We start from the raw sequence: 57,671 nt of genomic DNA on the forward strand, positions 1-57,671 counted from the left end.
TTTGATGTCTGCAGACGATGCCAGTGAAATCAAGGAATTGCTCCATTACGAAGACGAAACAGCTGGTGCAATCATGACTACTGAATTTGTTTCGATCGTAGCAAATCAAACCGTTCGCTCTGCGATGTATGTGCTGAAGAATGAAGCAGATGTTGCTGAAACAATCTATTACATCTATGTCGTTAATCAAGAAGGTCAACTAGTGGGGGTTATTTCTCTACGCGACCTAATCGTGAATGATGATGATGCTATGATTTCTGATCTGATGAGCGAGCGGGTGCTTTCAGTTCATGTAGGCGACGACCAAGAAGATGTGGCACAAACATTCAGGGATTATGACTTCTTAGCTCTTCCTGTCACCGATTATGATGATCATTTGTTGGGAATCGTCACAGTCGATGACATCATTGACGTTATTGATGATGAAGCTGCCAGCGATTATTCAGGACTTGCCGGGGTCAATGTGGAAGAAATCAATGAAAATCCAGTAAAGGCAGCATCTCGACGTTTGCCTTGGCTAATCACTCTGTTGTTTTTAGGTATGTCTACTGCTTCTTTGATCAGTCATTATGAAGACTTGGTAAGTGAAGCGAGCATTTTAGCGGTCTTCATTTCACTGATCACAGGAACAGCTGGTAATGCTGGAACCCAGTCGCTGGCTGTGGCTGTCCGTCGACTTGCAATCTCTGATGACAAAGATCACGGGTTTGTCCGACTTGTTTTGGCTGAAGTCTTGACCGGCGTCGTAACAGGAGCTGTTACAGGGATTACGATTTTTCTGATCGTGGGCTTTTGGAAACATAATTTTATCTTAGGGTTTGTGATAGGGATGGCCATGCTGTTTGCGATAACAGTGGCGAATCTTGCAGGTAGTTTGATTCCGATGCTGATGGATCGTCTAGGATTTGATCCAGCGGTAGCAAGCGGTCCATTTATCACGACCTTGAGTGATTTGACAAGTGTACTGATTTATTTCAATATTGCCTCTTTATTTATGGGCTATTTTATGTAAAAAGCAAAAACATTGGCAACAAGTATACTGCTTGTTGCCAATGTTTTTTGTTTATAAGATTATGGCTGAAGTTCAACGATTTTAGTTCCGTGGACTTCACTCACGTTTAATTCTTTAGCTACATGTGCTGCATTCGCTGCTGTTACGCCACCACCGGGCAAAATGATCAAACGGCCATCTGCATAGTCAATCAATTCTTTGAGCCGTGGGAAATGTTCTTCAATCGTTTGATCAGCAGGGCCGCCATGCGTCAAGATACGGTCAACACCGTGCGCTGCTAGCCAATCGATTGCTTCAAATTGCCGTTCTTCAGGAATACTATCAAAAGCCATATGGAAGGTGATCTGTACGCCTTCTGCGGTTTCGATCAATAGTTCCAATGCTTCTTCGTCTAGCCATCCTGAGGGAGTAAGACAACCAAAAACTACGCCATCCGTCCCTAATTTTTTTGCTTCAATCAAATCAGTATGCATAATTTTCAATTCGATATCGTTATAGACAAAATCGCCCCCTCTAGGACGGATAATCGTCATTACAGGGATATTTTTTTCCCCTGCGTAACTTAATGTTTCTTCGATCACACCAGTACTTGGGGTCGTTCCGCCGACCGCTAAGTTGTCACATAATTCGATTCGGTTAGCTCCTCTGGCAATTGCCAGAGGAATAGATGTGTAGTTTTCAGCACAAAATTCTTTGATCATCTGATCTTCTCCTTTGTCTTTCGCTTTCTTCTAGGCATTGTATCATATTTTTACCAGTTGCCAAAGTGAGCATCTAACGGTAAGATAAAACAGAAATGAGGGGGAACTATGTTAAAAAAAATTGACCGAGGACGCCAGTTTTTGGCAGAAAAACATCAGCTGTTCCGCTGTCCAGTTTGCCAAGAAGAGGTAGAAAAGTCTGATAATGGCTTGATATGCAAAAAGAATCACCGTTTTGATCTGTCCAAAAAAGGAACACTTTACTTTTTATCCCACGCGGTTAAAACAGAATATGATCAAGAAATGTTCGTTCCAAGGCGTAGAATGATCCAATCAGGCATGTATCAGCCTCTTATTGAGACTATCGCACAGCATCTGCCTAATGAAGTCTCGCTATTAGATGTCGGCTGCGGAGAAGGAAGCTTCTTGAATGAACTTTCAAAATTGAAAAAGATTCAAACTGCTGTTGGATTTGATATTTCAAAAGAAGGGGTCTATGCAGCTACGGAACAATCTGTCGAGGCATTTTGGTGTGTAGCGGATTTGACCAATTTGCCATTTGCTGATCAGACATTTAACACGATCTTAAATATCTTTTCGCCTTCTCATTACCAAGAATTTCAACGTGTACTGTCAGAAGATGGAGAGGTGCTGAAAGTAGTGCCGCAAGAAAATTATTTAAAAGAACTGCGCCAGGCTTTTTATCCGAATCAACCTGAAAAGCAAAGTTATTCCAATGATCGTGTAGTCGCAAAGTTTACTGAATCGATGAAACTAACTGAACGTCAGCGTGTGACCTATGAATTTGAGATACCAGAAGAAAATCGAAAAGATCTTTTAGCAATGTCGCCCTTAGAGTGGCAAGTGGAGGAAGAAATCAAAGCAGACTTGTACAAGAATCCTTTGAATAAGATTACAATTGACATAGAATTATTAAAAGGAACTAAGAGAAAACGGTTTTCTAGTAGTTTTTAAAGAGTAGAGGTTGCAAAAGTAAGTTGAGGGTGTTATAGTAGCAACAAGTTGTTTTTTCATTGGTTTTTATCAGGTTCCTGTTCTGATAAAAGTTAGTGAGAAGAGCTTCACTAACGTAACGACTCGCAGTGACTGACACCGAGTTGATACGTTTTTTTTTATGCAAAAATCAAATTGTCAGAAAATAGAAACGAACATAAATATGAGAGGAATGATCCTGATGAATCATATCGTTTTATTCGAACCGTTAATACCTGCAAACACCGGAAATATTGCCCGTACGTGTGCGGCCACGAATACGCCGCTTCATTTAATTGAGCCCCTAGGTTTTTCAACGGATGACAAACATCTGAAACGAGCAGGGTTAGATTATTGGAATGATGTAAATATTACTTATCACAGTGATTTAGAAGCTTTTTTAGCATTTTTAGGTGATCGTAAACTACACTTGATCTCAAAATTTGCTCATAAGGTATACAGTGAAGAAAATTTTGCTGATGGAGAAGAGCACTTCTTTTTATTTGGAAAGGAAACAACTGGCTTGCCAGAAGCGTTTATGCGCGAAAACGAGGAAAAGTGTTTGCGCATCCCTATGAATGATGAGCATGTTCGTTCATTGAATTTATCGAATACAGCTGCAATGATCGTGTACGAAGCACTTCGTCAGCAAGGATTCCCTAATTTAGAATTAACGCACCATTATGAAAATGACAAGCTGGATTAGACAGTTTATTATAGAGTAAAATAAAAGAAAGACAGGAGTTTGCTGCGTATGGAACTATATTTTACCCGACATGGGAAGACACAATGGAATCAGGAAAGACGTTTTCAAGGGAGCAATGGCGATTCTCCGCTTTTGCCTCAAAGTTATGAAGAAATCAAAGCATTTGGGAAAAAAGTAAAATATGTTCCTTTTAAAGCAATTTATTCCAGTACAGCAAAACGAGCACGCGATACAGCAGAAGGTATCAATAAAGAGCTTGCTCGTCCGGTAGAGATTTTTTATACAGATAAACTGCGAGAACTAGGGCTAGGTACTTTAGAAGGACAATCAATCGATGAAATGTATCAGAAATACCCAGAGAATCTGCCGAATTTGCGTAATCACTTAGATCTATATGATCCTTCTCCTTTTCATGGAGAAACGATTGAATCAGCAATCACACGTATTGAAACTGTTGTAGCGGATGCGGTTGCTCAACATAAAAACGGACCTCTTTTATTCGTAGGTCATGGGGCCTCATTAACTGCTGCCATTCAATGGATGACAGGGAAAGAGCTAAGTGAGTTGCGGGAAATGGGCGGTTTGTTCAATAGCAGCCTGACGATTTTAGAGACTGAAGAGCCTTGCAAATTATTGCCGTATGAACTGAAAGTATGGAACCAAACAGATTTTTTAGGAACTGAAACAGCACCAGAACCTTTACTATAGAAGAAGGAGGCGGCTTCCGATGCAGCCAGAAGAAATGCCTTATTTCGTTGGTACAGTTGCCGCGATTTTTTTTCAAAATCCTAGTAATTTTTACAAAGTGCTTTTGGTACACATCAGCGAAACCACAGCTGATTACCGTGAAAAAGAAATTGTAGTTACCGGAAGCTTTGGCGATATCCAAGAAAATGAGACCTATCGTTTTTATGGAGAACTAGTGGATCACCCTAAATACGGAAGACAGCTTAAAGTCGAAAGATATGAGCAAGAAAAACCAACAACTGCGAATGGAATCGTAGCTTATCTTTCCAGCGAAAAATTCCCTGGGATCGGTAAGAAAACAGCAGAGAAAATCGTCGAGTTGCTGGGAGAAGATGCTATCGAAAAAATCATTGCTGATCCTTCGGTATTAAAACAAGTCTCTGGTTTAACGAAGCCAAAAAGAGAAATGCTTGCTGAAACGATTCGTCTAAATCACGGGATGGATCAAGTAATCATGGGATTGAATCGTTATGGATTCGGTAGTCAGTTAGCCTTCAGTATTTATCAGACCTATAAGAACGAGTCTTTGGATATCATCGAAGAAAATCCGTATCAGCTAGTCGAAGACATAGAAGGAATCGGGTTCAAACGTGCAGATAATCTAGCCGAACAAATCGGTATTGCAGCAGATTCACCTAGAAGAATCCGAGCAGCCATCTTGCATCAGATTTTTCAGCATGCTGTTCAAACAGGAGATACATACGTACCGGCGGAAACATTGCTTCAGCAAACCATCCGTATTTTAGAAACAAGTCGTCCAATCGAAATTCTGCCTGATCAGGTTGCTACTGTGATTATCCAGCTTGTTGAAGAAGGAAAAATCCAACAAGAAGAAACGAATCTTTACGAAAACAGTTTGTATTTTTCTGAATGGGGAATCGGCAATTCCATCCAACGTCTGCTCAGCCGTAAAAAAGAAATCCATTATCCTGAAAAAGAAGTGCAGAAAAATATTCGGCGTATCGAAAAAATATTCGGTATACAATATGGACCCTCGCAAGAACAAGCAATCGCTGAAGCCATCCGTTCTCCTCTATTTATTTTAACAGGAGGACCAGGTACGGGGAAAACTACTGTGATCAATGGGATCGTTAATCTTTTTGCAGAGTTGAATGGTCTGGAATTGGACCCGTCAAAATATACCCAAGAAATTTTTCCTATTCTGCTTGCAGCACCCACTGGCCGGGCAGCTAAACGAATGAATGAGACAACAGGTCTGCCTGCCAGCACAATCCATCGTTTACTTGGGCTGAATGGACGAGAAAAAACACCTTCAGTCAGCACGAAAGAATTAGAAGGCGGACTTTTGATCGTTGATGAGATGTCTATGGTCGATACATGGCTGGCTAACACATTATTCAAAGCGATTCCGACGAATATGCAAGTTATCCTAGTAGGAGATAAAGATCAGCTTCCTTCTGTCGGTCCTGGACAAGTGCTACATGACCTTTTGGAAATCGAACAAATTCCTAAAATGGAACTCAATCAGATCTATCGACAAGGTGATGGTTCTAGTATTATTCCTCTTGCCCATGAAATCAAAGAAGGGCGTCTACCAAAAGATTTCACAAAGAATCAAAAAGATCGTTCCTATTTCCGAAGCGACGCGTATCAAATTGAACCCCTGATCTCTAAAATTGTGGAAAAGGCGAAAAATAAGGGATTCCGTGCACAAGATATCCAAGTATTAGCACCAATGTATCGGGGACCTGCAGGAATCGATGCGTTAAATAAAATGATGCAGGAGATATTCAATCCAGGGAGACCTGGGAAAAAGGAAGTGCATTGGAACGACACCGTTTATCGGATAGGAGACAAAGTACTCCAGTTAGTCAATACTCCTGAATTGAATGTATTCAATGGGGATATGGGAGAAATCACGGGGATTATCTTGGCAAAAGATTCGGAAGATAAAGTGGATGAATTAGTTATCCAGTTTGATGCAAATGAGGTCACTTATAAAAGAAACGAGTGGAATAAAATTACTCTTTCTTATTGTTGCTCGATCCATAAATCACAGGGCAGTGAATTCAAAATGGTCATTTTGCCCATGGTTCATCAATATCAGCGCATGCTTCAGCGTAATCTACTCTACACGGCGGTTACTCGGAGTAAGGAACTGTTGATTTTGTTAGGGGAAGAGCAAGCGTATGCCACTTGTGTAGCGAATGAATCGGCAAGCCGAATGACTACGTTGAAATCAAGAATCATCGATAATGAAAAAATGACTATCACTCTGCGGACAAAATTAGCAGCTTATGAAGATTCTTTGATTGGAAATGATCCATTTGAAGATGGGACCTATACGAAAGAGTCGCAGGACATAAAAGAACAGTTACCTATAAAAGACGACAGTGGAACGAATGAATCGAAAAACCAAGTAATGGAAACAGTGGAACCAGATCTGTTTTCTTCATCGATTGTGGAAGAAAAGAAAGAAGAGATAGAACCTGCTGTTCCTAAGGAGTTCGTTCTTACTGCAGAAGCGATTGATCAGAAATTAGTAGATCCAATGATTGGTATGGAAAACATTACACCGTATACATTATAAAAGAATCTGACGATACGGATGCGCTATTTATTGGCAATAATGATCACTTAAAAAGCGGATGTGACACGACTTGTGCCTCATCCGCTTTTTGAAATTATTCTTGGTGACTTGGAGTGAAATTATAGGCTCTTCTTGGTAAATGGTGTTCAAAAGCCAGTTTCTCGGTATGAAGACAAACTTTTGCAAAAATGCGAGCAACCGTTTCCGCAAAATTTTTCTTTATACTCGAAATTACTTGAAAAATAACTGGTTTTTTGTAGAAAATTGCAGATCAAAGGGACGAGGAGCGACATCTTCTCCATCTTCTTGACCATATTGCGGCGTTGTTGAAACGATTCGTAATCTGTTTGTTGTGTAGTGATGGAAATATTTCGATTTCAATTGTTTTTTCTGCATAAGTAAAAGGATAAGCCATATGATTTTAAAAATATTGATTCGTTCGACCATGACAAAATCAATGACTGGTTTAGACGCATCTACAGTTGGAGCAATTGCGATTCCTCCTCCAAAAAAAGGATGCTTCGTTGCTGTACATAAAAATGCATTTGAAAAACTTAACTGCTTTCCTCCTGCATCCACTAGAATTGGAAATCCTTTTTGAGTAAATAAAGTCCGGAGAATAGAGAACAAATACGAAAAAGAACCTAAGTTGTATTTGTTCAATCGTTTTTTTGTAGAAGAATGATTTGTCGCGTGGACGATAGCTGCATCTAATCCAATACCGAAATTATTAACAGCTATTCCTTTTTTTTCACTTATTTTTTCTTCATAAGCCATTATATGGACTTTATCTGGTGATTGAGCTGCTAAAATCAGCTGAAGTGCTTTTTTAGGATTCTTAGGAAGTCCCGCTCCTCGAGCAAAATCATTTCCAGAGCCTGCTGGAATATAAGCGACAGGAAATTCAACTTCCATCTGATAGAAAGTATCAAGTACCTGATGCAAGGTTCCGTCTCCTCCTACGATGATCAAAAGAGGGAAAGTTTCGATTGTTTCCTGTTCTTCTGTCCAAGGTACTAATGTTTCTTTTGCCAGAATTTCAGCAATCTCCGCATCATGTCCTTTGTATTCACTGTAATGAAGGGTATAGTCGACATGTTTGTTTTTTAATACCGGCAAGATTTTTTCTGCTACTTTATGGCCGTTTCCACTGCCTGCCGATGGATTGATCAATAAATGATAATGGAATTTCATATTTTCCTCCTGCTATTCAATAAAACAAGATATTTTAATCATCCTGTTTGCTGGTTAACCAATAATTAGCAAGCTTTTTCTATTTTTGGAATGAAAGAAACTTGTTTTTTACAAAAAAACACCTGTTACAAAATTAATTCTTGGTTATTATAGCAGAAGACTAGGAGAATGAAAAAGGTCTGGAGACCGAAAAACACAAAAAAGCCTAGCAAGCGCATCATCCATTACTTACGTAAGGAGAAGTTCCAAGGTTCGGTATGTCCACTTAGACCTTCAGCTGCCTGCTAGACTATTCTCTAGTAAGAGGTTGCTCAAATTCCCACATCCTTTTTTATTTATTTAAGTTTCACAACAATTCTGTTCGTGCAGAACCTACTTCGTCTGCTTTACTGGGAATTCTTATGACCCCTTACACTTATCTTATACCATATTTTGAGACTTTTAGCAAACGTTTACATTTTGCTTGTTTACTTTTTTCAAAAGTAGATAAGACAGATTGAAATAAATGAAAAGTCTGTTATAATTATTGTTTGTTTCACATAATCGCGGTTCATCAACCATCCCGCATTAAAAAAACTAGGAGAAACGAGGAGAGAAAATGCAAAAAACGAAAAGCAGACAACGGTTGTCCGTAATCGTTGTAAATGGTATCGTCATGGCTCTTTATCTAGCGTTAACTATTTTAGTTGCGCCTGTATCCTCAGGGCCGATCCAGTTTCGTATTTCAGAAAGTTTGAATCATTTAGTTGTCTTTAACCGTAAATTACTTTGGGGAGTTTTGGGTGGGGTCATCGTCTATAATGCCTTCTTTGGATTTGGTATCATGGATGTGGTTTTCGGTGGTGGCCAAACATTGCTTTCTTTAGGTCTGACAGCTTTGTTGCAAAACAAAGTGAAAAATGTAAAGATGCGTTTAGTATTGAACACGATCTTCTTTACCATCAGCATGGGATTGATTGCTTATATGCTAGTTCCGACAGGTGGCCAAGCATTTTGGACAACCTATGGTACACTTGCATTAAGCGAGTTCATCATCATGGCTGTTTCAGCACCACTGATGTATTATTTAGATCGTTCGCTTGATTTTGAAAAGCGTGTCTAATTGTAAAAAAACGACAAAAGAAAGCAGCTGAGCTGTATTTCTTTTGTCATTTTTATTATGCTTCTTGGTTTTGCAAATTTTCGATTTCTACCACTTTATAATTCTTTTTCTCTAAGTGGTTGACGATCGTTTCACATACTTTTGGTTCAGTGTTCGCCGGCAGCGTAATCAATGTACGTCGGATGTATTCGTCTTTTTCAATATCAAGAGTAATACAGCTGGCAATGCTACTGTGTTTTGAAATGATTTTTGCGATAGCAGCCAGATCTCCTTGCTTTCCTGTAGAAGCAATTGTCAGCACATAGCTCCCTTGTTCTACGCTCCAAGATTGAGAGAGCATATTAAGTAATGTGCTATGTGTCAAAATACCATAAAAATGATTTTCACTGTCAAGGACAGCAATATAAGGAAGCTCTTTGATCGTAAAGAATACTTTGAAGAAAGAAGTATCCAGATAAATGAACTTTGTGGCATTTTTCAAAAGATGAGTGACAGGAAGCGTCATATCACCGCCGTTTGCTTTATGACGATAGATGTGCATTTTGTAAATATTTCCACGGAAAATATTCCCTGAAGAATCTAAGATCGGCACACAACGGTATCCGGAAGTTTCTAAAATTTTTAATGCTTCTTCTAATGTACTAGTCTCTGTAACGGTTGTCAGATCTTTTTTCTTATATACAAGTGTTTTTAATAGCATCGCTATACCTCCAATTGTCTCATTTTAGCTTAATTTCAAATTAATCATATCATAATTTTATCTAAAACAATAGATAGTTTATTTCACAAATTGACAAGTAAAAAGTTACGTGATACTGTTATTAAGTATAAGTCTGATTCTCAGCAAGGGGGCAGAAGTAAATGGCAAAGAAAAAAGCAGCACTCGCTTGTTCCGTTTGTGGGTCTCGTAACTACACAAAATCAGTCAGTGAAGGAAAAAGCGGCGAACGTTTAGAAATCAACAAATTTTGTAAATATTGTAATCAATATACATTACATAAAGAAACGAAATAAACAGCAAAGGAGGATGTCTCATGAAATTTCTAAAAAGCGTAAAAGATGAAATCAAACAAGTAACTTGGCCAAACAGAAAACAACTTCGTAAAGATACGTTGGTAGTTATCGAAACTTCTATTCTTTTCGGGTTGATGTTTTACGTAATGGATACAGCAATCCAAAGTTTATTTGGCTGGATCTTAAAATAACTCGCTAGCCACAATGTGCTTTTAGTGCTATAATGAAGCGAAAGAAAAACTTCGGGTGTACTGAGGTTTTTTTATTTTACAATGAAATGAGGAGCCTTCAATGGAATCTTTTGAAAAAAACTGGTATGTCTTGCATACATATTCAGGATATGAAAACAAAGTAAAAGCAAATATCGAATCTCGTGCGCAAAGTATGAAAATGGCCGACTTTATTTTCCGTGTCGTTGTTCCTGAAGAAAAAGAAACAGAAGTCAAAAATGGGAAAGAAAAAGAAATCGTTCATAAAACATTTCCAGGATATGTTCTTGTTGAAATGATCATGACAGACGCTTCCTGGTATGTTGTCCGTAACACACCAGGCGTGACAGGATTCGTTGGTTCACACGGAGCTGGAAGCAAACCAGCACCACTACTTCCAGAAGAAGTCAATCATATCTTGCGTTCTATCGGCATGAGTCTACGACAAAATGATCTAGAAGTAGAAGTTGGCGAAGTTGTGAAAATCATCGAAGGCGCATTTGCTGGATTAGAAGGACAAGTAACAGAAGTTGACGGAGAAAAAGAAAAATTGAAAGTCAACATCGATATGTTTGGTCGTGAAACAAGTACAGAACTTGATTTCGATCAAGTAGATAAAATCGATTAATAAAGAGACTTGAAATGTCGATCATACGATTGACCTTTCAAGTCTTTCTTTTTTCTATATGGAAAGGAAGAGGCGAATGACAAATCAAATCAAAAATGTATGCAAACATGCGGCTACAGCAGCTTTAGTGCTTATCAGCTTGTTTGCGATAAGTGGTTGCCAGACGACGAAGACGAATACTACTGCAGTTTCTGATAAAGAAAAAACGGTAGAATCCAGTAAATTGATAGAAAAAACCACTATTCCAACACTTTTTTTCCATGGCTACAGCGGGACAGAAAATTCCTTTAAAGGGATGTTGCAACGTTTGGAAAAAAATCAAAAAGCAGTAAAAGAATTAGTTTTAATAGTAGGAGCAGATGGACAAATACAAGCAGAAGGGGACTTGTCTGGAAAAGCAGACAATCCGATGGTCCAAGTATTGTTTGAAGATAATAAAAACAACGAGTGGAACCAAGCAGAATGGATCAAATCTTGTCTTTTGTATCTGAAAGAAAACGAGGGCATAGACAAAGTCAACATAGTGGGGCATTCCATGGGAGGAGTTAGTGCATTACGCTATTTAGGAACATATGGACAGGATACGTCATTGCCGCAAGTTCAGACATTTACGGCAATTGGTGCACCTTTTAATGATTTTGTCGATGACAGTGGGCAATCTCTGACAGAGGAGTTAGCAAAGGGGCCTGCTGTTGTTTCTAGCCGCTATCAAGATTATCAGCAAATGATCGGAAATATGCCTACAACTACTCGATTTTTCCTGATTGCCGGACAATTAGATGAAGCAGACTTGAGTGATGGGACAGTACCGTTAAACAGTGCATTAGCTGTCTATGCGTTGTTGAAACAACACGGAAATGAAGTAGAAGAAAAAATAGTAAAAGGCGAAAATGCCGCTCATAGTATGCTTCATGAAAACCAAGAAGTAGATCAGCTTGTTAGTCGATTTGTTTGGAACGAATAGCAAGAAAAGGATCCGAGAGTAAATGTTTGCTTACTTTTTGTAAGGATAGTATGATTTATATGTAATCAAGAAGATGAAAGAAGGATCTACTATGACTTATCATACAAGTAATGAAGAACATCCAATCGATATCGTAAACATTGCCTCACTAGAAGGTCGTGTAAAAGAGCGCATGGAAGCAGGTGCTTTTGGCTATATTCGCGGTGGTTCTGAAGATGAGTGGACGATGAAAGAAAATACGACTTCTTTTAATACAAAAAAAATCATGCCACGGATATTACGCGGAATCGACTCAGCAGATTTGCATACATCAGTTTTTGGAATTGAATTAGACACACCGATTATCCAAGCGCCATCAGCGGCCCAAGGATTGGCACATGAAAAAGGGGAAGCTGATACAGCTAAAGGGGTAGCTGCTGCTGGATCAATCTTTTCCATCAGCACTTATGCGAACACGACAATCAAAGATGCAGCAGATGCAGCGCCAGGTGCACCGCAGTTTTTCCAATTATATATGAGTAAAGACGATGGATTCAATGAGTTCATTTTGAAAAAAGCAGTAGAAGCAGGGGCTAAAGCCATCATTTTAACGGCAGATTCAACGCTCGGTGGTTACCGTGAAGAAGATGTGATCAATCAATTCCAATTTCCATTACCAATGCCTAATTTAGCTGCTTATAGCGAACAAAGTGCAAGTGGAAATGGCGAAGGAAAAGGAATTGCAGAAATTTATGCAGCTGCAAAACAAGGCTTGATACCAGATGACATCAAAACAATCAAAGAAATCACCAATCTTCCAGTCATCGTAAAAGGAATACAATCGCCAGAAGATGCAGTCATTGCTATCTCTGCAGGGGCAGATGGTATCTGGGTATCTAATCATGGGGGTCGACAATTAGACGGAGGTCCTGCTTCCTTTGAAGTATTGCCAAAAATTGCCGAAGTAGTCAATAAACGTGTACCAGTGATTTTCGACTCTGGCGTCCGTCGAGGAGAACATGTCTTTAAAGCTTTGGCAAGTGGTGCTGACTTAGTTGCGATTGGCCGACCAGTGATCTATGGATTGAATCTAGGTGGGGCAGAAGGGGTAACTTCTGTTTTTGAACACCTGAACAAAGAATTGTCGATCACGATGCAACTTGCAGGAACAAAAACGATTGATGAAGTAAAAAATACGAAATTGATGGATTAATAAAAAAACGAAGAGAGGCCTAACTGTGCGTCTCTTCGTTTTTTTGTGATGGAAATAACTAATCTCTTAATACTCGAAACTAGGCAGCTTTTTTACGACCTCTTATTTAAAATCTCTTCTGTAAGTCGCTTAGCAGTTGGCGTAACAGCTAAGCCGCCTTCTGCTGTCTCTTTGAAAATCGATGGCATTTGTCGTCCGACTTGATACATCGCAGCAACGACTTCATCCGGTGGAATGACACTTTCGATACCCGCTAATGCCATGTCAGCAGAGATGAAAGCTTGAGAAGACCCTAAAGCATTACGTTTGACACAAGGTACTTCAACTAAACCTGCAACAGGATCGCAAATCAGTCCCATCATATTTTTCAATGTGATGGCTACTGCTTGAGCTGCTTGATGAGGAGTCCCATTTTTTGCGCAAACCAAAGCTGCCGCCGCCATTGCACTTGCAGAACCAACTTCTGCTTGACAACCCCCTTCTGCGCCACTAATAGAAGCGTTGTTCGCGATTACTAACCCGAAAGCGCCAGCAGTAAACAAGAATTCCAATTGCTGTTCATGGGACAAACCAAGCCGATCTCGGACAGCCATTAACACACCAGGAACAACCCCCGCACTTCCAGCAGTCGGTGTAGCACAAATCAATCCCATTTTTGCATTGACTTCGTTAACAGCTACAGCGTTGCGTACAGCCTTTAAGATCGTTTCTCCGCTCAAAAAATCTGCCTCGTTCAAATAATCATCTAATTTTTTTGCATCGCCACCGGTAATCCCTGTGACGGAGGTGACACCTTCTTTTCCCTCGTTGATCGATTGTTCCATTACTGAAAGATTTTTTTCCATAATCGCAATGATCTGACTACGGGAACGACCGCTCATTTCCATTTCAACTGCAATCATCAATTCTGCTACACTTGAATAAGCTTTCGCTTGGTCTACTAATTCTTCAATCGATAAAAACATTTTTTCAGCTCCTTAATCGAAATAGTTTACGCTGTCGATATTTGGCAGATGTTTGAGTCTTCTTACTGTTTCTTCAACTTGAGGATTATCTACTTCAATGATCATGATGGCACTTTCGCCTTTTGATTCCCGTGTCACTGTCATAGTACCGATATTCGTATTGGTTTCAGAAAGTATACCAGTCACTTTAGCGATCATCCCTGGAACATCTTGGTGAACAACGATCAAGGTAGGTGTTCCCATGCTTAAAGAAATTTTGAATCCATTCAATTCAGAAATCTGGATATTGCCACCGCCGATCGAAATGCCAGTAACTGAAAGCTTTCGTGTTCCTTTTTTTAGAAGCATCTTTACAGAATTCGGATGTTCGGCTTTTTCACTCTTAGGAACAAACAAGACTTCCATGCCTGCTTCATATGCCAATTTCAAAGAATCAGCTAAACGTTCATCATCAGGTTCCATTCCTAATAGACCGCCAACTAATGCAATGTCTGTTCCGTGCCCCCGATAGGTTTTTGCAAATGATTCATATAGATAAATATCTACAGAATCAGGTTGCTCGCCAAATATACTGCGTACGATCTTCCCAATTCTAGCTGCTCCAGCTGTGTGGGAGCTACTTGGACCAATCATCACAGGTCCAATAATATCAAAGACACTTCTATACCTTAAATCTTTCATTTTCTCCACCTCATTTTGTTATGTAGGAATCTTTGTACAAGGGTCTAAAAAAACCGCGTTATTGTTTGCTTTCATCTGTTGAACCATGCTAGCGCAAGTGTAACATAAAAGAAGAAATGGGAACGAAAAATTGTTGTTTTTTTAGAATAAATTTAGCGTTTATTCAAGCAAAATGTAAAAATAGCAGAAAAAAATCTTGAAAAAACAAATAAATTTGCTATACTGTACCAGTGTGCATTGTTTTGCACATTATTTGTCTGGATTTTTTCAGATCAGATAAAACGTGGGAGGAGAAATATGCATCTCCAATTAACCACATCACGGACTTAAGGAGGTATGTCTCGTGGCAAAGAAAGTAGAAAAAATCGTTAAATTGCAAATTCCTGCAGGGAAAGCAACTCCAGCTCCACCAGTAGGTCCTGCACTAGGTCAAGCGGGTATCAATATCATGGGATTCACAAAAGAATTCAACGCTCGTACAGCTGATCAAGCAGGTTTGATCATTCCGGTTGTTATTTCTGTATACGAAGACCGTTCATTCACATTCGTTACAAAAACACCGCCAGCTGCTGTTCTATTGAAAAAAGCAGCTAAAATCGAAAAAGGTTCAGGTGAACCAAACAAAAATAAAGTTGCGAAAGTTTCTAGCGATCAAGTAAGAGAAATCGCTGAATTAAAAATGGAAGACCTAAACGCAGCTAACGTTGAAGCAGCAATGCGCATGGTTGAAGGAACTGCACGAAGCATGGGGATCACTGTAGAATAATCTCTACACCCTAAGACAGCAGCTTCTCAGTTGGCTCTATATTGAAAGATATAGAACACGTGGGAGGTACAACCGTTATAACCACAATCAAGGAGGAACCAAAATGGCTAAAAAGAGCAAAAAAATGCAAGATGCATTAAAAAAAGTTGATTCAAGTAAAGTTTATCCTGTTGCCGAAGCAGTAGCTTTAGCAAAAGAAACAAACATTGCAAAATTTGATGCAACAGTTGAAGTTGCATACCGTTTGAACGTAGACCCTAAAAAAGCAGACCAACAAATCCGTGGTGCTGTTGTATTACCAAACGGAACTGGTAAAACACAAACTGTTTTAGTTTTTGCTAAAGGAGACAAAGCAAAAGAAGCTGAAGCAGCTGGTGCAGATTTCGTAGGTGACGACGACATGGTTCAAAAAATCCAAAACGGATGGTTTGACTTTGACGTAGTTGTTGCAACACCTGATATGATGGCTACTGTAGGTCGTCTAGGACGTGTATTAGGACCAAAAGGCTTAATGCCAAACCCTAAAACTGGTACAGTTACAATGGATGTAACAAAAGCAGTAAACGAAGTGAAAGCTGGTAAAGTAACTTACCGTGTAGACAAAGCTGGAAACATCCATGTACCAATCGGAAAAGTTTCATTTGATGATGAAAAATTAGTTGAAAACTTTGCAACAATCCATGATGTATTGCTAAAAGCTAAACCATCAGCAGCTAAAGGTCAATACATGAAAAATGTAACGATCACAACAACATTTGGACCTGGTATCCATGTTGACCAAGCTTCTTTCTAATCAAATATTAGAACGTTGATTGATCCAACTGAAAAATAATTCTTGACTCAACTAGTTTAGCATGCTAAGCTAGTTGAGGTTAATAATTAACTTGTACCGAAGACAGTAGGTGGCTCCAAGCCTTAATTTCCTACCGAGGACGTTTATTGAATATATTCAATAGTCCCTCTATGTCTGCGGTGGCATAGAGTTTTTTATTGTGAATCACTATGAACGAAGTGAAGAGATGATGAACAATACTGGTTGAGCTGAGCAAAGCGAAAGGAGTTTCCTTTCGAGCAAAGCGAGTAGAATCACTATGAACGAAGAGACTAGATGATGAACAATACTGGTTGAGCAAAGAAACTATACAAGTGATTTGCTTTTTCAGTTCAAAAAACTCTTCCATCAAAATTCAGGAGGTGAAACTCAAAAATGAGTGAAGCAATTATCGCAAAAAAAGCAGCAATCGTTGATGAAGTAAGCGAAAAATTTACAGCAGCTGCATCAGTAGTAGTCGTTGACTACCGCGGATTAACAGTTGATGAAGTAACACGTTTACGTAAACAACTTCGTGATGCTAACGTAGAAATGAAAGTTATCAAAAACTCAATCCTTTCACGTGCAGCTAAAAAAGCTGGCCTTGAAGGCATGGACGAAGTATTCACTGGACCTACAGCCGTTGCATTCAGTAACGAAGATGTAGTTGCACCAGCGAAAATCATGGACGAATTTGCTAAAGAAGCAAAAGCATTAGAAATCAAAGGCGGTATCATCGAAGGTAAAGTATCTTCATTAGAAGAAATCACAGCATTGGCAAAATTGCCAAATCGCGAAGGACTTCTATCTATGTTGCTATCTGTACTACAAGCGCCAGTCCGCAACGTGGCTTACGCTGTCAAAGCAGTGGCAGACAAAGAAGATGGAGATGCAGCTTAATTGCCGCATAAAGTATTAAATAAAAAAGAACATTTAAACGGAGGAAATTATAATGGCATTGAACATTGAAAACATCGTTGCTGAGTTAAAAGAAGCAACTATCCTAGAACTTAACGACCTAGTTAAAGCTATTGAAGAAGAATTTGGCGTATCTGCTGCTGCTCCTGTAGCTGTAGCTGCTGCTGGTGGCGCTGCTGCTGCTGAAGAACAAACAGAATTCACTGTAGAATTAACTGCAGCTGGAGACCAAAAAGTTAAAGTTATCAAAGCAGTTCGTGAAGCAACTGGCTTAGGCTTGAAAGAAGCTAAAGCTGTAGTTGATGGCGCTCCTGCACCAGTTAAAGAAGGCGTATCTAAAGAAGAAGCTGACGAATTGAAAGCTAAACTTGAAGAAGTTGGCGCATCTGTAACTGTTAAATAATTTTTTAACTATTTAAAAGCACTGAGATCCTATCTTGGATTTCGGTGCTTTTTTGTTTTTATGTTAAACTATTATTTAATGAATATAGTTTTTTTCAGGAGGTAATATGAAAAAGAAAAAAATCCGATTGATTTTGATCACGTTGGGAATCGTTCTGATACTGATGGTGGGCTATCGGTTGTATTTGGAATACCAGACAGATATACAATTATTTTTGAACCCGAAAGCAAGTAAAGCACAGCTACTGGCTCATATCCGTTCTCACGGATTTTTCGCAGGGCTTCTTTTAGTCGTATTAACGGCAGTGATGTGTGCTGTTCCCGGTATCCCTACTTCGGTTATTGGTGTCATTGCCGGATTGAGCTTTGGTCCGTTCATTGGGGCAGGTATCAATGTTTTAGGGAATGCTCTGGGCAATATCTCCGCTGTGTTTTTGATGCACCGATTGAAGTTTTTAGACAAGAAAACTGAAAAAAATCATTGGGTGCGATCCATTCGGCAAATGAGACATCCAAAAATAGGCGTAATGTTAGGTTACATGATACCGGTGATCCCATCTTCTATGGTCAATTTTGCTGCAGATGCGATGAAACTGCCTCTTCAGCAAATCGTAATGTCGATCGTGATTGGAGTCATCCCTTCATCTGTGTTGTATGCGTGTGGTGGAGAAGCTCTGTTTCACGGATATAACAAAACTGCAGTCACATTGGTTGCAAGTGTTACTGTGTTAGTAGGGTTAGTTGTCTTCATTTATAAAGATCGCAAGAAAAAACAAGGAAAACAAAGACAAAAATAATAAGTATGGCGAATAGTTATATTTTTCTATTTCCAATCTTTTCCATAAGTTGTAAACTAAGATAGGAAATGGGGGAAATCAATGGAGAGTAAAGAAAAAACATCTTTAACAACATCGCTTATTTTATTATTATCAATCACTTGCGGCGTCGTTGTTGCTAATATGTATTATATCCAGCCGATTGGAACAAAAGTAGCAGCTAGTTTATCTGTTAGCACAAGTGCAGTCGGGATATTGACAATGCTGACCCAGTTAGGCTATGCACTAGGGCTACTGTTTTTAGTTCCTTTAGGGGACGTGGTGGATCGTCCAAAATTAATTATACGAATGGCAGCGTTATCTGCTATCTCGCTGTTGGCCGCTTTTTTTGCGCCTTCGTTTACGTTATTTGCATGCGCTTCTTTTTTAATAGGATTACTTTCGATCGTGCCGCAAATCATCATTCCTTACGGTGCGGTACTAGCGGGACCAAAAGCAAGAGGAAAAGTCATGGGAACATTGCTTAGCGGTTTACTCGTGGGGATTTTGCTTTCTCGGACGGTATCTGGTATTGTTGCCAGTCTTTTTTCTTGGCGGATGATCTATTTATTTGCTTTATGTGCCGTCGGGATTCTTACACTTCTGCTTTACTGGAAGATGCCGCGTTCTGTCCAGCAAAGTAGTACATCTGTTTCATACCTTGATTCACTCAAAAGTTTGCCGCATTTAGTTGCCTCTCAACGTTTATTAAGAGAAGCGGCAGTCAGCGGATTTTTTATGTTTGGCACATTTTCGATCTTTTGGTCTACGTTGATTTTTTATATCAGCAGTCCCGCTTACAATTGGGGGACTTTTGAAGCAGGGATATTAGCGATTTTTGGGTTGTCTGGAGCAGTCGCTGCACCTATCGTGGGACGACTGGCAGATTCTTATTCTGAAAGAAAAATTGTATATATGGGACTTGTTATGCAAACAATAAGTTTTATTGCTTTATTGGTTGGCGGAAGCCATTTGGCCATTTTGCTTTTAGCTATTATTTTATTAGACGTCGGGAATCAATTTGGTCAAGTCGCCAATCAAACACGAGTACAAGGACTAGGTGAAGCAGCAAGCAACCGAAATAATACTGTATTTATGTTTATGTACTTTATTGGAGGTGCGGCTGGTTCATTGCTAGGGACGACCATGTGGCAGCAGTATGGTTGGTTAGGTGTAACGGTTAGCGGACTTGTTTTTCAGGGATGTGCGTTTTTCTTTCAATTCGTTGTTTTTCGAGAGAAAAAAGAAAACTGAACAACAAAAAAACTGATGATCATGCTATCATCAGTTTTTTTGTCTTTTTGTCTCATTATTTTGGCTCGATCTCAATAACTCGTTGAACAAGATCTTGATAAAATTCTTGTTCATGAGAGACGATGATCACCGTTCCTGGAAATTTCTGAATGCCATCTTGTAAGCTTTCTTTCGTTTCTTGATCAATATGGTTCGTCGGTTCATCGAGAATCAGTAAATTACCTTGGTTCATTGTCAACTGTGCAAGTTTCACCTTGGTTTGTTCTCCACCACTTAATGTAGTGAGAGGTTCGCTTGCTAATTGATTGACTAGTCCAGCTTTAGCTAATTGGCGACGTAATTCTTTGATAGTTGCTTTTGGAAATTGACTACTTAAGTATTGTAGTGGTGTTTCTAATGGATTTTCCCAGTACAGATCTTGTGAAAAGTAATTGATTTTTGTGTTATCTGGGAAGTGGAAATCGCCACTTATTTTTTCGATCTCACCAATCAATGTTTTTAACAAAGTAGATTTCCCAATCCCGTTGAAGCCTCGAATGGCAATATTTTCACCAAACCGGATGGTCAAATTGATGGGTGCAAGTAGCGGTCGATCATAGCCGATGACTAAATCAGTTGTTTCCACTGCCAACGTCGTGACAATAGGAGAGAATGGAAAATCAAAGACAGCTTTACTTGCTGAAGCGGGAGGTGTCAGCCGTTCGATTTTATCTAATTGTTTTTGTCGGCTTTTTGCCATCGTTGATCGGGAACCGGCTTTGTATTTCCGAATATAAGCTTCGGTCTTTTCGATTTGTTTTTGTTGAGCATGATATTGGCGCAAATAGCTTTCGCGATTTTGTTCCTTTTGTTTTAATGCTTGTTTTAGATGGCCAGTATACTTAGTAATCTTTCCAAACTCGATGTCTGCGATATGGGTGGTGATCTGATCAAGAAATTCTTGGTCATGGGAAATCACGATATACGCACCGTCAAAATCCTGAAGAAACTGCGTCAGCCATTGGATATGCTGATCATCTAAGTGATTGGTTGGTTCATCTAAGATCAGAACATCTGGGTTTTCTAAAAGTAGTTTTGCTAAAATCACCTTTGATCGTTGTCCACCACTTAGATTTTTCAACAGTGAATCTAAACCTAAGACATCGATTCCCAACCCGCTGCTCATCTCAGCAACTAAGGTGTCGATTTGATAAAACACTCCTTGGTCTAATTCCGTTTGGAGTTTCCCAGCTTTTTCCAGCAAGGAATCATCGAAGGTCTCGCTATATGTTTGGTAAAGAAAAGCAATTTTTTCTTCCTTTTCGTATTCTTTTGCGTACGCAGTTTTTAGAAATTCTTCGATCGTTAATGTTTCATCGACTTCTATATATTGATCGAGGTAACCTTTATGAATATTTTTTTGCCAATGGATCTGTCCGTCATCTGGCAGGATCTCACCAGTGATGATTTTAATCAATGTACTTTTGCCGGCTCCGTTTTGTCCGATCAGCCCAAGATGTTCGCCAGCGTTTAATTGCAGATCGACTCCTTCATAGAGGATTTTATCGCCGAACTGCTGGGTGATGTTGTTTAATGTCAGTATACTCATAATAACTCCTTTTTCATAAAAAAACTGCAGACATAAAGCGTCCACAGTGAATCAAGTGCTTGGTTTTCATGCAACATGGATTGTTTGATTGAACCATCTTATGAAACCTAACACGGATGCCCTTTTGTTGTCAAGAAAATGAAAAAAATAGAATTTGGTCTATACTGATTATTGTAAAAAGAAAAAAAGAATGCTATAATTGGGCTATACCAAAACACAAAGGAGCAATCACTATGGAAATCATTCGTGTAAAAAACGCTGAAGAAGGCGGAAAAAAAGCATTTGAAATCATCAAAGAAGGTATGAACAAAGGTGCAAAAGTATTAGGATTGGCAACAGGAAGCACACCAGTTACTTTATATAAAGAAATGACTTCAAGCGATTTGGATTTCAGTGAAATGACTTCTGTAAACTTAGATGAGTACGTTGGACTAGGTGGTTCAGATGAACAAAGCTACCGCCATTTCATGGATGTCCAATTATTTGATAAAAAAACATTCAAAGAAACATTTGTACCAGATGGGAAAGCAGAAGATCTGGAAGCAGCATGCAAAAAGTATGATCAAATCATCGATGCTCATCCAATCGATATCCAAATTTTAGGAATCGGGCAAAATGGACATATCGGTTTCAATGAACCTGGTGCTTCATTTGACGGAACAACTTCAGTAGTTGATTTGACAGAATCAACGATCAATGCAAACAAACGATTCTTTGATAAAGCAGAAGATGTACCAACAAAAGCTGTTTCAATGGGAATTGGCTCGATCATGAAAAGTAAAGAAATCGTCTTGATGGCGTTTGGCGAAAGCAAAGCTGATGCAATCAAAGGGATGATTGAAGGACCTGTAACGAATCATTTACCAGCAAGTGTATTGCAAAACCACGACAATGTCGTTGTGATCATCGATGAAGAAGCAGCAAGTAAATTGTAATTTACAAAAGAGGCTGGGACAGAAGCGTTTAACTCCAAGAAATAAGAAGGAATTCACGAAAATTGCTTTTCAAATTTTTGTGAATTTCAGCTTATTTCCGAAGGAGTTGCTTCTGCTTCCGCCGTTTACACATGTTTAGAGCGTGAGACAAAAGTTTTTCTTTACTTTTGTCCCACGCTCTTTTTCGTAAGAGGTAAAAATTGCACTTTTTTTGTCTGCTCCTTTCAGACATGATATATTGGACAGGAGGGTGTTTAGATGAATGATATGGTATTGACAATTCCAGAGATTATTTTACGTTTAGGGATCGCTATGCTATTTGGCGGAGCAATTGGCTTTGAGCGACAATATAAAAATCGCCCAGCAGGGATGCGTACACATATTTTAGTTTGTATGGGAGCATGTATCATTGCATTGATCCAAGTCGAGATCGCTAGTGGAGCATTAAGAGATGCTTTAGCGTATCCACAGCTTGCTGGAACGATCCGTTCAGATGAAGCAAGGCTGATTGCTCAAGTAGTGAGTGGCGTCGGTTTCTTAGGTGCTGGAACGATCATCGTCACGAAACAATCAGTGACGGGACTTACGACTGCCGCTTCTTTATGGGCTATTGCCGGATTAGGGATCGCCATCGGCATGGGTTACTATTCCATTGCGATCATCAGTTTTATCGGGATTGCTATTGCACTCACAGTAGTGAAACGCGTGATCCATGTACCTACGACTAAAAAGTTAGAAATCCAATTTATCCATAGAAAAGAAACCAAAGATTTTCTTACCGATTATTTTGAAGAGAAAAATATCGTGATCGAAGATGTGAATTTTGATGTGAAATTCGTTGATGACTATCGTGTATATAAAAATATATATACGATCGATCTTCCTAAAGGACTCACTTATGCCGATGTGATCGAGGAATTGTCCGTGCACAAAAATATCACAAAGCTGCATTTAGTCAGTATTGCGCAATAAACGATCTGCCCAAAACGATTTTTATTTTGGGCGGATCGTGTTTTTGTTGAAGTACTCTTCTGATCAGTATAATACCTTTCCTTTTTTATTTTGTTTTTTTTTAAGCAAATGAAAATCTCAGCGCGTAATTCTTTGTTAAATGATAAAATAGAAGTATCAAAGGAATTTGGAGGAGAGGTATGCAATCACGTTTTAAACAATCAAAATTATTTTTCTGGACAGTGGAGCTAGTACTCACGATCGTCGGCGTGTATTTTATTTTACAAATGCCGAATATTTTTAGTCCAATATTGAAAATGCTTTCGGCTATTTTTTTGCCGTTGCTTGTGGCTGGTTTTATCTATTATATGTTCGATCCAATCGTTGTTTTTCTCGAAAAGCATCGGATTCCGAGAGTGTTCGGTTTTTTATTGACATTTTTGGTCGTGATCATTTTAGTTGTTTTGACTGTCATGAATGTAGTGCCTCAGTTAGTGGAGCAGACGATTCAATTGACTCAGAGCCTGCCAATCTATGCAGATGAAACAAGCAAATGGTTAAATGAATTGGCGCAGCGAGAAGAGTTTAAAAATTTCAATTTGGAAGAACAATTAGCATCAGCGAATTTATCTCTCAGTAATTTGTTCAATATCATATTGGTCAGCTTATCTGCAAGTGTCACTAAAATCATTTCATTCATGATGCAATTTTTTATTTTGTTATTTACCGTTCCATTTATCTTGCTGTTTATGTTTAAGGATGGACACAAATTTATTGATGCGTTGTCTCATTTTTTTCCGAAAGCGATTCGTAAAGAGTTGCGCCAAACAGTGAAAGAATTAAATGAAACATTGTCTGCCTATATCAGCAGTACGATCTTAGATGCTTTGATTATTGGTGTGATGAGCTTTTTGGCAATGAGAATATTCAATCAGCCTTATAGCTTATTGCTTGCGGTCATTTGCGGCATCACGAATATTATCCCATATGTCGGCCCTTTTATTGGAGCAGTACCAGCAATCATTGTCGGTTTGTTTATCTCTCCATTTCAAGCTTTGTACATGGCGTTGTCGATTCTAGTGATCCAACAATTAGATGGAAATTTGATCAAGCCGTTGTTGTTTGGGAAATCAATGAATATCCATCCACTGACGATCATCTTGGTATTGATTGGAGCAGGAAGTGTCGCAGGAATATTAGGCATGCTGATTTGTATACCTGTCTATGCAGTCATTAAGACGATAATATTAAATATCCGGAAAATCTATTTATTGAGAAGAATGGAACATGTTTCTGAAAAGTTAGATAGTCCAAAAGTGCTGGAAGAAACAAGTGAATAAGCCTATTTAAAAGGGGATCTTAGCGTTCGTTTTATTTAGATGTATGCTGAGATTCTTATTTATATGATCCAGTGGATGCTTTTTTATAACCTAACCGTTCCGTCCTGTTTAGGGTGGACGAATTAACAAATCATGGGGTAAATATTGTTTACTGGAAATGGCTCAAAGGTATATTAGATTTCTTTCATTTTAGATAGAGTAAGTAAAACGAAGAAATCACAAGAAATGCTTCCAAGAGAAAACAATACTAAGTGTGCTAACATATTAAGTTTTGATTATCCTGCTTTCTCACTCATTTCATTTTCATCTCACTCAGAAGTCTCTCCTGAAACCGATTTTCTACCATGGTATCCTAAAGAAAAAGAATTCGGAGGGTTGTCATGAATCAGTTAAAACAAAATCTATTTTTGACGCGGCGCGATTTCGAAGAAGCACTAGAGGAGATGATTCTGCCTTTAAAACAGGGACTATTCAATAGTGAAAAACCAGGAGTACGTCTAGGGAGTAGCGGCGCTGTTTATGACGAGAAGAGAGCAGAAATGGAGGCATTTATTCGTCCATTATGGGGACTGGCACCTTATTGGATGAATAATGGGACGAAAGATGAGTTGAAAGACGTCTATCGAAAGAAAATCTTGAAAGGGATGAATCCAAAAGATTCATTTTATTGGGGAGATATTAACGATTATGATCAATATATCGTAGAAATGGCAGCGTTATCTTTGAATCTGTTATTGAATCGAAACTATTTCTTTGATGAACTGTCAGGCACTTCCAAACAACAGATGATTCATTGGCTAAAACAAGCCTTAGATAAAAAAATACCTAAAAATAATTGGACATTTTTCAAAATTTTGATCCGAATCGCTTTAAAACATTGTGGTGAATCATTAGATAAAGAAAAAATGGAAGCAGAATTACGCTTTATTGACACGATGTATGTAGGAAAAGGCTGGTATATCGACGGTAAATCTTCGCAAAAAGATTACTATGTTCCTTTTGCTTTTCATTATTATGGATTGATTTTTGCCAAATTAATGAAAGATGACTTTCCTGAATGGTCAGAAAAATTCATCGATCGTGCAAAAGAGTTTACGAAGGACTATATTTATTATTTCGATTCCGAGGGAGAAGCGTTACCGTATGGACGAAGTCTCATCTATCGATTTGCACAAGGTGCTTTTTTTTCTGCATTGATTTTTGCAGAAGTGGAAGCAATCCCTTGGGGTCAGTTAAAGACGCTTCTTTCCAACCATATGAAGCAGTGGATGACACACGATATCTTTACTTATGACGGACGGCTATCCATTGGGTATCATTATGAGAACCTTGTGATGGCAGAAGGTTATAACGCACCGGGGTCTCCCTATTGGGCATTAAAAGTATTTTTATTACTAGCAACAAAAAAAGAACATCCGTATTGGAAAGCCAAACCTGAACCAGTCAATACCAAAGAGAAAAGATTGATTGATAATGGAAATATGCTTTTGTGTCAGGCAAAAGAAGGAAAACATGTACTTGGTTATCCATATGGTTTGATGATTGATGGCCAAGCGCATGCCCTAGCGAAGTATAGTAAGTTTGTCTACTCTACTAAATTCGGCTTTAGTGTGCCAAAAGCGGGAATCACATATGGAGAAGGGGCATTTGATAATACATTAGCTCTTTCAAGAGACGGTGAATATTTCAGGACAAAGAAAAAGGTACGAAGTAGTGAAGCAACAGAGACTTCTGTTATGTATGAATGGCAACCATTCCAAGAAGTGCTGATCCAAACAGAAATTTACCCATTTGGTGAATGGCATGTTCGATTCCATGAGATATATACGACGATTCCTTTAGAGATAAGAGAAGGCGGATTTAGTCTTTTGGTAAAAGAACCAGAAATAACTTTGGCGAAAGACTGTGCAAAAATAAAAGAAACGCATGTGTCTCAAATCATTGCAATTGAGGGGTATGAAGAAGCAGGGATTCAGGTGCTAGAACCAAATACTTCTGTATTCTTTCCAAGAACCAATCTTCCCTATTTGAAAAAGAAAATCGAACCTGGTACCCATCGCTTTATTTGTTTAGTTGGCGGAATAATAAATGGAGGAGAAAAAAATGATCCAAATTGATCTAAAAAATAAAAATAATCAAGTAGTTATTGGCAAAATCGATCACGAGAAAAAAGAAACCGCATTTTCTGCAAATGGAGAAGAAATAGCAGTTTTAGCAATCAAAAATCACACATATGAAGTAGGAGACAAACTGGTCATAACGAAAGAGAAAAATGATCACTATTTTGTTGTGCAATTAGATGAAACATTGGCACCGACACTTCTTTATATTCCAGAGAAGAAATGGGAATATGTGATTCCGCTAGAAGAAACGAAAGCTTCAGTAGAGACGGGATTTCGTTCAAAAAGACATCACATATATGTTCGTAAAGCCTATGATTTTGAAGTGGAAAGCTATCGGAATGTATCTACAAACCCTCATGATCAAAAATTGTTCAGTGGAGCATATCCACATGCATATGCTAATGTAGAGACGAGAAATGATGTGACTTTTTTTGCTAAAAATGCGATTGACGGAAAGTTTGGTAATCGCTAACATGGATCCTATCCATTTACTTCTTGGGGAATCAATCAGCAAAAAGATGCAACTTTGACGATCGACTTTGGACGCTCAATCCAAACCGATCGAGTAAATCTTTTGTTTCGAGGAGATTATCCACATGATAGCTATTGGACAGAAGTTTCTATTTGTTTTTCTGATGGAGAAACAATAAAAGTAGCAACAACAGATACGCTTGAATTTCAATCGTTTTACTTTCCTGAAAAAATGACGAGTTCAGTTACTTTGAAAAATTTGAAAAAAGCAGAAGATACGTCACCATTCCCAGCATTAACACAAATTGAGATTTTCGGACGAGAAGTAATCACTTGTACTTGATTAAGAGAAATAATGATAGAAAAGCTATTCACTATAAAAGGGAATCCGTTTTGAAAATCGAATAATGATTTTCGTAGGACTCCCTTTTTGTATAAGCTAATTTACAGGATGATTATTTTGAATCGTTCATGACAAATCTTTTTTTATTGGTTGATCTGAAAAAATCAATGTATCAATCGATATACCTTCTGTTTCAAAAATAATCACTTCATTTCTGCCTTTTTTTAGTACATCTTTTGGACAATATAGTGATAAAACAGGCCCATGATTCCAGTACCTCCCAAGATTGAATCCATTGATGATGACGACCCCCTTACCATATAAAGAACAATCGATATAAGTATCTGCTTCTTCAGCAAGATCAAACTCAAATTGATAAAAAGAAGGCTGTGACGGGTCTTTGCCAGCGGAATAGTCGATTTTATCTAGTTGAGCTTGTTCGAAAGTCAATGGGTAATGGCGGTATCCAAGATGGAAATGGATATCTTGCATAACACCATTGCGAATCCCTTTTGATTGGGAGGGACTATTCAATTTTGCACCGTAATTGACTCTTCCTAAATTCTCAACTAGAACATCTAATGCGATAGTGGGCTGATTTTTTTGTCCTTCAATCATCATTTCATCACCCAGTGTTTCTTGTGTTTGCGTTTGATTGTATTTGCCGTCAATATATATTTGTGCACGATCGTTTGTTTCGATTAAACGTAATTTATTTTTATGTCCGTAGTTTTTTAAGGTAAGTGAATATAATAAATAGCCGTAGCCATTGCTTGCTTGTTCCATTGTCAAAGGGTAATCTGTTTTGATTTCTTCACAAATCTGTTCTTTTATATGAAATAGAGAAACGCTTTTATTTACCGGATAAGTCCCTAGATTTTTTAACGTTTTTGTTCGGGGCTCTGCTTGCCAAACAGATGGACAAACTTCTTTGATGACCCTTTGAACTGCATAATATTTCTCAGTAGGTTGTCCAGCTTCGTTTAATAGTGCATCGTAATCATAGCTTGTGATTTGCGGAAGATCTGTATTGCCTCGAGCAGAACACCCATTATAAAAACCAAAATTTGTTCCCCCGTGGAACATATAAAGATTCAAGGAACCAATTTCTAACATCTCTTTTACTTCAGTTGCTAATTCTTCGGGATCACGCGTAATGATAGGTTCTCCCCATCGATTAAACCATCCATCCCAATACTCCATACACATGATCGGCCAATTTTTTTGATGATTCTGCATAAATTCTTTTAAGACCTGCGCATTTTCTTTTGAGTGGCTTCCAAAATTACCAGTCACAAAAATGTCTTCATCAATTAATGTACCAGCATCTAACACCTCTAGCCAAGCACCATCGGAGGTAAATAAAGGAACATCAATCGAATGTGCAAGCATCAATTCTTTTGTTTGGCGTAAATAAGATTTTTCCATTCCGTAAGAACCGTATTCATTTTCGAGCTGCATCATGATGACTGGACCACCTTGTGTGATCTGAAGAGGTGCAAGTTTTGGTAGAAGTACTTGATAATAATTTTTCAATTTTTCCATAAATCGAGGATCGGTAGAACGTACTCTTATATCAGGTTCTTTCAATAACCAAGCAGGTAATCCACCAAATTCCCATTCAGCGCAAATGTAGGCGCAAGGACGTAAAATTACCATCAAGTCTAATTCTTGAGCAATTTTTACAAATTGAACGATATCTTTGAATCCGGAAAAATCAAAGGAACCTTCTTGTGGTTCGTGAAGATTCCACGGAATATAAGTTTCAACCGTATTTGCTCCTAGTGCTTTTAAATTATATAAACTGTGCTCCCATTGAGAAGGGGGTATTCTGAAATAATGGATTGCCCCACTAATGATTTTTGTAGGAATACCGTCGACTAAAAATTCGTCTTTTATTTTAAATGTTTGCATGTCTATTCATTCTCCTTACCAGTAAGTGTTCCATTCAGGTTTTGCTAAACGCATAAGTGCTTCTAAATAAAAGTAGTCGCCCCATAGATTTGGCTCATCGACTCCTTTTCCTTCCGCATGAGCATAAACGCCATGTAAAAGCAATCCTTCATTTTCTGGATCATTTTTAGCAGTATAGTGTGTTCCTAATTGATAAATCATTCCTTTTGCTATTTCTTTTGCTTTAGGATACGCTTCCATTTTTTCTGCTTCTAATAATCCACATGCAGCAATCGCTAGAGAAGAACTGTCTTTATCTGATGGAAAATCATCATTGAAATCAAAATCCCAGTAAGGTACAAAATCTTGAGGTAAATGTTCTAAGAAAACATCGACGATCGCTTTGTAGTTCAATGGAAAAGGAACAGAATGCAAGTATCGCTCGTTTAGTGGAATCCCTAAAATCGCCCAACTTTGCCCTCTAGCCCAGATCGACTCATCACTATGACCTTGATGCGTTGCACCATGTGTTGGAACTCCTGTGTTTGAGTCAAAGTAATAGGTATGGAAAGTGGTGGCATCTTCACGAATCACGGTATGCAACAATGTCTGGTAATGCTTGAAAGCCACTTCTTTATAATGTGGGTCATTAGAAAGCGTACATGCTTGGAACAACAAAGGAAGATTGATCAAAGAATCAATAATCAAACGGTATTCGAGAGGATCACCGTATGCTCCCCAAGCTTGGATAAAATTCCCTTTGTTCTGAAATCTTGCCACTAAAATATTTGCAGCTTGTAAAAACGATTCTTTACACAACTGACTATCCACGACTTTATACCCGGCTCCAGCGGATAAACTATAAAGAAAACCGATATCATGATGATCAAGGACGAAGTGTTGGTCTAAGCGTTTTTGAAAGCTATGGATATTTTCCATTGCACGTACTAGAAATTTCTCTTCTTTTGTCCATTCATAAGATAACCAAAGCATTCCCGTCCAAAAACCATTTGTCCAATCATCATTTTTTTTGATTCGATATTTTCCGTTTGTTGCACAAGCTGAAGGGAAATCTAACCCGAAACGAACCATATTTTTTTTGATACGCATCATGCACCATTCAAATTGTTCATCCAACCAATTTTTATCTACAAATGTTCCCAATTCAATCAACATTTCCTTTTTTTGTTGAATATTCATAGTTACCTCCTCTTAAAATGTTAACATATTAACTTAAAAGTAGTATACCGTATTTAGGAAAAAAAAGCGAGTATTGAAGAGGATTTAAAAAAGTTTATTAGAAGAGAGCAAACAAAAAAGTGAAAGCTATTCCGCTTCCACTTCAATTTTTGTTTTAAAGTATTTCCAATGTTTATAACTGATGATATATTCTGCTACACTTTGATCTGCTAAGTAAGAGTGTTTGATTTGTTGGACAACAGGTTCTCGGAAACTTAGATTTAATAGATTAAGTAGTTCTGCATTCTCCGGGAAAACAATTTCATTTGTTTCCACAGAAGCAAGGGAAAAAAGATCAATCCCAAAATCTTTACGAACTTTTTCGTATATACTTGAATAGACAGAAATATCTTTTGCTATTGGTTCTTTCACTAATTTTTTTGGTAAGTGAGTGATGTGGACCAAAAAGGGTGTGTCTTCAAAGAAACGAACACGTTTAATTTTATAGTAAGAAGCATTTGCTGGTAAGCCTAATTCCTTTAAAATATCCATTTCATTTTCTTCCTCAATCGAGAGTACTTTAACTTTTTCTTTATCTAAAGAATGTAGTTCGATATCAGAGAATTTCACACTTTGAGAAACTTTTGATTTTGAAACGAATGTTCCTTTTCCTTGGATACGATAGAGATAGCCTGCAGCAGTTAGTTCATTGAGAGCCTTGACTGCAGTAATTGAACTAACAGAATATTTCCGTTTGATATCTGCTTCTGAGTAAAATTTATCACCAGGAATAAAGTGGTGGTTTTTGATTTCTTCAAGTAAGTCTTGCTTGATTTGCTCGTATTTAGGAATCATATTAGAAGTCTTCCTTTCTTACAACATCATTATCTAATAGGATAACATGTTAACATATCCAAATCAATTAAAACCCATGAATTCTGCTATTGCAGAAGTAAATAAAATTATGATGGTAGATGAAATTAGTGGAACTTTATAAAAATAATAGAAGTAAAATTGGGATAAAACATCACACTTTAGAAAGCGGATACAAAAATGTCTGATGCAATGGACAAATTTCAGTGAAACAGATGGAATAAAAATGGTTATGATAAAGATGCAAAGGGGGAAGGATCATGACTAGTCAAATGAATCGAGAAAATAAATTAGTGTTGCTATTGTCAAAACAAAATCATTACATGACTTCAGAAGAATTAGCTGATTTATTAGATACCTCGACTAAAACGGTCTACCGCTTAGTAAAAAAAATAAATACAGAATTTCAAAATGGTCACTTGATTTTATCAGAAAAGGGGAAAGGGTATAAATTAGACTACGAAAAATTTATTGAACGAAACAAAGAAACAAATAATCTATCGATTAGTCTATCGCCAAATGAACGTCAGAATCGTGTAATGGAGGAACTTTTACTGTCTTCACCAAGAGCAATCAGGATATCTGAGCTTTTTAATGCCTACGAGGTGGGTGATTCGGCAATTTCCAATGATGAGAAAAGTATCGCACAAAAGTTGAGGAAGTTTGATCTTCAATTGATTCGAAAAAATCGGACATTAGCCATCAAAGGTTTAGAAGAAGATATACGTAGAGGGCTTGCAGAAGTTATTTGGCGCATGAATATCCTTGATATCGATGAAATAAATGCTTCGAAAACGTTCAACTTCAATCGTTACGATGTCTTGTTCGTTTCAGATCAATTAAAGCTAATCGAAAAAATATTAGAAGGTGGACTTCCTTATCCTTACAATGTCAATATTTTTTCACATCTGTATATCTTGATCAGTCGCTCAAGGAAGAGGAGTGCTCCCGCCAGAGAAGAGGAACTAACCACGCAACAAATTGAATTCTTTGAAAAAGATAACCAAATTAAAAAAACAGCCGAAATCGTTATACAAAATGTTGAAAAATATCTGGCAACTTCGTTATCTGTGAATGAATCTTACTATCTCTATCAGTATCTAGTTTCCTCAAGAATGGAAAAAACAACAAAAGAAATAAAAAAATTTCCAGAAGAGGTAGAAAAAATCACTACTTACTATTTAGAAGAAGTAGGCAAACGAATCAATATGAAAGTGACAAATGAAAGTATTTTTATTGATCTAGCCAATCATATCAAACCAATGATCAATCGCTTAAAAAATCGTATCCACGTAAAAAATGGCTTGTTGGACCAAATTCAGCTGACCTATGAAAAAATCTATAACAGTGTGTCTGAAGTATCTAAAGAAGTCAGTCAGCACTTCAAATTACCTCTAATCAATGCAGATGAGATTGGCTTCATAACGTTGTATTTCGCACGGATGTTAGAAACACAACAATTACCGATTCAAACTTTGATTATGTGTACGACAGGTATTGGAACTTCTGAATTGTTGAAAGCAAAAATCATCAAAAAATTTCCAGACTTAAATATAGTAGATGTCATTGCGACAAAAAACTATCGTACGGCTTTAGAAAAAAATCCGAACATCGAATTGATTTTGACAACTGTTGGAATCCGCTCACGATTAGGAGTCCATACATTACTTGTTAGTGCGATGCTAACAGCAGATGATCAATCACGAATCCAGAAAAAGATTGGGGAAATCTATAATGAAAGATGAGTTCATCGAAAGAATCGAAGTATCCGTTACTTCTCAACGAGAGGCATATCATTGGTTAGCAAGTTCACTTTACCCTGGAGAAGAAGAGAAAATAAGCATATTGATGGAAGCTTTTCTTATGCGTGAACAAAATGGAAATATTCAAATTGAAGAGGGGATCATTCTTCCTCATATTGAACATGAGTTGATCACTGAATCAAAAATCATCATTTTGTATCCCAAAAAAACCATTATTCAATGGAACGAAGCAATCGAACAAGTCGATTTGATTCTTTTTGTATTGCTTTCACCAAACGAAACTACGGAAAAAAAGAAGAAAATAGCAAATTTTATGAGATGTTTAGCGGACGAAACATTTATGCAAACATTAAAGAAAATAAGGAGAGATAAAAGATGAAAATCGTAGGAGTAGCCGCATGCACAGTTGGGATTGCCCATACGTATATTGCACAAGAAAAATTAGAAAATGCAGCCAAAAAAGCAGGATACGAGATGCATATCGAAACGCAAGGAACGATTGGTATCGAAAATGAATTAACCCCAGAACAAATAAAAGAAGCAGATTTCGTGATTCTGGCAATTGATGTAAAAATAAGTGGCAGAGAACGATTTGAAGGAAAACGTATCATTCAAGTACCGACAGAAATCGCCATCAAATCACCCAATAAACTAATCGAAAAAGGCGTTGAAGTCGTAAAACAAGCGTGAAGGAGTGGAAATGCCATGGAAGTAACAAACATTATCGATCCGAATACGATCAAAACAAACTTAGCAGGAACGACAAAAGAAGAAGTACTTGAAGAATTAGCAACTATATTGTTGGAAAATGCGTATATCACCGATGTAAAAGAATTTATGAAAGATATATATGCTCGTGAGAAAGAAGGGCAGACAGGTATTGGGAACTACATTGCAATTCCTCATGGAAAAAGTGCATCTGTCAAAAAGATCGGGGTAGCAATTGGAGTGACAGCTCGAGAAATCCCTTGGGAAACATTAGATGGTAAAGGGGTAAAAGGAATTATTTTGTTTGCTGTGGGCAATGATAATGAAGGGGCTAAAACTCACTTGAAGTTGTTATCTTTATTTGCAAGGAAACTAGGAAATGATGAAGTTGTTGAGCAATTGATCAAAGCAAAAGAGACAAAAGAGGTCATCGCAGCATTTGCATCATAAAAAGGAGGAAGAAAACATGAAGATCATAGGAGTAGCTGCATGTACAGTTGGGATTGCCCATACGTATATTGCACAAGAAAAATTAGAAAATGCAGCCAAAAAAGCAGGACACGAGATGCATATCGAAACGCAAGGAACGATTGGAATCGAGAATGAATTAACCCCAGAGCAAATAAAAGAAGCAGATCTCGTGATTCTGGCAATTGATGTGAAAATAAGCGGCAGAGAACGATTTGAAGGAAAACGTATCATTCAAGTCCCCACTGAAATAGCCGTAAAGTCACCCAATAAACTGATCGAAAAAGCACAAGAAATAATTGAAAAACAACTTGTTTGATCATAAGGAGGGAAAAAAGATGGAAAAGATAAAAAAGTTAAATTTAAAGGGACATTTATTGACAGCGATTTCTTATTTGATTCCAATCGTTTGTGGAGCAGGGTTCTTGATTGCTATCGGGATGGCGTTCGGTGGAACAAGTCAAGGGACACTGGTACAAGGTAAATTTTCTTTTTTTGATGCTTTAGCAACAATGGGAGGCGCTGGTTTAGGGTTACTTCCTGTAGTCATTGCAACAGGGATTTCTTATTCTATTGCAGCAAAACCAGGGATTGCTCCAGGGTTCATCATCGGATTGACAGCGAATGCTATTGGGGCTGGTTTTATTGGGGGGATACTAGGTGGCTATCTTTCTGGATTCCTCGTGTTAGCTATTTTAAACCATGTGAAAGTCCCAAATTGGGCAAAAGGACTGATGCCAACATTGATTGTTCCATTTGTTGCTTCTATCCTAGGTGGGTTAATCATGGTCTATATCATTGGAACACCTGTTGCCTTGTTTACGTCTTTTCTTACGAATTTCTTAGATGGATTAGGTAATTCGTCCTTGTTGATTTTTGGCGGTGTAATCGGCTTACTAAGTGGCGTTGATTATGGTGGACCAATTAACAAAACTGTTTTTGCCTTTGTTCTCACAATGCAAGCAGAAGGAATCAATGGGCCAATTACAGCCCTCCAATTGGTAAATACGGCGACGCCTATTGGTTTTGGATTAGCTTACTTTGTCGCAAAAATATTTCGGAAAAACATCTATACAAAAGTGGAAGTCGAAACATTGAAATCAGCTGTTCCAATGGGTGTGATCAATATCGTCGAAGGTGTGATCCCACTAGTGATGAATGATATCGTCCGAGGTGTGGTTGCTACGGCTATTGGCGGATTTGCTGGTGGTGCAACGACAATGATCCTAGGCGCCGATGCAACAGTACCCTTTGGCGGCGTATTGATGATTCCGACGATGTCCAGACCTTGGGCAGGCGTGATAGCAATCTTAGTGAATGTTCTTGTGACAGCCGTTGTTTTGGCAATTATCAAAAAAGATGTGGGGAAAGAAGTCGAATCCGTAGTGGAAAAGGAAGAAGAAGATATTGACTTGGGAGACATTCAGATTTTCTAAGTCCTTCATTTAGTCGGGGATTCAATCATTGATTTTTAAATAAAGGAGTCTTATATATGAGTAAAGTTTTGTTCTCACCATCTTTAATGACGATGGATCTAGATAAATTTAAGGAACAAATTGAGTTTTTGAATCAGCATGTCGATTCTTATCATATCGATATCATGGATGGACATTATGTACCTAATCTGACATTGTCTCCATGGTTCATTGAGGAAGTACGAAAAATCAGTCATTTACCAATGTCTGCCCATTTAATGGTCACAGACCAAAGTTTTTGGGTGAATCAATTGATTGCACAAAAATGCGAATGGATTTGTATGCATGTCGAATGTTTAGACGGGCTAGCCTTTCGATTGATCGATCAGATCCATGCTGCAGGGCTAAAAGCAGGAGTTGTATTAAATCCTGAAACACCTATTGAAACTATTTTCCCTTATATTGATTTAGTGGATAAAATCACTATCATGACAGTCGATCCCGGTTTTGCTGGACAGCGCTTCATCGAAAGCACATTAGATAAAATCGTTGATTTAAGAAAACTTCGTCAAGAAAAGGGATATCATTATTTGATCGAAATGGACGGATCTTCGAATCGAAAATCATTTAAGCGAATTGATCATGCCGGACCAGATATCTATATCATCGGCCGTAGTGGATTATTTGGTTTAGACGAAGACATTGAGAAATCATGGGCCATCATGAAAAGAGACTATGAGGAAACAACTGGAAAAAGTATAGAATAAGGAAATAGTTAAAAAGGTGAGAGGCAAAAGTTTAAGAGCTACTTTTGCCTCTCACCTTTTTTGTATGCTGATACTTTTTAGATAATTGTACAGAAATAAAAAAACATAACATGTTAAGATGTTAGGTTTACGAATGAGATAAACTATGTTATAGTGTGTTTGTACAAAAGATAATATGTTAAGTAGGATTTTATTTTTGGGGAGGAAAAGTGATGCAGAATATTATATTGATTAGTCATGGCAGTATGGCTGAAGGCGTCAAGGCAAGTTTAGAAATGATCGTCGGAAAGCAAGATCATGTTCATGTCGTTGCGTTGACGCCTGATGGAGACAATCGGCAATTCGAAGAAGAATTATTAAAAAAAATGAAAGCCCTTAACGGCTCATCCTTGATTATTGCAGATCTTTTAGGTGGTACGCCATGTAATGTAGCATTAAACAACTATCTAGAATCAGAAAATGTAGAAATTATTGCAGGGATGTCTTTACCATTAGTCATAGAAGCAACGTTGAATTCAACTGCTACGGTAAAAGAATTGATCCAAGCAGCAACAACTGGCATTGTTGATGTGAAGCAAAAAATGAAACAAACAGAAATCGAAAAAGAACCAAGCCTTCCAATGGATAATAGCCAATTGTATGAGGCATATAAAGGAAAAGAAAATATCGTGAATGTCAGGATAGACGAGCGTTTGATCCATGGACAAGTTGCGGGCATCTGGGCGCCCAGTTTGCACACACAGCGAATCATTGTGATCAACGATGAAGCAGCAGCAGATACGTTACAAAAATCTTCCTTAAGAATGGCAGCGCCTACATCAATGAGACTTTCAGTTTTGCCGGTTGAATCTGCTGCGAAAAATATACGTTCAGGAAAGTATGGAAAACAGCGTCTATTCCTAGTATTCAAAAATCCAACAGATGTCTTACGTTATTTGAAAGCCGGAGGAAAGCTAACACACGTAAATGTTGGAAATATGAGTTATAAAGAGGGATCAAAAGACATAACAAAAAGTATCAAAGTATTAGAAGAAGAAATTGATGTGTTCGAATCAATTGCAGCAATGGATATAAATGTAACCGCTCAATTGGTACCAAATGATCCAGTTATTGACTTCATGGATAAACTGAGAAATTAAACAAAAATGAGGAGGAAGAAAGTATGCACTTAGCAGCGTATCAAATTATTCTTATTACGGTTTATGCTTTTATTGCAATCAATGATTCGCTTATTTCAAATACATTAACACAACCAGCCATCGCAGGTATGATTTCTGGAATGATCATGGGAGACTTAAAAACAGGCTTGATGGTTGGAGGTACATTGCAACTAATGAGACTAGGGATTGCGGCTTTCGGTGGGGCATCAGTTCCTGATTATTTCACAGGAGCCGTCTTGGGAACAGTATTTGCGGTTATCTCTGGGAAAGGTGCAGAGTATGGTATAGGATTGGCTGTTCCAGTATCTTTATTGATGTTGCAACTTGATGTAGTCGCTCGCTTTTGTAATGTTTATCTCTTGCATCGTGTAGATAGAGCAATTGATGATATGAAAATCAATCGTATACCGCGATTAGTCTTATCTGGCTCTTTTCTTTGGGGATTATCACGAGCCATTCCGATTTTATTGATGCTTTTAGTCGGTGATGCTGCTGTTTCAACGATCACAGAAAATACACCAGAATGGTTGATGAATGGACTAAAAACTGCTGGTGGGGTGTTACCAGTCGTTGGTGTAGGAATCTTGTTGCATTACCTTCCAACAAAACAATATATTCCTTATTTACTATTGGGTTTCTTTTTAGCCGCTTATTTACAAGTGCCAATGCTTGGTATCTCAATCGTCGGTGTGATTGCTGCAATTATTGTATTTAAAAAAGATAGTGAAAAAGCAGAACATCCGACAGTGACAGCCACAAATAATGGAACATTTGAAGGAGGATATGATGGGGATGAATAACCAGAAATTAACAAAGCAAGAGCTGAATGCGATTAGTTGGCGCTATATTTTAGGAAGTCAGCTGAACTGGAACTATGAACGAATGATGAGTTCTGGCTATTTATATGGGATATTACCAGTATTGAAAAAATTCTATGGTAATGACGAATCACAATTACAGGATATGATGCGTACACATAATCAATTCTTCAATACCAACGCGATTTTCGGAAATTTGATCATGGGGATTGATGTGGCAATCGAAGAAGAAGATGGTTACAAAGCAAAAGACACAATCATTGCCTTAAAAACAGCTTTAATGGGTTCTCTTGCTGGCGTAGGTGATTCATTGTTCCATGTGATTTGGGGAACGATTTTTGGATCGATCGCAGGAACATTAGCTCAAAGTGGCTCAATTGTTGGGTGTGTGATTTGGGTCATCGCGAATATCGCTTTATTATTTGGACGGGCTGCATTATTACCATTAGGATACAAACAAGGAGTCAAACTTGTCACAACTTTGAAAAACAAATTATCTGCATTCACTAATGCCGCAACAGTTTTAGGTGTCACGGTAATTGGTGCTTTGATTCCTTCCGTGGTAAAGGCAACGGTCCCATTTGTTTATAAAAAAGATGGGGTGGAATTAGTTATCCAAGATACATTAGACGCTATTTTACCCTCTCTTGTTCCAGTGTTACTTGTTTTATTAACTTATTGGATGTTGGGACAAAAGAAATTGAATTCCACACGAGTAATCTGGATCATTTTGATTCTTTCCATTGCATTAAGTGCGTTTGGTATTTTAGCTTAAAAAAGGAAAAGTGAGATACGTCCGTTCACGCATTTGTCCAAAAAGTAGAGGCTAAGCGGTTTTCTCATTCACTAAGATAAATGTGATTTTAGCCTCTGTATATTCATACAATCTGATGAGAAAGAGGGAGCAAAGATGGAGAAAAAAGGTTTGGGTAAAAGGCTTCTTTTGATGAGTATGCTTAGTTTAATTAGTTTATTTGGAATGAGTATATCAACCTTTGCCGAGGAAGATGAATTTCAAAAGATGGAAGAACGATGGAAAAGTCAACTTGTCTTTGAAAAAGAAAGTCCGGAAAATGAGTCATTAAGAGCATATATAGAAGCGTTATCAAAAGAAGCGGAAAATTTATATCAAACATTGGATCAATCACCTGACCGGACCTATCTATGGCCACTTGAATCGGGAAATACTTCTTCAGCAGATTTGACGACACAATTTACGAAACTCCAAAAACTTACTTATGCCTATAAAACAAAAGGGACAACACTTTATCAACAGCCAGAGGTTGCTGCAGCAATTAAAGAGGGAATCGATTTTATGATTACCAAAAAAGGATATGATGGGAAAAAGTATTATGGAAATTGGTGGGATTGGCAAATTGGTATCCCACAAAAATTTGTGAATATCCTTCTACTGTTGCACCAAGAGCTATCCAGTGAAAAAATCCAACAATATACAGCTATTTTGAGTCAATATGTACCTGATCCATTCCAGCAATTATATACTAAACCACAAGGTTCATTTGTAGACCTTGCATTTATCCCTAACTTTTCAACGACCGGTGCCAATCGAACAGACTTATCATTGACTGTTTTAGGAGTAGGTATTTTACAAAAAGATGCCACAAAAATCCATCAAGCAGTGAATGGGATCAAAGATGTTTTTCAACTCGTGACAAGTGGCGATGGGTTTTACGCAGATGGTTCCTTTATCCAGCATAATGATATTCCTTATACAGGTTCTTACGGGAATGTACTAATCAAAGGAGTCGGACAGATTTTTACGATTGTGGATGGGACTTCTTATACAGCAGCTTCTGATGCCATTCACGCTTTCGTAGAAAATGTAGAGAAGGCCTTTATTCCTTTGATTTACCAAGGTGAAATGCTTCCCATGGTGAATGGACGCGCTATTTCACGTGCGCCTTCAAAGACGAAGGTAGGATACGGGTCTTCAACGATGTATAATTTATTGATTGTTTCAAAATTTGCACCAGAAGATAAGCAAAAGGAACTAAAAGAAGCAGTCAAATATTGGATGCAATTGAACCCTTCGTATTATATAACGAATGTAAGAGATTATAATGACCTGGTCATGACACTATCCTTATTAGAAGACCAGACGATTTTAGGGAAGGATTTACCATTCATAGGGACAAAAATGTATCATAAAATGGATCGTTTTGTTCAGCGTACCAGTAAGTATATGGTAGGAATCAGTATGTATTCGAACCGTATCTCTTCTTTTGAAGCAGGAAATAAAGAAAACAAACGTGGCTGGCATACATCGGATGGGATGGTCTACTTATATAATGAGGATGATGTACAATTCGGTAAAAGCTATTGGCCGACTGTCGATCCTTATCGATTGCCAGGAACAACGGTCGATACAGTCCCTTTAAAAGATGAAATCTCTTCTTTTACGACTGTGCGATCAAATGAAAAAGCCGTTGGCGGTGTATCAAATGAAGGTCAGGCAGTGGTAGGTATGGCTCTAAATAAAACTGGAACAAAGAATAATGGGACAGTTTTGCCAATGGATGTCAAAGGGAAAAAATCGTGGTTTGTGCTTGACGATCAATTGATTGCGCTTGGTTCGGGAATTACCGGTAACACAAATGCGTCTATTGAAACGGTTATAGATAATCGTTTATTAAACGATCAGTTTACTTATAAAGTTGTAACAGAAACAGGAGAAGTTACCCAGCCAACCGAACAAAGTGAAAAAGAATGGTTATTGTTACAATCAAGTCAACCAGAAACATCGATCGGTTATTATTTTCCTGAGAAAGAAACAGTAAAAGTGATAAGTGAAGAACGGCAAGGTACTTATAGGGAAATCAACGAATCATTTCCCAGTGATGAAGTTTATCATGGAAGTTATCGGAAGTTTTTGATCAATCATGGAAAACATCCAATCAATGAAGCTTATGCATATGTGATATTACCAGGAGTGAACGAAAAAGGATTAAAAGAATATGCAGAAAAAGAACCAGTTACTATTCTTCAAAATACTCCAAAAATTCAAGCAGTAAAAGTAAAAGAATCCGGTTATTTGGGTATCAATTTTTGGGATAATACTGGTGGAGAATTAGATGGATTAAAAACAGATAAACCACTTTCTGTATTAAAGAAAATAAACGAACAAGAAAAAAGTTATACGTTTGCTGATCTTGCTCATACAAAGACGAAAATAACAATTGAATTACCAAATAATTTTGAAGCTATTCGAAGCATGAGTGAAGGAATTACCTATGATGAGCAGATGGGTCGCTTTACTATTGATTTTTCGCAAACATCGGATACACAAAAACAAATTGTCGTGGAATAAAAAAAGCGCACAAGAATAGAATATTCTTGTGCGTAATTTTTTATCCTTATTCCAATCCAATCAAATAATCGTCATCTTTCATGGCTTCTACATGACCTAACAAATAGCCGTTTCCGACTTGTGAGAAGAAGTCATGGTTGCTTGTGCCTGTTGAAATCCCGTTCATTACGATTGGGTTGACATCATTGGCAGTATCTGGGAAGAGTGGATCCATCCCTAGGTTCATCAATGCTTTGTTGGCATTATAGCGTAGGAATGTTTTGACTTCTTCTGTCCAACCGATTGGATCGTATAATTCTTCTGTATAACGTTCTTCGTTTTCATAAAGTTCATAAAGAAGGTTGTACATCCAGTCTTTCAACGTTTCTTGTTCTGCTTCAGGCAATTCGTTGAAACCTAATTGGAACTTGTAACCGATGTAGGTTCCATGTACCGATTCATCTCGGATGATCAGTTTGATGATCTCTGCTACGTTTGCCAATTTGTTGTTTCCTAAATAATAAAGAGGAGTATAAAAACCTGAATAGAACAAGAATGTTTCTAAAAAGACGCTGGCAATTTTCTTTTCTAGCGGTGTACCGTGTTTGTAGATTTCATTGATACGCTCAGCTTTTTTTTGCAGATAAGGATTCGTATTCGTCCAGTCAAAAATTTCTTCGATTTCTTTTTTCGTGTTCAGTGTACTAAAAATAGAAGAATAACTTTTGGCATGAACAGATTCCATGAATTGGATATTGTTCAAAACGGCTTCTTCATGGGGAGTGCGAACATCTTTACGCAACTGATCCATGCCGCTTTCAGATTGGACAGTATCCAGCAGTGTCAAACCGCCGAATACATGTCCTACTGTATCTTTTTCCAATTGAGACAATGTGCGCCAATCATCTAGGTCATTTGAAAGTGGGATACGTGTATCTAGCCAAAATTGCTCCGTCAGCTTCTCCCAAGTGGATTTATCAATGATATCTTCAATTTCATTCCAGTTTATTGCTTCATAATATGTTTCTGACATGAGAATGCTCCTTTAATTAAAATATGAATAAGCGAATCTATCTATGATATTAGATCACGCAGCTTTCACATTGATTGCTTCCGATTTCTTCTGCATCATCAGTAAAGGTACGTACATAATAAATGGATTTGATTCCTTTATGGAAAGCGTAATGTCTTAAAATATTCAAATCACGTGTCGTTTGCTTCGTTGTTGTCTTCCATTCATAAATACCTTCTGGGATTTCAGAACGCATGAATAAAGTCAAACTCATGCCTTGATCGACGTGTTGTTGTGCTGTTGCATAAACATCGATCACTTTACGCATGTCCATATCATAAGCAGAAGTGTAATATGGAATCGTCTCATTGGATAAATAAGGCGCTGGGTAATAAATTTTACCGATTTTCTTCTCTTGGCGTTCTTCGATCATGCGAGTGATAGGATGAATGCTTGCACTCGTATCATTGATATATGAAATTGAGCCATTTGGTGCTACTGCCAAGCGATTTTGGTGATATAGCCCATCTTTCATTACTGCTTGTTTCAAGGCATTCCAATCTTCAGCAGTTGGAATAAAGATTCCTTCAAATAATGCTTTGACTTTTTCTGATTTTGGCTGGAATTCTCCAGTTACGTATTTTTCGAAATAAGTGCCATCAGCATAAGCTGATTTTTCAAAATTATGGAAAACTTGTTTTCTTTCACGAGCGATATTATTGCTTTCAACAAGTGTCCAATAATTCAACAGCATGAAATAAATATTTGTAAAGTCTAATGAATCCTCTGAGCCATATTCCATTTGTTCTTTTGCAAGATAAGTGTGTAAGCCCATGGCACCTAATCCAATCGTATGATTCAGCTTATTTCCGTTTTGGATCGGTGGTACGACATCGATATCAGATGCATCTGTAATAAATGTCAATGCACGAGTCATCGTACGCACAGATTGACCAAAGTTAGGGCTTTGCATCAAATTCACGATATTTGTCGAACCTAAGTTACATGAGATATCTGTTCCTAATACTTCATACTCCTGTTTGCCGTTGATCACAGAAGGCGTTTGAACTTGTAAAATCTCTGAGCATAAATTACTCATGATAATCTTGCCGTCGATTGGATTCTCGCGGTTCGCTGTATCAATATTGATTACGTAAGGATAGCCAGATTCTTGTTGTAATTTTGAGATTTCATTTTCAAGATCACGCGCTTTGATTTTTTGTTTGCGAATGTTTGGATTTGCAACTAGATGATCATACTCAGCTGTAATATCTACATAAGAGAATGGGACACCATATTCTTTTTCGACACTATACGGACTAAATAAATACATGTCTTCGTTTTTACGTGTCAATTCATAAAATTTATCAGGTACGATCACACCAAGAGAAAGAGTTTTTACGCGAATCTTTTCATCTGCATTTTCTTTTTTTGCTGAAAGGAAAGCAATAATGTCTGGATGGAACACATTCAAATAAACCACACCAGCTCCTTGACGCTGACCTAATTGATTAGAATAGCTGAAACTATCTTCGAATAATTTCATGACTGGAACGACACCACTCGCAGCACCCTCGTATCCTTTGATAGGAGCGCCGGCTTCACGAAGATTTGATAAAGTAATCCCTACGCCGCCACCAATACGGGACAATTGCAAAGCAGAGTTGATTGAGCGCCCGATAGAGTTCATATCGTCAGTGACTTGAGTCAAGAAACAAGACACCAATTCGCCCCGACGTTTACGTCCAGCATTCAAGAAAGAAGGTGTAGCTGGCTGATAACGTTGATGGATCATTTCATCTGCAAGAGCAAGTGCTAATTCTTCATCTCCGTTCGCAAAGTAAAGCGCATTGAAGGCTACTCGATCTTCATAAGTTTCCAGATAAGCGGAACCGTCGTTGGTTTTCAACGCATATTGAGAATAAAATTTGTAAGCAGCCATAAAAGATTTGAAAGAAAAATGTTGCTCGTCCAAAAATTGATATAGCTTTTCAATAAATGATGGTGAATATAATTGGATGAATTCTGCTTCTATATATTCTTGATCGATCAAGTAATTGATTTTTTCCATAATAGATGGAAAAGTCATCGTATTTGGTTTGACATTTTCTTCAAAAAAGGCAGCCAAAGCTTCTTTATCCTTATTCAAAGGGATTTGACCATTGACTGGTCGATTGATTTCATTATTCAGCTTGAAATAACTGACATCTTGTAAATTTTTAAGACTCATACGTACGCCCAACCTTCATTTCGTATTTGATGATGCTTGATTGCAAATCATTGCATTGTTTTTAAGCTTTAAAAAAGGATTTGGAAGTTTGCGACAAAAACTGGTGCTGTCTCAAGCCCTTCAAATCCATGTATCTTGTTTTGATTCTTTTAGTCATGTTAGCTGGCAAGTTTACGCAACTGATCAGGACGGAATCCGATAACTGTTTCTGCATCGGAAGTAATGACAGGAACACTTTGGAATCCTTGTGCTTTCAACCAGTCTACTGCTTCCGGTTGTTCATCGATATTGACTTCTTCAAAAGCGATTTGATTTTCTGTTAAAAAACGTTTGACCATCTTGCATTGCATACAATTATTTTTAGAAAAGATCTTTACGTTCATGATGAGTGCCTCCTCTAAACACATTCTTATTATCTATAATAGATAGTATAAAACTCTTAGTAAAAAAGTCAAACAACAAACACTACATATTGTGTTGTGGAAACTGTGGAATACTAAGTTTTGTGTTTTTGAAAAAAGAGCTGAAAACAAGTATCGTGTGGGAAAATAGCAAATCTAATAGAGAAAAAGTTGTGGAAAACTATGAAAAAATATTTTTTTCTCATTTTTATCTATCAATACTAAAGATTCGCTCATAATATCACAAGTGTAATTGACATTCTCAATTACCGAGAGTATTCTATGTGAGAATGATTCTCATTTATTTGCGTAATACGTAAGAAAACTAGAACATAGAATGAATGGTTTCAACACATGATTTATTTCACAAGAGAGGAATCAATATGCAGACCTTAGCGCAGGCAAAGCAAAACTTCGTTTATCAAGTCGAACGAATTGAAACAGAAGAAAAAACAAAACGCCATTTGCAAAATATTGGGGTCGTTGTCGGAAGTAAAATCGTCGTCGTCAATTTATCAGGCAACAATGCCATTTTACTGATAAAAAGTCATCGAGTGGCAGTAAGTCGGGAAATACTAAGTCAGATCTTTGTCAATAAAAAGACTGCTTCCTCTGAAAGCTGGACTTCTCTTGATCAATTAAAAGCAGGAGAGACGGGGATCGTCGTAGCCATCCACGGACAAGGCGCAGTGAAGCGGCGGTTGATGGATATGGGATTGACGCGAAATGTAAAAATAGTCATCCGAAAACTAGCCCCTCTAGGAGATCCAATCGAACTGACAGTGCGAGGATATGAATTGACGTTACGAAAGTCAGAGGCTGAACTAATCTTGGTACAAAGGGAGGAAAACGAATGAATATCGCGTTAGTCGGAAATCCAAACAGCGGGAAAACGAGCTTGTTCAATCTCTTGACTGGTTCGAATCAATATGTAGGGAATTGGCCGGGCGTAACAGTAGAAAAAAAAGAAGGATCGTTGAAAAAAAATCCGAACATTCACATTCAAGACCTACCCGGTATCTATTCTTTGTCTCCTTATACACCCGAAGAAGTGATTGCAAGAGATTATTTGGTTCATGAACAGCCTGAACTGATCATCAACATCATTGATGCTACCAATTTAGAGCGGAATCTATATTTGACTACGCAGTTATTGGACTTAGACATTCCTATGATCATTGGTCTGAATATGATGGATGTCATCAAAAAAGAAGGAAAAAAAATCAACCTAGAAAAGCTTTCCTATGGACTTGGTGTACCAGTTTTACCAATCAGCGTATTGAAAAAGCAAGGAATCGAAAAATTAATCGAAAAGATTCAGGAGTCTGCAAAAAAACGGCCTTCTATTCCTGTTCCCTGTACATACGATCCGCGTTTAGAAGCAGCTTTACATGAAATTGAAGATGTACTAGGAGAAAAAAGCAGCAAGAAACGCTGGTATGCAATGAAATATTTTGAAAGAGATCAGAAGGTGAATGAGGATGATGAGATAACAATTTCTCAGCAAAAAGAAATCGAACAACTGATCCAGTTGACAGAGAAACTATTGGATGACGATAGTGAAACGATTCTAGTCAATGAACGTTATGAATTTATTACCCAATTATGTGCACTATCTGTCGTGTCAAATGATTCTTTCCAATTATCGATGAGTGACAAAATCGATCAGATTGCAACGAATCGTTGGTTAGCCTTGCCAATCTTTGCATTTGTGATGTGGCTGATTTATTACTTGGCTATTCAAACAGTAGGAACAATGGGGACAGATTGGATCAATGATACATTGTTTGGAACGTGGCTACCAGAACATGTTGGCAGACTGCTAGCTGAATGGCAAGTAGCTGGATGGATGCAGGAGCTGATCTTGAACGGCATCATTGCAGGCGTGGGAGCAGTATTAGGATTTTTACCGCAATTGATCGTATTGTTTTTATGCTTGAGCTTTCTAGAAGACTGCGGATATATGGCGAGGATCGCTTTTGTCATGGATCGACTTTTCCGGAAATTCGGGCTTTCAGGAAAATCCTTTATTCCTATGCTGATTGCCACCGGATGTGGCGTGCCAGGCGTCATGGCTACTCGCACGATTGAAAACGAGCAAGATCGTCGGTTGACGATCATGGTCACGACATTCATGCCTTGTTCTGCAAAGTTGCCGATTATTGCCTTAGTAGCAGGGGCCTTTTTTCCTCACCAATCTTGGGTAGCTCCTTCTGCCTATTTTCTTGGGATGACTGCAATTATTTTCTCTGGAATCAGCTTGAAAAAAACGCGTTTGTTTGCCGGAGAAACAGCTCCGTTTATCATGGAATTGCCTGCATATCATTTTCCTCAATGGTCGACGATCCTAAGACAAACCTATGACCGCAGCAAGTCTTTTGTAAAAAAAGCAGGAACGATTATCTTTGTTTCTAGTATCGTGATCTGGTTTAGCTCTTCTTATAATTTTTATGCTCAACCTGTTCCTGAAGACCAAAGTATCCTAGCCTTTTTCGGACGAATCCTAGCTGTTGTTTTTCAGCCGCTTGGTTGGGGGAATTGGCAAGGAACTGTCGCAGCGATTACAGGATTAGTTGCTAAAGAAAATATTATTGGCACATTCGGTATTTTGTTTGGACATGCGGAAGTATCCGAAAATGGCAGAGAAATCTGGCAAGTGCTACAACACACATATACTCCCGCAGCAGCTTATTCATTGTTAGCCTTCAATTTACTTTGTGCGCCTTGTTTTGCGGCAATTGGGGCTATCCATCGGGAAATGAATGCTAAGAAATGGACTTGGATCGCCATAGGCTATCAATGCGGTTTAGCTTATTTAGTTAGTTTTGTGATCTATCAGTTGGGACACTTATTGGAGGGTGGACAGGTAGCCTTAGGGACGTATCTTGCTATTTTACTGATGATAGGACTCGTTTATGTTTTGTTCCGTCAGCCAAAATCCAAGAACGAGTTTTATACTATATTGTCGTTAGAAGGAGAGGAATAGGATGGCGACATTCTTATTAAGTGTATTAATCTTTGGAAGTGCAGGGGCGATTGTCTATACTCGTTTAAAATCCGGAAAGAATTGTGATGACTGTCAAACAGCTTGCCCAGTAAAAAAGGAACAGATCAAGCGATGATCAGTCGTTGCAAGAGGCTGTTCTCCCCTTTTTTGCTTATTTTGCTAGAGCATAGTAAGATGAGGGAAAGTAAAAAAAGAAAGAGGAAAGAAAATGTCTGGAAAGAAAAAAATCGTCCGCCCGCGCTATCAGCAGATTGCTGTTGATTTAGCCGAACGTATCGTTGAAAACCGATATAAAGTGGGTGAGAAGATCCATGCTCGCTCAACGCTTGCCAGTACGTACAATGCTTCTCCTGAGACTACCCGAAAGGCTATCAATGTGCTGGTAGATCTTGGGATCATGGAAGTACGGCATGGGAGTGGGGCATTTGTTGCTTCGAAAGAAAAAGCAAAAGATTTCCTATTGCAGTATCAAGATGTACAATCTATCCAAGATACAAAAGCAGAAATCATGGCGAGTGTGGAGAAGCAACAAGATGAGCTGAATCATTTTTCTCAATTATTGGATCAGCTGGTCAATCAAACGAAGCGAATACATAAGATGAACCCTTTACTTCCGTTTGAATTGTCTTTATCAGAAAAAGCAATGCATCTGGACCGTTCGATTAGCGAGTTGAATATCTGGCAGGCGACTGGTGCTACAGTTATCGCAATTTCTCATAACGAAGAACTACTTGTTTCACCTGGACCTTATGCTAAATTTACGGCAGGGGATATCGTTCATTTTATTGGAAATGAGTATACGCTACAGCGTATGACAAACTTTTTTTACCCGGAACATCAGCTTGCAGAATGATTGTGTGAAATATTATAAAAAATATTAACTTGGCTAAACCTTTTATTTATAAAGATTTAACCAAGTTTTTTTTCTGTTTGGACAAGCAAATTTCTTTCATTTTTGACAAAGTGACTACATGATGTTAACATAGTGTGGTCACTTTTTTCAGAAAGAAAAATGAATTTACATAAAAAAGGAGAATTTGTTTGGTAAAAGTAGAAGTAAAACATTTAACAAAGATATTTGGTAAAAAGACACAAGCCGCTTTAGATATGATGAATGATCACCAGCCGAAAACGGAGATTTTAAAGAAAACCGGTGCGACGGTTGGTGTGTATGACGTGAATTTTGACGTAAAAGAAGGAGAAATCTTCGTGATCATGGGGCTTTCCGGGAGTGGGAAATCCACATTGATCCGTCTATTGAATCGTCTGATTGAGCCAACTTCAGGCAGTATCTATATTGATGGAGAAGATGTATCGAAGTTAAGTAAAGAAGAATTGCGAGAAGTCCGTCGTCATAAAATCAATATGGTTTTCCAAAACTTCGGTCTGTTTCCACACCGAACGATCTTGGAAAATACAGAATACGGGTTAGAAGTCCGTGGTGTACCTAAAGAAGAACGACAAGAAAAAGCAGAAAAAGCATTAGAAAATTCTAGTCTGCTTTCATTTAAAGACCAATATCCTAGTCAGTTATCTGGTGGGATGCAGCAACGGGTCGGCTTAGCCAGAGCTTTAGCGAATGATCCTGAGATCTTGCTGATGGACGAAGCGTTCTCGGCTCTTGATCCGCTGATCCGACGAGAAATGCAAGACGAATTACTGGACCTGCAAGCCAATGTTCAAAAAACGATTATTTTCATTACCCATGATTTGAATGAAGCTTTACGGATCGGGGACAGAATCGCATTAATGAAAGACGGCGAAATCATGCAGATTGGAACAGGTGAAGAAATATTGACCAATCCAGCAAATGATTACGTACGTGAATTTGTGGAAGAAGTCGATCGTTCCAAAGTGCTTACTGCTCAAAACATCATGGTACCTGCATTGACGACGAATATCGAATCTGATGGACCAAATGTCGCATTGACAAGGATGCGTAATGAAGAAGTCAGCATGCTGATGGCTGTTGACCGAAAGAGACACCTGAAAGGGATCATTACTGCAGATCAGGCGTTAGAAGCTAGGAAGCAAAAACGTCCATTAATCGACTTCTTAGATGAAAATGTGACGGTGATCGGAAAAGACATGGTTGTAAGTGATATTTTCAATATTATTTATGATTCACCGACTCCGCTTGCAGTTGTAGAGGATGGAAAATTAAAAGGTGTCGTCATCCGAGGTAGTGTGATTGAAGCATTAGCAGAAACAAGCGAGGTGAGTGAACATGAATAATCTATTAAACTATCAATTACCAGTGGCAAACTGGGTAGAAAATATCACAGAATGGTTTACGACAACTTTTTCTGGCCTATTTTCATTTTTACAAACGATCGGACAGGCAGTGATGTCGGGGATTACAAATTTACTGTTAGTGATCCCAGCGCCTTTGTTTATCTTGTTATTGACGATAGCAGCTTTCTTTATTTCTAAGAAACGTCCAGGACTTACGTTGTTCACATTGATTGGTCTATGGTTTATTTATAACCAAGGTCTATGGAATGACTTGATGAATACTGTCACACTTGTTCTTTTATCTAGTGTGATCTCCATCATCATAGGTGTACCGTTAGGGATCTTGATGGCAAAAAGCAGTAAAGCTCAAAGCATCATCAAGCCGATCCTTGACTTTATGCAGACGATGCCAGGATTCGTTTATTTGATTCCAGCAGTTGCATTTTTCGGTATCGGGATGGTGCCAGGGGTATTTGCCTCAGTCATCTTTGCTTTGCCACCAACCGTTCGTTTTACGAATTTAGGGATTCGACAAGTACCGAAAGAGTTAGTAGAAGCTTCTGATTCATTCGGGAGCACAAGTCGTCAAAAACTATTCAAACTAGAATTGCCTTTAGCTAAAAGTACGATTATGGCAGGGATCAATCAAACAACGATGCTGTCACTTTCAATGGTCGTTATTGCCTCTATGATCGGTGCACCCGGCTTAGGACGGGGAGTATTGTCCGCTTTACAAAGAGCACAAGTCGGGAATGGATTTGTCAACGGGGTTGCATTAGTTATCTTAGCAATCATCATTGACCGTTTTACGCAGCATTTGAATCAGCCAAACAATAAGAAAGTTGCAGGAGCTGCAACACAAAAAAGTAAAAAACGTCAAGGATTGATCATTGGTGCTGTAGTAGTAGTGATCTTAGGCGCGATTGGTATAGGAAATTTTTCTTCTGCCAAAGAAACAAAACGTATCAACTTGTCTTATGTCGAATGGGATACAGAAGTTGCTTCAACAAATGTAGTCGGTGAAGTGTTGAAACAAATGGGCTATGATGTAACGATGACACCGCTAGATAATTCAATCATGTGGAAATCTGTTTCAAATGGCGAGTCAGATGCCATGGTTTCAGCTTGGCTACCTAAAACTCATGGTTCACAGTATGCACAATATAAAGATCAAGTCGAAGACCTAGGTGCCAATTTGACAGGAGCAAAAGTCGGTTTAGCAGTACCAGCCTACATGGATGTAAATTCGATCGATGAGTTAACCGATCAGGCAGGTAAGAAAATTATAGGAATTGAGCCAGGAGCTGGTGTAGTTACGGCTGCTGAAAACACGATCCAAAAATATGACAACTTGAAAGACTGGAAAGTCGAGACATCTTCTTCAGGAGCAATGACCGTTGCACTAGGACAAGCAATCAAAAAACACGAACCAATTGTAGTTACAGGATGGACACCTCATTGGATGTTTGCCAAATATGATCTGAAATACTTGGAAGATCCTGAAAACGGAATGGGAAGCGAAGAGCAGATCCATACGATGGTTCGAAAAGGATTGAAAGAAGACCAGCCAGAAGCTTATAAAGTATTAGACAATTTCCATTGGTCAGAAAAAGATATGGAAAAAGTCATGTTGGAAATCAACAATGGAAAAGATCCACAGCAAGCAGCAAAAGAATGGATCAAAGAGAACCAAGAATTAGTCGAAAGCTGGAAAAAATAAAAAAGACGGAAACAAAATAAATGGAGCTTCCAAAATTGGATCAAAAATCCAGTTTTGGAAGCTCCATATTCGTCTGTCTCTTTTTTTGCCTATAAAAAAAGAGAATGCGCAGTTCGTCTTCGAAACGTCCGAAGACGCCGACAAACTACCATTCTCGTGGGTTTGGCACCCAATGGGCCGTGAGGGGCTCGAACCCGCGACCCGCTGATTAAGAGTCAGCTGCTCTACCAACTGAGCTAACGGCCCATACAAAAAGTACTTAATAATAGTAGCACTAAGAATTTTAAAATGCAAGACTACATTTAAAGAAAATCAGAAAAATCTTTACTTCCTTATAGGAAATCATTCATAGATTATTCACATTTGCTCGTTATTATATAAGCATACCAACAAACAAAGTTCTTGCAAGAGAACAAACCCTAACACTTTTTTCATTTTTTACTCCTTTCCCGCCGTCTCCCCGGCGGGTCTCCTGTTCTTAACGATAAAAGACAAGAAGGCTTGGCCTTCTTGTTTTTTGCTTTTATAAAATTCCATTAATTAAATTATCTAGTTCAAATAACTAGATTGAATGTTTATGGTAACTTTGGTATCATGTTAATGAAATGAAAAAAGGAGCGATTACGATGGAAAAAATGCGTCAGCAATTAATGGAGTGGGGAAAAGAACTGGAAACATTCCGTCTGCCTCACTGGGAAGAGCTCCCCGACCTAGAACTTTATATGGATCAAGTCAGAACGTTAGTTGATCGTTATCTTTCACCTGTGATACAAGGAGAAAAGCATCCATTGCTAACCTCCTCTATGGTAAACAACTACGTTAAATTGGGTTTGATACCAGCGCCAGTTAAAAAAAGATACAACAAAGAACATGTAGCATTTTTACTTGCAATCACTACATTGAAACAAGTATTGACTATTCCTGAAATCAAAGAAGGAATATTGTTCCAAGGAAAAACAGTGGGGATTCGTGAAGCTTATAATCTATTCTGTGATGAACAAGAAGCAGCTGTATGGATGGTCAGCCAATTAGCACAAGGCAAATCCCATCCCCAAAAATTCGACCAGGCGACCCCTGTAGAATATATTGCTGTAAGAGCAGCAACTTTATCGTTTGCAATGAAACTTCTTGCGGAAAAAACGATTGTTCTAGAAACCGAATACTTAAAAGAGGAGAAAACAAATGAAAAATGATAAAATCGCGATTTTAGTAGATTCTGGTACGGATGTGCCAGAAGAATTGATAAAAAAATATGAGATGTACATGATTCCTTTGAAAATTATTTATAAAGATCAGGTATATACAGATAAAATAGATATTACACCTGAAGAAATCTATCAACGTTTGCCAGAGGAAATTCCAGGTACATCTTTGCCTGATGGTGAGTCGATCACAGAAATCTTTGAGCAAATCAAAAAAGATGGTTATGAAAAAGTACTTGCGGTAACGATTTCCAGCGGATTGAGCGGGACGTATAACGTGGTTCGTTTGATTGCAGAACAGCAAGAAGAACTAGAAGCGTATGTACTAGATACGAAAAATATCGGTATTGGTGCGGGTTTTTCTGCAATACAAGCAGCGAAATGGCTAGAAGACGGTGTCGAGTGGAATCAGCTGATCAGTAATTTGAATGAATTAGTCGAAAGAACAAAAGTTTTCTTTAATGTTGCGACATTGGAATATCTCCAAAAAGGTGGACGGATTGGTTTGGTTGCTTCTATTTTAGGAACCGCTTTAAAGCTTAACCCGATCATCTCCTGTAATGATGAAGGAATCTATTACACAGTAGGAAAAGCTAGAGGGCGTAAAAAAAGTTTGGATAAGACGGTTGCTTATGTCAAAGAAAAAATCGGCAATGCCAAGGTTTTTAACTTAGCCGTTGCCCACGGTGATGCGAAAGAAGAAGCGATTGAAATGGAAGCGAGGCTCAAAAGAGAGTTTCCGCAAGCAAACCAAATCTACTTTGGTCAAATTTCTCCGGCATTAGTAGTCCATACTGGTCCGGGATTATTAGGTGTCGGTGTACAAGTTTTAGAAGGATAAATCAAAAAAAGGAAGACAATGAGGTGAAAATCAGTGTTTTCCTTTTTTTATTGAAGTTAGAACAAAAAAAGAAAGTATTTTGCACTCCCATGTTAATTTTCTCTTTTGTTTTATAGGCAAAGATGAAACAAAACCAGAAATACGGTATAATGAAAAGGTGTGACAATAATATATAAGAGGTGGCTCTTTATGAAAAAAGTTTTAGTTGTCGATGATGAGAAGCCGATTTCGGATATCGTCAAATTCAATTTAGCCAAAGAAGGCTATGATGTTTATACTGCATATGATGGGGAAGAAGCCTTGGAAAAAGTTGCTGAGGTAGAACCTGATTTGATTTTACTGGATTTGATGCTACCTAAAATGGACGGCTTAGAAGTGGCTCGTGAGGTACGCAAAACGTATGACATGCCAATCATTATGGTAACAGCCAAAGATTCTGAAATTGATAAAGTCCTAGGCTTAGAATTAGGCGCGGATGACTACGTGACTAAGCCATTTTCCAATCGAGAATTAGTGGCAAGGGTCAAAGCGAATCTTCGTCGTGGTGCCACGGCTACGAGGGAACCAGAAGATGCGGCTCCTGCGGAATTGACGATTGGTGATTTGACCATCCATCCAGAAGCTTACATGGTGACGAAACGAGGAGAAACAATCGAGTTGACACATCGTGAATTCGAACTACTCTTTTACTTGGCGAAGCACCTTGGGCAAGTGATGACAAGAGAACATTTATTACAAACGGTTTGGGGCTATGATTATTTTGGAGATGTACGAACAGTGGATGTAACTGTTCGTCGGTTGCGCGAGAAGATCGAAGATAATCCAAGCCATCCAAATTATTTAGTGACACGTCGTGGTGTCGGTTACTATTTGCGTAACCCAGAACAGGAGTAATTGGATGAAAAGAAAAGTCCGCTTTTTTCGATCAGTCAATTTTAAGATCGCTATTACTTTTATTTTGATTTTATTGATCTCGATCGAAATTATTGGCGCCTATTTTATACGTGGATTGGAACGTTCCACGATCAATACATTTATTAAAGATATGAATCAAACGGTGGAATCATTAGCGACGACAATCAGTCCGGAATTAAATCGAAAAGATAACGTAGATGACGAAGAGGTAAATGCGAATATCAAGAGATTCATTGAAAACAGTGCGACTAGCGATATCATCGAAATACGGGTCGTTGACGAAAAAGGGATCATCCGAGGAACAACTGATGTCAATGAACAAAGCGCTGTGGGAAAGAAAAATGATTATGTCGATATCAATGATTTCACAACTAAACGGTATGTTGCTTTAGATAACGACGATAAACGGGTGAATATCAATGTTCAACCGATCCTGTCCCCGACCGGCGATGCCGTTATCGGGGCTCTTTACGTCAAAAGTAATATCGAACAAAAATATTCGGAGATCAATAATACAGCAGTCATTTTCTTTACTGCCTCACTGATTGCTGCGTTTATCTCAATGATCGTCTCCGTTTTAGTTGCTCGTTCGATTACTCAGCCAATCGGTGAAATGAGAGAACAAGCCATTCGAATCGCCAGAGGAGACTACAGCCGGAAAGTCAAAGTGCATGGACAAGATGAACTAGGGCAGTTGGCTGATACCTTCAATCAGTTAGCTGAACGTATCGAAGAAGCTCAAGATACAATGGAAGCTGAACGCAATCGGTTGGATAGCGTGCTGTCTCATATGACAGACGGCGTCATCGCGACAGACCGCAGGGGGAAAGTCATTACGATCAATGATATGGCTGTTTCCTTGCTAGATGTCAAAAATGAGGAAGCAATTGGACAATCGATTTTGACACTTTTGGATATCGAAGAAGAATATACCTTGCGTAAATTGTTAGAAGATCCAAACGAAATGGTACTTGACCGTTCAACCAGTACATTGGAGAGCGATCAGATGATCTTACGAGTAGACTTTTCCATGATCCGTCGCGAATCAGGTTTTATCAGCGGATTAGTAGCTGTCTTGCATGATGTGACAGAACAAGAAAAAACAGAACGGGAACGCCGTGAATTCGTTTCTAATGTTTCCCATGAGCTTCGTACACCACTGACAAGCATGCGCAGTTATATCGAAGCATTGAGCGAAGGTGCATGGAAAGACGAAGAAGTAGCACCAAATTTTTTGAAAGTAACATTGGATGAAACAGATCGGATGATTCGAATGATCAATGATCTTCTGAATCTATCTCGCATGGATACAGGAAATACCCAGCTTCAATTAGAGTATGTCAATTTTAACGAGTTAGTGAATTTTGTTCTTGACCGTTTTGATATGATGGTGGGAAACCAAGAAAAAAATTATAAGATCCGTCGCGAATTCACGCAAAGAGATCTTTGGGTCGAAGTAGATACAGATAAAATCATCCAAGTAGTCGATAATATCATGAATAACGCGATCAAGTATTCACCAGATGGGGGAACGATCACCTGTCGCTTATTAGAAACGCATAATAACGTGATTTTAAGTATTACCGACCAAGGATTGGGGATTCCTAAAAAAGATCTGAACCGAGTGTTCGAACGATTTTATCGAGTAGATAAAGCACGTGCTAGAGCACAAGGTGGGACAGGACTTGGATTAGCTATTTCTAGAGAAGTAATCAAGGCGCACCGAGGCGCGATTTGGGCAGAGAGCAAGGAAGGAAAAGGATCGACTTTTTATATCTCGCTGCCATACGAACCTTATGAGGAGGAATGGTGGGAATGAGAATTTCTGAAAAAGTCGTTCGCGTAGGACTTATTTTGATGGTTGCATTAAGTTTATATTTCTCTTATGCCATCTGGCTGAGTCCAGCAGGGAAAAGTTCGATCAGCGTCGATGAGACAAACACTCAAATGATCGAGTCTCAAAGCAATCGGAAAACTTCTGAAGTTTTTCTTCCGCTTCATGTCACGTGGCACCATTCGGGAACGATCCAAGAAACCAACAGTGAAAATCTCGTGTACCGATTGCAATTGATCATCGATAAAGCAAGATTCGGGAAACTTTCTGAAGTCGTTTCGGGAGATGAATCACAATTCGAACAAGTGAAAAACCTGACATCTGGTTTCGAGTTGGCCTATAATGCGCCTTTTTTGCTAAGAGAATATAAGGAAGCATTTGATTTAGATGTAGACGTCTCGAATTTGGCAAAAGAAAGCGAAAATATGTATTTTACTAGAATACAATTCGATCAAGAAAACAAAAAAATCCGATTTTTGAATTATTCGAACCACCTTGTATATGAAGCGAATATTTCGTTGAATTGGGAGGATATCAACAAAGAATT

The 57,671-nt window shown here is 38.3% G+C and carries 55 protein-coding genes, 1 tRNA gene, 1 pseudogene, 1 riboswitch and 1 other annotated feature (2 of these 59 cut by a window edge); of the genes and pseudogenes, 44 read left to right on the forward strand and 13 right to left on the reverse strand.

Features of this window, described 5'->3' with window-relative positions; genetic code table 11:
- On the forward strand, positions 1-1,012 hold the 3' portion of the coding sequence (gene mgtE, locus AB3I00_RS10905; protein WP_002315660.1) for a magnesium transporter. The gene continues 350 nt to the left of window position 1, outside the view; the window shows 1,012 of its 1,362 coding nt (coding positions 351-1,362); its start codon lies beyond the left edge, outside the window; the stop codon is at positions 1,010-1,012.
- A gap of 59 nt (positions 1,013-1,071) precedes the next feature.
- Here the strand turns inward: mgtE and AB3I00_RS10910 are convergent, their stop codons facing one another.
- Positions 1,072-1,713, reverse strand: a complete 642-nt coding sequence (locus AB3I00_RS10910; protein ID WP_002309986.1) for a copper homeostasis protein CutC — start codon at positions 1,711-1,713, stop codon at positions 1,072-1,074.
- 108 nt (positions 1,714-1,821) lie between these two features.
- On the opposite strand from AB3I00_RS10910, the gene AB3I00_RS10915 reads away from it, so the two are divergent.
- The 4 genes from AB3I00_RS10915 (at position 1,822) to AB3I00_RS10930 (ending at position 6,710) form a co-directional block, all read left to right on the forward strand.
- A complete protein-coding gene (locus AB3I00_RS10915) occupies positions 1,822-2,688 on the forward strand; it encodes a methyltransferase domain-containing protein (protein ID WP_368025203.1) in 867 nt (288 codons plus the stop codon).
- A 220-nt stretch (positions 2,689-2,908) separates the two neighbouring features.
- The gene (trmL, locus tag AB3I00_RS10920; RefSeq protein WP_002328916.1) at positions 2,909-3,412 is read left to right on the forward strand and encodes a tRNA (uridine(34)/cytosine(34)/5-carboxymethylaminomethyluridine(34)-2'-O)-methyltransferase TrmL; all 504 of its coding nucleotides are present in this window, start codon (positions 2,909-2,911) and stop codon (positions 3,410-3,412) included.
- A 48-nt stretch (positions 3,413-3,460) separates the two neighbouring features.
- Positions 3,461-4,120: a histidine phosphatase family protein gene (locus AB3I00_RS10925; RefSeq protein ID WP_024635131.1), complete on the forward strand. Its 660-nt coding sequence runs from the start codon at positions 3,461-3,463 to the stop codon at positions 4,118-4,120.
- A gap of 19 nt (positions 4,121-4,139) precedes the next feature.
- On the forward strand, positions 4,140-6,710 hold the full coding sequence (locus tag AB3I00_RS10930) for an ATP-dependent RecD-like DNA helicase (RefSeq protein WP_070770145.1): 2,571 nt from the start codon (positions 4,140-4,142) through the stop codon (positions 6,708-6,710).
- Positions 6,711-6,941: 231 nt separating this feature from the next.
- On the opposite strand, the gene AB3I00_RS10935 is transcribed toward AB3I00_RS10930, so the two are convergent.
- Positions 6,942-7,904, reverse strand: a complete 963-nt coding sequence (locus AB3I00_RS10935; RefSeq protein WP_368025204.1) for a diacylglycerol kinase family protein — start codon at positions 7,902-7,904, stop codon at positions 6,942-6,944.
- A gap of 539 nt (positions 7,905-8,443) precedes the next feature.
- A riboswitch (PreQ1 riboswitch) is annotated at positions 8,444-8,490 on the forward strand.
- Between the two features lie 12 nt (positions 8,491-8,502).
- Here AB3I00_RS10935 and AB3I00_RS10940 point away from each other — a divergent pair.
- Positions 8,503-9,006, forward strand: coding sequence for a QueT transporter family protein (locus AB3I00_RS10940; protein ID WP_002315666.1), 504 nt, complete (start codon positions 8,503-8,505; stop codon positions 9,004-9,006).
- Between the two features lie 55 nt (positions 9,007-9,061).
- Here the strand turns inward: AB3I00_RS10940 and cbpA are convergent, their stop codons facing one another.
- On the reverse strand, positions 9,062-9,706 hold the full coding sequence (gene cbpA, locus AB3I00_RS10945; protein ID WP_002315667.1) for a cyclic di-AMP binding protein CbpA: 645 nt from the start codon (positions 9,704-9,706) through the stop codon (positions 9,062-9,064).
- A gap of 161 nt (positions 9,707-9,867) precedes the next feature.
- On the opposite strand from cbpA, the gene rpmG reads away from it, so the two are divergent.
- From rpmG to AB3I00_RS10970, 5 genes are all read left to right on the forward strand, one after another.
- Positions 9,868-10,020, forward strand: coding sequence for a 50S ribosomal protein L33 (gene rpmG / locus AB3I00_RS10950; RefSeq protein WP_002294578.1), 153 nt, complete (start codon positions 9,868-9,870; stop codon positions 10,018-10,020).
- 20 nt (positions 10,021-10,040) lie between these two features.
- On the forward strand, positions 10,041-10,211 hold the full coding sequence (gene secE / locus AB3I00_RS10955; protein ID WP_002309994.1) for a preprotein translocase subunit SecE: 171 nt from the start codon (positions 10,041-10,043) through the stop codon (positions 10,209-10,211).
- 100 nt (positions 10,212-10,311) lie between these two features.
- Positions 10,312-10,857 carry a transcription termination/antitermination protein NusG gene (gene nusG / locus AB3I00_RS10960; protein WP_002294580.1) on the forward strand — a complete coding sequence of 182 codons (546 nt, stop codon included), beginning with the start codon at positions 10,312-10,314 and terminating at the stop codon, positions 10,855-10,857.
- 58 nt (positions 10,858-10,915) lie between these two features.
- On the forward strand, positions 10,916-11,821 hold the full coding sequence (locus AB3I00_RS10965) for an alpha/beta fold hydrolase (RefSeq protein WP_368025205.1): 906 nt from the start codon (positions 10,916-10,918) through the stop codon (positions 11,819-11,821).
- A gap of 91 nt (positions 11,822-11,912) precedes the next feature.
- Positions 11,913-13,013, forward strand: coding sequence for a lactate oxidase (locus AB3I00_RS10970; protein ID WP_368025206.1), 1,101 nt, complete (start codon positions 11,913-11,915; stop codon positions 13,011-13,013).
- Positions 13,014-13,105: 92 nt separating this feature from the next.
- Here the strand turns inward: AB3I00_RS10970 and sdaAA are convergent, their stop codons facing one another.
- Positions 13,106-13,978, reverse strand: coding sequence for an L-serine ammonia-lyase, iron-sulfur-dependent, subunit alpha (gene sdaAA / locus AB3I00_RS10975; RefSeq protein ID WP_002309997.1), 873 nt, complete (start codon positions 13,976-13,978; stop codon positions 13,106-13,108).
- Positions 13,979-13,990: 12 nt separating this feature from the next.
- Positions 13,991-14,659 carry an L-serine ammonia-lyase, iron-sulfur-dependent subunit beta gene (gene sdaAB, locus AB3I00_RS10980; RefSeq protein ID WP_002315670.1) on the reverse strand — a complete coding sequence of 223 codons (669 nt, stop codon included), beginning with the start codon at positions 14,657-14,659 and terminating at the stop codon, positions 13,991-13,993.
- A gap of 343 nt (positions 14,660-15,002) precedes the next feature.
- Between sdaAB and rplK the strand changes: the two genes are divergently transcribed.
- The 6 genes from rplK to AB3I00_RS11010 all read left to right on the forward strand — a co-directional run bounded on the left by rplK (position 15,003) and on the right by AB3I00_RS11010 (position 19,625).
- Entirely contained in the window at positions 15,003-15,425 is a 423-nt protein-coding gene (gene rplK / locus AB3I00_RS10985; RefSeq protein ID WP_002291638.1) for a 50S ribosomal protein L11, read from the forward strand.
- Between the two features lie 103 nt (positions 15,426-15,528).
- The gene (gene rplA, locus AB3I00_RS10990) at positions 15,529-16,218 is read left to right on the forward strand and encodes a 50S ribosomal protein L1 (protein WP_002291636.1); all 690 of its coding nucleotides are present in this window, start codon (positions 15,529-15,531) and stop codon (positions 16,216-16,218) included.
- Positions 16,219-16,296: 78 nt separating this feature from the next.
- Positions 16,297-16,424: a sequence feature (ribosomal protein L10 leader region), on the forward strand.
- A gap of 208 nt (positions 16,425-16,632) precedes the next feature.
- A complete protein-coding gene (gene rplJ / locus AB3I00_RS10995) occupies positions 16,633-17,136 on the forward strand; it encodes a 50S ribosomal protein L10 (protein ID WP_002291634.1) in 504 nt (167 codons plus the stop codon).
- A gap of 52 nt (positions 17,137-17,188) precedes the next feature.
- Complete coding sequence (gene rplL, locus AB3I00_RS11000) at positions 17,189-17,557, forward strand: 50S ribosomal protein L7/L12 (protein WP_002291633.1); 369 nt, start codon at positions 17,189-17,191, stop codon at positions 17,555-17,557.
- Positions 17,558-17,663: 106 nt separating this feature from the next.
- Entirely contained in the window at positions 17,664-18,353 is a 690-nt protein-coding gene (locus tag AB3I00_RS11005; RefSeq protein WP_002291632.1) for a TVP38/TMEM64 family protein, read from the forward strand.
- Between the two features lie 81 nt (positions 18,354-18,434).
- A complete protein-coding gene (locus tag AB3I00_RS11010) occupies positions 18,435-19,625 on the forward strand; it encodes an MFS transporter (RefSeq protein WP_024635125.1) in 1,191 nt (396 codons plus the stop codon).
- A gap of 55 nt (positions 19,626-19,680) precedes the next feature.
- On the opposite strand, the gene AB3I00_RS11015 is transcribed toward AB3I00_RS11010, so the two are convergent.
- Complete coding sequence (locus tag AB3I00_RS11015; protein WP_086286476.1) at positions 19,681-21,213, reverse strand: ABC-F family ATP-binding cassette domain-containing protein; 1,533 nt, start codon at positions 21,211-21,213, stop codon at positions 19,681-19,683.
- A 233-nt stretch (positions 21,214-21,446) separates the two neighbouring features.
- On the opposite strand from AB3I00_RS11015, the gene nagB reads away from it, so the two are divergent.
- The 5 genes and pseudogenes from nagB (at position 21,447) to AB3I00_RS11040 (ending at position 27,376) form a co-directional block, all read left to right on the forward strand.
- Positions 21,447-22,148 (forward strand): glucosamine-6-phosphate deaminase, encoded by a 702-nt coding sequence (nagB, locus tag AB3I00_RS11020; RefSeq protein WP_129160116.1) that lies wholly within the window; start codon positions 21,447-21,449, stop codon positions 22,146-22,148.
- 258 nt (positions 22,149-22,406) lie between these two features.
- Positions 22,407-23,120 (forward strand): MgtC/SapB family protein, encoded by a 714-nt coding sequence (locus tag AB3I00_RS11025; RefSeq protein WP_002290559.1) that lies wholly within the window; start codon positions 22,407-22,409, stop codon positions 23,118-23,120.
- A gap of 179 nt (positions 23,121-23,299) precedes the next feature.
- The gene (locus tag AB3I00_RS11030; RefSeq protein ID WP_002290560.1) at positions 23,300-24,439 is read left to right on the forward strand and encodes an AI-2E family transporter; all 1,140 of its coding nucleotides are present in this window, start codon (positions 23,300-23,302) and stop codon (positions 24,437-24,439) included.
- A gap of 380 nt (positions 24,440-24,819) precedes the next feature.
- Positions 24,820-26,556: a DUF2264 domain-containing protein gene (locus tag AB3I00_RS11035; RefSeq protein WP_086286477.1), complete on the forward strand. Its 1,737-nt coding sequence runs from the start codon at positions 24,820-24,822 to the stop codon at positions 26,554-26,556.
- A pseudogene (locus AB3I00_RS11040) lies at positions 26,543-27,376 on the forward strand (hypothetical protein). Before AB3I00_RS11035 ends, AB3I00_RS11040 begins: the two are co-directional and overlap by 14 nt.
- A 126-nt stretch (positions 27,377-27,502) precedes the next feature.
- Here AB3I00_RS11040 and AB3I00_RS11045 read toward each other — a convergent pair.
- From AB3I00_RS11045 to AB3I00_RS11055, 3 genes are all read right to left on the reverse strand, one after another.
- Positions 27,503-29,290, reverse strand: coding sequence for a beta-galactosidase family protein (locus tag AB3I00_RS11045; RefSeq protein WP_368025208.1), 1,788 nt, complete (start codon positions 29,288-29,290; stop codon positions 27,503-27,505).
- A gap of 15 nt (positions 29,291-29,305) precedes the next feature.
- Positions 29,306-30,469 carry a glycoside hydrolase family 88 protein gene (locus tag AB3I00_RS11050; RefSeq protein ID WP_002315677.1) on the reverse strand — a complete coding sequence of 388 codons (1,164 nt, stop codon included), beginning with the start codon at positions 30,467-30,469 and terminating at the stop codon, positions 29,306-29,308.
- Positions 30,470-30,595: 126 nt separating this feature from the next.
- Positions 30,596-31,303, reverse strand: a complete 708-nt coding sequence (locus tag AB3I00_RS11055) for a GntR family transcriptional regulator (protein WP_002315678.1) — start codon at positions 31,301-31,303, stop codon at positions 30,596-30,598.
- Between the two features lie 278 nt (positions 31,304-31,581).
- Between AB3I00_RS11055 and AB3I00_RS11060 the strand changes: the two genes are divergently transcribed.
- The 11 genes from AB3I00_RS11060 (at position 31,582) to AB3I00_RS11110 (ending at position 41,748) form a co-directional block, all read left to right on the forward strand.
- Positions 31,582-33,066 (forward strand): PRD domain-containing protein, encoded by a 1,485-nt coding sequence (locus AB3I00_RS11060; RefSeq protein ID WP_002341159.1) that lies wholly within the window; start codon positions 31,582-31,584, stop codon positions 33,064-33,066.
- The gene (locus tag AB3I00_RS11065; RefSeq protein ID WP_024635120.1) at positions 33,056-33,463 is read left to right on the forward strand and encodes a PTS sugar transporter subunit IIA; all 408 of its coding nucleotides are present in this window, start codon (positions 33,056-33,058) and stop codon (positions 33,461-33,463) included. The genes AB3I00_RS11060 and AB3I00_RS11065 overlap by 11 nt, the downstream gene beginning before the upstream one ends.
- Complete coding sequence (locus AB3I00_RS11070) at positions 33,460-33,774, forward strand: PTS fructose transporter subunit IIB (RefSeq protein ID WP_002290570.1); 315 nt, start codon at positions 33,460-33,462, stop codon at positions 33,772-33,774. The genes AB3I00_RS11065 and AB3I00_RS11070 overlap by 4 nt, the downstream gene beginning before the upstream one ends.
- 15 nt (positions 33,775-33,789) lie before the next feature.
- Positions 33,790-34,242: a fructose PTS transporter subunit IIA gene (locus tag AB3I00_RS11075; RefSeq protein WP_002290571.1), complete on the forward strand. Its 453-nt coding sequence runs from the start codon at positions 33,790-33,792 to the stop codon at positions 34,240-34,242.
- 16 nt (positions 34,243-34,258) lie between these two features.
- Entirely contained in the window at positions 34,259-34,579 is a 321-nt protein-coding gene (locus tag AB3I00_RS11080; protein ID WP_002315681.1) for a PTS fructose transporter subunit IIB, read from the forward strand.
- 19 nt (positions 34,580-34,598) lie between these two features.
- Positions 34,599-35,696: a PTS fructose transporter subunit IIC gene (locus tag AB3I00_RS11085; RefSeq protein WP_368025210.1), complete on the forward strand. Its 1,098-nt coding sequence runs from the start codon at positions 34,599-34,601 to the stop codon at positions 35,694-35,696.
- A 56-nt stretch (positions 35,697-35,752) separates the two neighbouring features.
- Positions 35,753-36,442 carry a D-allulose 6-phosphate 3-epimerase gene (gene alsE / locus AB3I00_RS11090; protein WP_002290574.1) on the forward strand — a complete coding sequence of 230 codons (690 nt, stop codon included), beginning with the start codon at positions 35,753-35,755 and terminating at the stop codon, positions 36,440-36,442.
- A gap of 212 nt (positions 36,443-36,654) precedes the next feature.
- Positions 36,655-37,581, forward strand: a complete 927-nt coding sequence (locus AB3I00_RS11095; RefSeq protein ID WP_368025211.1) for a PTS mannose/fructose/sorbose transporter subunit IIAB — start codon at positions 36,655-36,657, stop codon at positions 37,579-37,581.
- Positions 37,582-37,604: 23 nt separating this feature from the next.
- Positions 37,605-38,402: a PTS sugar transporter subunit IIC gene (locus AB3I00_RS11100; protein WP_002341162.1), complete on the forward strand. Its 798-nt coding sequence runs from the start codon at positions 37,605-37,607 to the stop codon at positions 38,400-38,402.
- On the forward strand, positions 38,389-39,195 hold the full coding sequence (locus tag AB3I00_RS11105; RefSeq protein ID WP_033650113.1) for a PTS system mannose/fructose/sorbose family transporter subunit IID: 807 nt from the start codon (positions 38,389-38,391) through the stop codon (positions 39,193-39,195). The genes AB3I00_RS11100 and AB3I00_RS11105 overlap by 14 nt, the downstream gene beginning before the upstream one ends.
- 135 nt (positions 39,196-39,330) lie before the next feature.
- A complete protein-coding gene (locus AB3I00_RS11110) occupies positions 39,331-41,748 on the forward strand; it encodes a polysaccharide lyase 8 family protein (RefSeq protein WP_368025213.1) in 2,418 nt (805 codons plus the stop codon).
- Between the two features lie 46 nt (positions 41,749-41,794).
- Here the strand turns inward: AB3I00_RS11110 and nrdF are convergent, their stop codons facing one another.
- From nrdF to nrdH, 3 genes are all read right to left on the reverse strand, one after another.
- Complete coding sequence (gene nrdF, locus AB3I00_RS11115) at positions 41,795-42,760, reverse strand: class 1b ribonucleoside-diphosphate reductase subunit beta (protein WP_002287792.1); 966 nt, start codon at positions 42,758-42,760, stop codon at positions 41,795-41,797.
- Positions 42,761-42,809: 49 nt separating this feature from the next.
- Positions 42,810-44,969: a class 1b ribonucleoside-diphosphate reductase subunit alpha gene (nrdE, locus tag AB3I00_RS11120; protein ID WP_002290582.1), complete on the reverse strand. Its 2,160-nt coding sequence runs from the start codon at positions 44,967-44,969 to the stop codon at positions 42,810-42,812.
- Between the two features lie 158 nt (positions 44,970-45,127).
- On the reverse strand, positions 45,128-45,352 hold the full coding sequence (gene nrdH / locus AB3I00_RS11125; protein ID WP_002287795.1) for a glutaredoxin-like protein NrdH: 225 nt from the start codon (positions 45,350-45,352) through the stop codon (positions 45,128-45,130).
- A gap of 401 nt (positions 45,353-45,753) precedes the next feature.
- Between nrdH and AB3I00_RS11130 the strand changes: the two genes are divergently transcribed.
- The 6 genes from AB3I00_RS11130 (at position 45,754) to AB3I00_RS11155 (ending at position 52,332) form a co-directional block, all read left to right on the forward strand.
- Entirely contained in the window at positions 45,754-46,227 is a 474-nt protein-coding gene (locus tag AB3I00_RS11130; RefSeq protein WP_002290585.1) for a ferrous iron transport protein A, read from the forward strand.
- Positions 46,224-48,356 (forward strand): ferrous iron transport protein B, encoded by a 2,133-nt coding sequence (gene feoB, locus AB3I00_RS11135; RefSeq protein WP_368025214.1) that lies wholly within the window; start codon positions 46,224-46,226, stop codon positions 48,354-48,356. The genes AB3I00_RS11130 and feoB overlap by 4 nt, the downstream gene beginning before the upstream one ends.
- A gap of 1 nt (position 48,357) precedes the next feature.
- Positions 48,358-48,492, forward strand: a complete 135-nt coding sequence (locus AB3I00_RS11140; protein ID WP_002290587.1) for a hypothetical protein — start codon at positions 48,358-48,360, stop codon at positions 48,490-48,492.
- A 93-nt stretch (positions 48,493-48,585) separates the two neighbouring features.
- Positions 48,586-49,230 (forward strand): GntR family transcriptional regulator, encoded by a 645-nt coding sequence (locus AB3I00_RS11145; protein ID WP_002287801.1) that lies wholly within the window; start codon positions 48,586-48,588, stop codon positions 49,228-49,230.
- Between the two features lie 188 nt (positions 49,231-49,418).
- Positions 49,419-50,612, forward strand: a complete 1,194-nt coding sequence (locus AB3I00_RS11150; RefSeq protein ID WP_002287805.1) for a glycine betaine/L-proline ABC transporter ATP-binding protein — start codon at positions 49,419-49,421, stop codon at positions 50,610-50,612.
- Complete coding sequence (locus AB3I00_RS11155) at positions 50,605-52,332, forward strand: ABC transporter permease/substrate binding protein (protein WP_368025215.1); 1,728 nt, start codon at positions 50,605-50,607, stop codon at positions 52,330-52,332. Before AB3I00_RS11150 ends, AB3I00_RS11155 begins: the two co-directional genes overlap by 8 nt.
- A 173-nt stretch (positions 52,333-52,505) precedes the next feature.
- Here AB3I00_RS11155 and AB3I00_RS11160 read toward each other — a convergent pair.
- A tRNA-Lys gene (locus tag AB3I00_RS11160) sits at positions 52,506-52,578 on the reverse strand.
- Between the two features lie 380 nt (positions 52,579-52,958).
- Between AB3I00_RS11160 and AB3I00_RS11165 the strand changes: the two genes are divergently transcribed.
- From AB3I00_RS11165 to yycH, 5 genes are all read left to right on the forward strand, one after another.
- Positions 52,959-53,525 (forward strand): DUF1836 domain-containing protein, encoded by a 567-nt coding sequence (locus AB3I00_RS11165; protein WP_002290590.1) that lies wholly within the window; start codon positions 52,959-52,961, stop codon positions 53,523-53,525.
- On the forward strand, positions 53,515-54,375 hold the full coding sequence (locus AB3I00_RS11170) for a DegV family protein (RefSeq protein ID WP_002374830.1): 861 nt from the start codon (positions 53,515-53,517) through the stop codon (positions 54,373-54,375). The genes AB3I00_RS11165 and AB3I00_RS11170 overlap by 11 nt, the downstream gene beginning before the upstream one ends.
- Positions 54,376-54,564: 189 nt before the next feature.
- Positions 54,565-55,269 carry a response regulator YycF gene (yycF, locus tag AB3I00_RS11175; RefSeq protein ID WP_002290592.1) on the forward strand — a complete coding sequence of 235 codons (705 nt, stop codon included), beginning with the start codon at positions 54,565-54,567 and terminating at the stop codon, positions 55,267-55,269.
- A gap of 4 nt (positions 55,270-55,273) precedes the next feature.
- On the forward strand, positions 55,274-57,109 hold the full coding sequence (gene walK / locus AB3I00_RS11180; protein ID WP_002290593.1) for a cell wall metabolism sensor histidine kinase WalK: 1,836 nt from the start codon (positions 55,274-55,276) through the stop codon (positions 57,107-57,109).
- Positions 57,106-57,671 carry the start of a YycH family regulatory protein gene (yycH, locus tag AB3I00_RS11185; RefSeq protein WP_002328930.1) on the forward strand. 751 nt of this gene lie beyond the right edge of the window, so the window shows 566 of its 1,317 coding nt (coding positions 1-566); its start codon is at positions 57,106-57,108; its stop codon lies off the right edge, out of view. Before walK ends, yycH begins: the two co-directional genes overlap by 4 nt.

Origin of the sequence: Enterococcus sp. C76 (genome assembly GCF_040886985.1) — a bacterium.
GTDB classification, from domain to species: Bacteria; Bacillota; Bacilli; order Lactobacillales; family Enterococcaceae; genus Enterococcus_B; species Enterococcus_B lactis.

What these genes read in the sequence shown, in the direction of transcription:
- nusG (WP_002294580.1), top strand. Translation starts at nt 10,312, where the DNA reads ATGGAATCTTTTGAAAAAAACTGGTATGTCTTGCATACATATTCAGGA.
- nrdF (WP_002287792.1), bottom strand. Translation starts at nt 42,760, where the DNA reads ATGTCAGAAACATATTATGAAGCAATAAACTGGAATGAAATTGAAGAT.
- AB3I00_RS10925 (WP_024635131.1), top strand. Translation starts at nt 3,461, where the DNA reads ATGGAACTATATTTTACCCGACATGGGAAGACACAATGGAATCAGGAA.
- AB3I00_RS11085 (WP_368025210.1), top strand. Translation starts at nt 34,599, where the DNA reads ATGGAAAAGATAAAAAAGTTAAATTTAAAGGGACATTTATTGACAGCG.
- AB3I00_RS11080 (WP_002315681.1), top strand. Translation starts at nt 34,259, where the DNA reads ATGAAGATCATAGGAGTAGCTGCATGTACAGTTGGGATTGCCCATACG.
- AB3I00_RS11060 (WP_002341159.1), top strand. Translation starts at nt 31,582, where the DNA reads ATGACTAGTCAAATGAATCGAGAAAATAAATTAGTGTTGCTATTGTCA.
- AB3I00_RS11065 (WP_024635120.1), top strand. Translation starts at nt 33,056, where the DNA reads ATGAAAGATGAGTTCATCGAAAGAATCGAAGTATCCGTTACTTCTCAA.
- rpmG (WP_002294578.1), top strand. Translation starts at nt 9,868, where the DNA reads ATGGCAAAGAAAAAAGCAGCACTCGCTTGTTCCGTTTGTGGGTCTCGT.
- AB3I00_RS11055 (WP_002315678.1), bottom strand. Translation starts at nt 31,303, where the DNA reads ATGATTCCTAAATACGAGCAAATCAAGCAAGACTTACTTGAAGAAATC.
- AB3I00_RS11100 (WP_002341162.1), top strand. Translation starts at nt 37,605, where the DNA reads ATGCACTTAGCAGCGTATCAAATTATTCTTATTACGGTTTATGCTTTT.
- AB3I00_RS11005 (WP_002291632.1), top strand. Translation starts at nt 17,664, where the DNA reads ATGAAAAAGAAAAAAATCCGATTGATTTTGATCACGTTGGGAATCGTT.
- AB3I00_RS10940 (WP_002315666.1), top strand. Translation starts at nt 8,503, where the DNA reads ATGCAAAAAACGAAAAGCAGACAACGGTTGTCCGTAATCGTTGTAAAT.
- AB3I00_RS11095 (WP_368025211.1), top strand. Translation starts at nt 36,655, where the DNA reads ATGCAGAATATTATATTGATTAGTCATGGCAGTATGGCTGAAGGCGTC.
- rplL (WP_002291633.1), top strand. Translation starts at nt 17,189, where the DNA reads ATGGCATTGAACATTGAAAACATCGTTGCTGAGTTAAAAGAAGCAACT.
- AB3I00_RS10970 (WP_368025206.1), top strand. Translation starts at nt 11,913, where the DNA reads ATGACTTATCATACAAGTAATGAAGAACATCCAATCGATATCGTAAAC.
- secE (WP_002309994.1), top strand. Translation starts at nt 10,041, where the DNA reads ATGAAATTTCTAAAAAGCGTAAAAGATGAAATCAAACAAGTAACTTGG.
- trmL (WP_002328916.1), top strand. Translation starts at nt 2,909, where the DNA reads ATGAATCATATCGTTTTATTCGAACCGTTAATACCTGCAAACACCGGA.
- nrdE (WP_002290582.1), bottom strand. Translation starts at nt 44,969, where the DNA reads ATGAGTCTTAAAAATTTACAAGATGTCAGTTATTTCAAGCTGAATAAT.
- AB3I00_RS11025 (WP_002290559.1), top strand. Translation starts at nt 22,407, where the DNA reads ATGAATGATATGGTATTGACAATTCCAGAGATTATTTTACGTTTAGGG.
- AB3I00_RS11070 (WP_002290570.1), top strand. Translation starts at nt 33,460, where the DNA reads ATGAAAATCGTAGGAGTAGCCGCATGCACAGTTGGGATTGCCCATACG.
- AB3I00_RS11010 (WP_024635125.1), top strand. Translation starts at nt 18,435, where the DNA reads ATGGAGAGTAAAGAAAAAACATCTTTAACAACATCGCTTATTTTATTA.
- AB3I00_RS11045 (WP_368025208.1), bottom strand. Translation starts at nt 29,290, where the DNA reads ATGCAAACATTTAAAATAAAAGACGAATTTTTAGTCGACGGTATTCCT.
- AB3I00_RS10930 (WP_070770145.1), top strand. Translation starts at nt 4,140, where the DNA reads ATGCAGCCAGAAGAAATGCCTTATTTCGTTGGTACAGTTGCCGCGATT.
- AB3I00_RS10965 (WP_368025205.1), top strand. Translation starts at nt 10,916, where the DNA reads ATGGAAAGGAAGAGGCGAATGACAAATCAAATCAAAAATGTATGCAAA.
- AB3I00_RS10935 (WP_368025204.1), bottom strand. Translation starts at nt 7,904, where the DNA reads ATGAAATTCCATTATCATTTATTGATCAATCCATCGGCAGGCAGTGGA.
- AB3I00_RS11030 (WP_002290560.1), top strand. Translation starts at nt 23,300, where the DNA reads ATGCAATCACGTTTTAAACAATCAAAATTATTTTTCTGGACAGTGGAG.
- AB3I00_RS11170 (WP_002374830.1), top strand. Translation starts at nt 53,515, where the DNA reads ATGAAAAATGATAAAATCGCGATTTTAGTAGATTCTGGTACGGATGTG.
- AB3I00_RS11145 (WP_002287801.1), top strand. Translation starts at nt 48,586, where the DNA reads ATGTCTGGAAAGAAAAAAATCGTCCGCCCGCGCTATCAGCAGATTGCT.
- AB3I00_RS10915 (WP_368025203.1), top strand. Translation starts at nt 1,822, where the DNA reads ATGTTAAAAAAAATTGACCGAGGACGCCAGTTTTTGGCAGAAAAACAT.
- nrdH (WP_002287795.1), bottom strand. Translation starts at nt 45,352, where the DNA reads ATGAACGTAAAGATCTTTTCTAAAAATAATTGTATGCAATGCAAGATG.
- AB3I00_RS11110 (WP_368025213.1), top strand. Translation starts at nt 39,331, where the DNA reads ATGGAGAAAAAAGGTTTGGGTAAAAGGCTTCTTTTGATGAGTATGCTT.
- AB3I00_RS11130 (WP_002290585.1), top strand. Translation starts at nt 45,754, where the DNA reads ATGCAGACCTTAGCGCAGGCAAAGCAAAACTTCGTTTATCAAGTCGAA.
- AB3I00_RS11050 (WP_002315677.1), bottom strand. Translation starts at nt 30,469, where the DNA reads ATGAATATTCAACAAAAAAAGGAAATGTTGATTGAATTGGGAACATTT.
- cbpA (WP_002315667.1), bottom strand. Translation starts at nt 9,706, where the DNA reads ATGCTATTAAAAACACTTGTATATAAGAAAAAAGATCTGACAACCGTT.
- yycF (WP_002290592.1), top strand. Translation starts at nt 54,565, where the DNA reads ATGAAAAAAGTTTTAGTTGTCGATGATGAGAAGCCGATTTCGGATATC.
- AB3I00_RS11015 (WP_086286476.1), bottom strand. Translation starts at nt 21,213, where the DNA reads ATGAGTATACTGACATTAAACAACATCACCCAGCAGTTCGGCGATAAA.
- rplA (WP_002291636.1), top strand. Translation starts at nt 15,529, where the DNA reads ATGGCTAAAAAGAGCAAAAAAATGCAAGATGCATTAAAAAAAGTTGAT.
- rplJ (WP_002291634.1), top strand. Translation starts at nt 16,633, where the DNA reads ATGAGTGAAGCAATTATCGCAAAAAAAGCAGCAATCGTTGATGAAGTA.
- AB3I00_RS10910 (WP_002309986.1), bottom strand. Translation starts at nt 1,713, where the DNA reads ATGATCAAAGAATTTTGTGCTGAAAACTACACATCTATTCCTCTGGCA.
- nagB (WP_129160116.1), top strand. Translation starts at nt 21,447, where the DNA reads ATGGAAATCATTCGTGTAAAAAACGCTGAAGAAGGCGGAAAAAAAGCA.
- sdaAA (WP_002309997.1), bottom strand. Translation starts at nt 13,978, where the DNA reads ATGTTTTTATCGATTGAAGAATTAGTAGACCAAGCGAAAGCTTATTCA.
- AB3I00_RS11155 (WP_368025215.1), top strand. Translation starts at nt 50,605, where the DNA reads ATGAATAATCTATTAAACTATCAATTACCAGTGGCAAACTGGGTAGAA.
- AB3I00_RS11165 (WP_002290590.1), top strand. Translation starts at nt 52,959, where the DNA reads ATGGAAAAAATGCGTCAGCAATTAATGGAGTGGGGAAAAGAACTGGAA.
- AB3I00_RS11105 (WP_033650113.1), top strand. Translation starts at nt 38,389, where the DNA reads ATGGGGATGAATAACCAGAAATTAACAAAGCAAGAGCTGAATGCGATT.
- walK (WP_002290593.1), top strand. Translation starts at nt 55,274, where the DNA reads ATGAAAAGAAAAGTCCGCTTTTTTCGATCAGTCAATTTTAAGATCGCT.
- alsE (WP_002290574.1), top strand. Translation starts at nt 35,753, where the DNA reads ATGAGTAAAGTTTTGTTCTCACCATCTTTAATGACGATGGATCTAGAT.
- AB3I00_RS11035 (WP_086286477.1), top strand. Translation starts at nt 24,820, where the DNA reads ATGAATCAGTTAAAACAAAATCTATTTTTGACGCGGCGCGATTTCGAA.
- AB3I00_RS11140 (WP_002290587.1), top strand. Translation starts at nt 48,358, where the DNA reads ATGGCGACATTCTTATTAAGTGTATTAATCTTTGGAAGTGCAGGGGCG.
- feoB (WP_368025214.1), top strand. Translation starts at nt 46,224, where the DNA reads ATGAATATCGCGTTAGTCGGAAATCCAAACAGCGGGAAAACGAGCTTG.
- sdaAB (WP_002315670.1), bottom strand. Translation starts at nt 14,659, where the DNA reads ATGAAAGATTTAAGGTATAGAAGTGTCTTTGATATTATTGGACCTGTG.
- AB3I00_RS11075 (WP_002290571.1), top strand. Translation starts at nt 33,790, where the DNA reads ATGGAAGTAACAAACATTATCGATCCGAATACGATCAAAACAAACTTA.